Origin of the sequence: Micromonospora sp. NPDC047620 (assembly GCF_043205005.1) — a bacterium.
In the GTDB taxonomy this organism is placed as follows: domain Bacteria; phylum Actinomycetota; class Actinomycetes; order Mycobacteriales; family Micromonosporaceae; genus Micromonospora.
On record NZ_JBIDDG010000013.1, the window covers coordinates 55,785 to 110,330 of the forward strand.

54 protein-coding genes, 2 pseudogenes and 2 riboswitches (2 of these 58 running past the window's edge) are annotated in these 54,546 nt (G+C 74.8%); of the genes and pseudogenes, 37 read left to right on the plus strand and 19 right to left on the minus strand.

Features of this window, described 5'->3' with window-relative positions; genetic code table 11:
• Positions 1-363, plus strand: partial view of a potassium channel family protein gene (locus ACGF5C_RS17700; RefSeq protein WP_393302862.1) — the 3' portion only. It extends 1,419 nt beyond the left edge of the window; 363 of the gene's 1,782 nt are visible here — the last part of the coding sequence; its start codon lies off the left edge, out of view; its stop codon occupies positions 361-363.
• Between the two features lie 56 nt (positions 364-419).
• Here the strand turns inward: ACGF5C_RS17700 and ACGF5C_RS17705 are convergent, their stop codons facing one another.
• A complete protein-coding gene (locus tag ACGF5C_RS17705; RefSeq protein ID WP_357462106.1) occupies positions 420-1,658 on the minus strand; it encodes an APC family permease in 1,239 nt (412 codons plus the stop codon).
• A 10-nt stretch (positions 1,659-1,668) separates the two neighbouring features.
• The gene (locus ACGF5C_RS17710; RefSeq protein WP_393302864.1) at positions 1,669-2,505 is read right to left on the minus strand and encodes a phosphatase PAP2 family protein; all 837 of its coding nucleotides are present in this window, start codon (positions 2,503-2,505) and stop codon (positions 1,669-1,671) included.
• A 42-nt stretch (positions 2,506-2,547) separates the two neighbouring features.
• Between ACGF5C_RS17710 and ACGF5C_RS17715 the strand changes: the two genes are divergently transcribed.
• Positions 2,548-3,759, plus strand: coding sequence for a DUF4032 domain-containing protein (locus ACGF5C_RS17715; protein ID WP_393302866.1), 1,212 nt, complete (start codon positions 2,548-2,550; stop codon positions 3,757-3,759).
• A gap of 85 nt (positions 3,760-3,844) precedes the next feature.
• Here ACGF5C_RS17715 and nagA read toward each other — a convergent pair whose 3' ends face one another.
• The 3 genes from nagA to ACGF5C_RS17730 are packed head-to-tail and all read right to left on the minus strand — an operon-like array spanning position 3,845 to position 6,800.
• Positions 3,845-4,954 carry an N-acetylglucosamine-6-phosphate deacetylase gene (nagA, locus tag ACGF5C_RS17720; protein WP_393302868.1) on the minus strand — a complete coding sequence of 370 codons (1,110 nt, stop codon included), beginning with the start codon at positions 4,952-4,954 and terminating at the stop codon, positions 3,845-3,847.
• Positions 4,954-5,874, minus strand: coding sequence for an ROK family protein (locus ACGF5C_RS17725; RefSeq protein WP_393302870.1), 921 nt, complete (start codon positions 5,872-5,874; stop codon positions 4,954-4,956). Before ACGF5C_RS17725 ends, nagA begins: the two co-directional genes overlap by 1 nt.
• Entirely contained in the window at positions 5,871-6,800 is a 930-nt protein-coding gene (locus ACGF5C_RS17730) for an SIS domain-containing protein (RefSeq protein WP_393302871.1), read from the minus strand. The genes ACGF5C_RS17725 and ACGF5C_RS17730 overlap by 4 nt, the downstream gene beginning before the upstream one ends.
• Positions 6,801-6,994: 194 nt before the next feature.
• Between ACGF5C_RS17730 and ACGF5C_RS17735 the strand changes: the two genes are divergently transcribed.
• The 19 genes and pseudogenes from ACGF5C_RS17735 to ACGF5C_RS17825 all read left to right on the plus strand — a co-directional run bounded on the left by ACGF5C_RS17735 (position 6,995) and on the right by ACGF5C_RS17825 (position 19,946).
• Positions 6,995-7,780 (plus strand): DeoR/GlpR family DNA-binding transcription regulator, encoded by a 786-nt coding sequence (locus ACGF5C_RS17735; RefSeq protein WP_393302873.1) that lies wholly within the window; start codon positions 6,995-6,997, stop codon positions 7,778-7,780.
• 151 nt (positions 7,781-7,931) lie between these two features.
• Positions 7,932-8,942: an ABC transporter ATP-binding protein gene (locus ACGF5C_RS17740; RefSeq protein ID WP_393302875.1), complete on the plus strand. Its 1,011-nt coding sequence runs from the start codon at positions 7,932-7,934 to the stop codon at positions 8,940-8,942.
• The gene (locus tag ACGF5C_RS17745) at positions 8,939-9,955 is read left to right on the plus strand and encodes an ABC transporter permease subunit (protein ID WP_393302877.1); all 1,017 of its coding nucleotides are present in this window, start codon (positions 8,939-8,941) and stop codon (positions 9,953-9,955) included. Before ACGF5C_RS17740 ends, ACGF5C_RS17745 begins: the two co-directional genes overlap by 4 nt.
• Before the next feature lie 288 nt (positions 9,956-10,243).
• Entirely contained in the window at positions 10,244-10,702 is a 459-nt protein-coding gene (locus ACGF5C_RS17750; RefSeq protein ID WP_393302879.1) for a DUF3263 domain-containing protein, read from the plus strand.
• A 184-nt stretch (positions 10,703-10,886) separates the two neighbouring features.
• Positions 10,887-11,618, plus strand: a complete 732-nt coding sequence (locus ACGF5C_RS17755; RefSeq protein ID WP_393302881.1) for a hypothetical protein — start codon at positions 10,887-10,889, stop codon at positions 11,616-11,618.
• Entirely contained in the window at positions 11,615-12,010 is a 396-nt protein-coding gene (locus ACGF5C_RS17760) for a phage holin family protein (protein WP_363700859.1), read from the plus strand. Before ACGF5C_RS17755 ends, ACGF5C_RS17760 begins: the two co-directional genes overlap by 4 nt.
• Before the next feature lie 22 nt (positions 12,011-12,032).
• On the plus strand, positions 12,033-12,695 hold the full coding sequence (locus tag ACGF5C_RS17765) for a DUF3618 domain-containing protein (RefSeq protein ID WP_393302883.1): 663 nt from the start codon (positions 12,033-12,035) through the stop codon (positions 12,693-12,695).
• A complete protein-coding gene (locus ACGF5C_RS17770) occupies positions 12,664-13,560 on the plus strand; it encodes a hypothetical protein (RefSeq protein ID WP_393302885.1) in 897 nt (298 codons plus the stop codon). The genes ACGF5C_RS17765 and ACGF5C_RS17770 overlap by 32 nt, the downstream gene beginning before the upstream one ends.
• Positions 13,561-13,720: 160 nt before the next feature.
• A complete protein-coding gene (locus tag ACGF5C_RS17775) occupies positions 13,721-14,230 on the plus strand; it encodes a GNAT family N-acetyltransferase (protein ID WP_393302887.1) in 510 nt (169 codons plus the stop codon).
• A gap of 270 nt (positions 14,231-14,500) precedes the next feature.
• Positions 14,501-14,893 carry a hypothetical protein gene (locus ACGF5C_RS17780; protein ID WP_393302889.1) on the plus strand — a complete coding sequence of 131 codons (393 nt, stop codon included), beginning with the start codon at positions 14,501-14,503 and terminating at the stop codon, positions 14,891-14,893.
• A gap of 2 nt (positions 14,894-14,895) precedes the next feature.
• On the plus strand, positions 14,896-16,119 hold the full coding sequence (locus ACGF5C_RS17785) for an SRPBCC family protein (protein WP_393302891.1): 1,224 nt from the start codon (positions 14,896-14,898) through the stop codon (positions 16,117-16,119).
• Between the two features lie 32 nt (positions 16,120-16,151).
• Positions 16,152-16,331 (plus strand): annotated as a pseudogene (gene gvpJ, locus ACGF5C_RS17790) (gas vesicle protein GvpJ); the annotation flags it as partial.
• A 235-nt stretch (positions 16,332-16,566) separates the two neighbouring features.
• Entirely contained in the window at positions 16,567-17,322 is a 756-nt protein-coding gene (locus ACGF5C_RS17795) for a GvpL/GvpF family gas vesicle protein (protein WP_393302893.1), read from the plus strand.
• A gap of 2 nt (positions 17,323-17,324) precedes the next feature.
• Positions 17,325-17,735: a gas vesicle protein GvpG gene (locus ACGF5C_RS17800; RefSeq protein ID WP_393302895.1), complete on the plus strand. Its 411-nt coding sequence runs from the start codon at positions 17,325-17,327 to the stop codon at positions 17,733-17,735.
• Entirely contained in the window at positions 17,695-18,042 is a 348-nt protein-coding gene (locus ACGF5C_RS17805) for a gas vesicle protein (RefSeq protein ID WP_393302897.1), read from the plus strand. The genes ACGF5C_RS17800 and ACGF5C_RS17805 overlap by 41 nt, the downstream gene beginning before the upstream one ends.
• 46 nt (positions 18,043-18,088) lie before the next feature.
• Positions 18,089-18,241: pseudogene (gene gvpJ / locus ACGF5C_RS17810) on the plus strand (gas vesicle protein GvpJ); the annotation flags it as partial.
• 154 nt (positions 18,242-18,395) lie between these two features.
• Positions 18,396-19,256, plus strand: a complete 861-nt coding sequence (locus ACGF5C_RS17815; protein ID WP_393302899.1) for a GvpL/GvpF family gas vesicle protein — start codon at positions 18,396-18,398, stop codon at positions 19,254-19,256.
• A 43-nt stretch (positions 19,257-19,299) separates the two neighbouring features.
• On the plus strand, positions 19,300-19,554 hold the full coding sequence (locus tag ACGF5C_RS17820; RefSeq protein ID WP_393264619.1) for a gas vesicle protein: 255 nt from the start codon (positions 19,300-19,302) through the stop codon (positions 19,552-19,554).
• Entirely contained in the window at positions 19,551-19,946 is a 396-nt protein-coding gene (locus ACGF5C_RS17825; protein WP_393302901.1) for a gas vesicle protein K, read from the plus strand. The genes ACGF5C_RS17820 and ACGF5C_RS17825 overlap by 4 nt, the downstream gene beginning before the upstream one ends.
• A 66-nt stretch (positions 19,947-20,012) precedes the next feature.
• Here the strand turns inward: ACGF5C_RS17825 and ACGF5C_RS17830 are convergent, their stop codons facing one another.
• Positions 20,013-20,258 (minus strand): flavin reductase, encoded by a 246-nt coding sequence (locus tag ACGF5C_RS17830; protein ID WP_393302903.1) that lies wholly within the window; start codon positions 20,256-20,258, stop codon positions 20,013-20,015.
• Positions 20,255-20,485 carry a hypothetical protein gene (locus tag ACGF5C_RS17835; RefSeq protein ID WP_393302905.1) on the minus strand — a complete coding sequence of 77 codons (231 nt, stop codon included), beginning with the start codon at positions 20,483-20,485 and terminating at the stop codon, positions 20,255-20,257. Before ACGF5C_RS17835 ends, ACGF5C_RS17830 begins: the two co-directional genes overlap by 4 nt.
• A 418-nt stretch (positions 20,486-20,903) precedes the next feature.
• Between ACGF5C_RS17835 and ACGF5C_RS17840 the strand changes: the two genes are divergently transcribed.
• Together ACGF5C_RS17840 and ACGF5C_RS17845 are read left to right on the plus strand one after the other, a co-directional pair.
• A complete protein-coding gene (locus ACGF5C_RS17840; protein ID WP_393303126.1) occupies positions 20,904-21,701 on the plus strand; it encodes a helix-turn-helix domain-containing protein in 798 nt (265 codons plus the stop codon).
• Positions 21,692-21,883, plus strand: coding sequence for a DUF397 domain-containing protein (locus ACGF5C_RS17845; RefSeq protein WP_393302907.1), 192 nt, complete (start codon positions 21,692-21,694; stop codon positions 21,881-21,883). The genes ACGF5C_RS17840 and ACGF5C_RS17845 overlap by 10 nt, the downstream gene beginning before the upstream one ends.
• A 121-nt stretch (positions 21,884-22,004) precedes the next feature.
• On the opposite strand, the gene ACGF5C_RS17850 is transcribed toward ACGF5C_RS17845, so the two are convergent.
• Positions 22,005-24,398, minus strand: coding sequence for an AAA family ATPase (locus ACGF5C_RS17850; RefSeq protein ID WP_393302909.1), 2,394 nt, complete (start codon positions 24,396-24,398; stop codon positions 22,005-22,007).
• A gap of 87 nt (positions 24,399-24,485) precedes the next feature.
• Positions 24,486-25,037 carry a hypothetical protein gene (locus ACGF5C_RS17855; protein ID WP_393303128.1) on the minus strand — a complete coding sequence of 184 codons (552 nt, stop codon included), beginning with the start codon at positions 25,035-25,037 and terminating at the stop codon, positions 24,486-24,488.
• 405 nt (positions 25,038-25,442) lie between these two features.
• Between ACGF5C_RS17855 and ACGF5C_RS17860 the strand changes: the two genes are divergently transcribed.
• Positions 25,443-28,307 carry an alpha/beta fold hydrolase gene (locus tag ACGF5C_RS17860; protein ID WP_393302911.1) on the plus strand — a complete coding sequence of 955 codons (2,865 nt, stop codon included), beginning with the start codon at positions 25,443-25,445 and terminating at the stop codon, positions 28,305-28,307.
• Positions 28,304-29,179: an ABC transporter permease gene (locus ACGF5C_RS17865; RefSeq protein WP_393302913.1), complete on the plus strand. Its 876-nt coding sequence runs from the start codon at positions 28,304-28,306 to the stop codon at positions 29,177-29,179. Before ACGF5C_RS17860 ends, ACGF5C_RS17865 begins: the two co-directional genes overlap by 4 nt.
• Before the next feature lie 12 nt (positions 29,180-29,191).
• On the opposite strand, the gene ACGF5C_RS17870 is transcribed toward ACGF5C_RS17865, so the two are convergent.
• Positions 29,192-29,752: a DUF4232 domain-containing protein gene (locus ACGF5C_RS17870; RefSeq protein ID WP_393302915.1), complete on the minus strand. Its 561-nt coding sequence runs from the start codon at positions 29,750-29,752 to the stop codon at positions 29,192-29,194.
• 519 nt (positions 29,753-30,271) lie between these two features.
• Here ACGF5C_RS17870 and ACGF5C_RS17875 point away from each other — a divergent pair.
• Positions 30,272-31,195: a hypothetical protein gene (locus ACGF5C_RS17875; RefSeq protein WP_393302917.1), complete on the plus strand. Its 924-nt coding sequence runs from the start codon at positions 30,272-30,274 to the stop codon at positions 31,193-31,195.
• A gap of 15 nt (positions 31,196-31,210) precedes the next feature.
• Here ACGF5C_RS17875 and ACGF5C_RS17880 read toward each other — a convergent pair whose 3' ends face one another.
• Positions 31,211-31,543, minus strand: a complete 333-nt coding sequence (locus ACGF5C_RS17880) for a hypothetical protein (protein WP_393302918.1) — start codon at positions 31,541-31,543, stop codon at positions 31,211-31,213.
• Between the two features lie 178 nt (positions 31,544-31,721).
• Positions 31,722-31,857: riboswitch (SAM riboswitch) on the plus strand.
• A 10-nt stretch (positions 31,858-31,867) separates the two neighbouring features.
• Here ACGF5C_RS17880 and thrC point away from each other — a divergent pair.
• Complete coding sequence (gene thrC / locus ACGF5C_RS17885) at positions 31,868-33,154, plus strand: threonine synthase (RefSeq protein ID WP_393302920.1); 1,287 nt, start codon at positions 31,868-31,870, stop codon at positions 33,152-33,154.
• Between the two features lie 27 nt (positions 33,155-33,181).
• On the opposite strand, the gene ACGF5C_RS17890 is transcribed toward thrC, so the two are convergent.
• Entirely contained in the window at positions 33,182-34,171 is a 990-nt protein-coding gene (locus ACGF5C_RS17890; protein ID WP_393302921.1) for a LysR family transcriptional regulator, read from the minus strand.
• Positions 34,172-34,400: 229 nt separating this feature from the next.
• Between ACGF5C_RS17890 and ACGF5C_RS17895 the strand changes: the two genes are divergently transcribed.
• The 3 genes from ACGF5C_RS17895 (at position 34,401) to paaN (ending at position 37,950) form a co-directional block, all read left to right on the plus strand.
• A complete protein-coding gene (locus ACGF5C_RS17895) occupies positions 34,401-34,913 on the plus strand; it encodes a hypothetical protein (protein WP_393302923.1) in 513 nt (170 codons plus the stop codon).
• A 291-nt stretch (positions 34,914-35,204) separates the two neighbouring features.
• Positions 35,205-36,224 (plus strand): GNAT family N-acetyltransferase, encoded by a 1,020-nt coding sequence (locus tag ACGF5C_RS17900; RefSeq protein WP_393302925.1) that lies wholly within the window; start codon positions 35,205-35,207, stop codon positions 36,222-36,224.
• A 52-nt stretch (positions 36,225-36,276) separates the two neighbouring features.
• Positions 36,277-37,950 (plus strand): phenylacetic acid degradation protein PaaN, encoded by a 1,674-nt coding sequence (gene paaN / locus ACGF5C_RS17905; RefSeq protein ID WP_393302927.1) that lies wholly within the window; start codon positions 36,277-36,279, stop codon positions 37,948-37,950.
• Between the two features lie 47 nt (positions 37,951-37,997).
• Here paaN and ACGF5C_RS17910 read toward each other — a convergent pair whose 3' ends face one another.
• Positions 37,998-38,543, minus strand: coding sequence for a GNAT family N-acetyltransferase (locus ACGF5C_RS17910; RefSeq protein WP_393302928.1), 546 nt, complete (start codon positions 38,541-38,543; stop codon positions 37,998-38,000).
• A 208-nt stretch (positions 38,544-38,751) separates the two neighbouring features.
• On the opposite strand from ACGF5C_RS17910, the gene ACGF5C_RS17915 reads away from it, so the two are divergent.
• The 3 genes from ACGF5C_RS17915 to groL all read left to right on the plus strand — a co-directional run bounded on the left by ACGF5C_RS17915 (position 38,752) and on the right by groL (position 42,131).
• Positions 38,752-38,955: a cold-shock protein gene (locus tag ACGF5C_RS17915; RefSeq protein WP_013288855.1), complete on the plus strand. Its 204-nt coding sequence runs from the start codon at positions 38,752-38,754 to the stop codon at positions 38,953-38,955.
• A gap of 87 nt (positions 38,956-39,042) precedes the next feature.
• Positions 39,043-40,233 carry a hypothetical protein gene (locus tag ACGF5C_RS17920; RefSeq protein ID WP_393302930.1) on the plus strand — a complete coding sequence of 397 codons (1,191 nt, stop codon included), beginning with the start codon at positions 39,043-39,045 and terminating at the stop codon, positions 40,231-40,233.
• 275 nt (positions 40,234-40,508) lie between these two features.
• Entirely contained in the window at positions 40,509-42,131 is a 1,623-nt protein-coding gene (gene groL / locus ACGF5C_RS17925) for a chaperonin GroEL (protein WP_357462067.1), read from the plus strand.
• Positions 42,132-42,189: 58 nt separating this feature from the next.
• On the opposite strand, the gene ACGF5C_RS17930 is transcribed toward groL, so the two are convergent.
• The 3 genes from ACGF5C_RS17930 to ACGF5C_RS17940 all read right to left on the minus strand — a co-directional run bounded on the left by ACGF5C_RS17930 (position 42,190) and on the right by ACGF5C_RS17940 (position 45,984).
• Positions 42,190-42,387, minus strand: coding sequence for a hypothetical protein (locus ACGF5C_RS17930; protein ID WP_393302933.1), 198 nt, complete (start codon positions 42,385-42,387; stop codon positions 42,190-42,192).
• Between the two features lie 92 nt (positions 42,388-42,479).
• Positions 42,480-43,406 (minus strand): GNAT family N-acetyltransferase, encoded by a 927-nt coding sequence (locus ACGF5C_RS17935; RefSeq protein ID WP_363700811.1) that lies wholly within the window; start codon positions 43,404-43,406, stop codon positions 42,480-42,482.
• 46 nt (positions 43,407-43,452) lie between these two features.
• Entirely contained in the window at positions 43,453-45,984 is a 2,532-nt protein-coding gene (locus tag ACGF5C_RS17940) for a S8 family serine peptidase (RefSeq protein ID WP_393302935.1), read from the minus strand.
• Between the two features lie 78 nt (positions 45,985-46,062).
• Here ACGF5C_RS17940 and ACGF5C_RS17945 point away from each other — a divergent pair, with 78 nt between their 5' ends.
• Positions 46,063-47,880, plus strand: coding sequence for a glycerol-3-phosphate dehydrogenase/oxidase (locus tag ACGF5C_RS17945; protein WP_393303130.1), 1,818 nt, complete (start codon positions 46,063-46,065; stop codon positions 47,878-47,880).
• A gap of 60 nt (positions 47,881-47,940) precedes the next feature.
• Here the strand turns inward: ACGF5C_RS17945 and ACGF5C_RS17950 are convergent, their stop codons facing one another.
• Positions 47,941-49,341 carry an FAD-binding oxidoreductase gene (locus ACGF5C_RS17950; RefSeq protein ID WP_393302937.1) on the minus strand — a complete coding sequence of 467 codons (1,401 nt, stop codon included), beginning with the start codon at positions 49,339-49,341 and terminating at the stop codon, positions 47,941-47,943.
• Between the two features lie 67 nt (positions 49,342-49,408).
• Here ACGF5C_RS17950 and ACGF5C_RS17955 point away from each other — a divergent pair, with 67 nt between their 5' ends.
• Complete coding sequence (locus ACGF5C_RS17955) at positions 49,409-49,732, plus strand: DUF4031 domain-containing protein (RefSeq protein WP_393302939.1); 324 nt, start codon at positions 49,409-49,411, stop codon at positions 49,730-49,732.
• Positions 49,733-49,802: 70 nt separating this feature from the next.
• Here the strand turns inward: ACGF5C_RS17955 and ACGF5C_RS17960 are convergent, their stop codons facing one another.
• Positions 49,803-50,438, minus strand: coding sequence for a metal-dependent phosphohydrolase (locus ACGF5C_RS17960; RefSeq protein WP_393302941.1), 636 nt, complete (start codon positions 50,436-50,438; stop codon positions 49,803-49,805).
• Between the two features lie 74 nt (positions 50,439-50,512).
• Between ACGF5C_RS17960 and ACGF5C_RS17965 the strand changes: the two genes are divergently transcribed.
• Positions 50,513-51,769: an aromatic acid exporter family protein gene (locus ACGF5C_RS17965; protein WP_393303132.1), complete on the plus strand. Its 1,257-nt coding sequence runs from the start codon at positions 50,513-50,515 to the stop codon at positions 51,767-51,769.
• A gap of 38 nt (positions 51,770-51,807) precedes the next feature.
• On the opposite strand, the gene ACGF5C_RS17970 is transcribed toward ACGF5C_RS17965, so the two are convergent.
• Positions 51,808-53,106 (minus strand): aminotransferase class V-fold PLP-dependent enzyme, encoded by a 1,299-nt coding sequence (locus ACGF5C_RS17970; protein ID WP_393302943.1) that lies wholly within the window; start codon positions 53,104-53,106, stop codon positions 51,808-51,810.
• A gap of 46 nt (positions 53,107-53,152) precedes the next feature.
• A riboswitch (SAM riboswitch) is annotated at positions 53,153-53,274 on the minus strand.
• Between the two features lie 63 nt (positions 53,275-53,337).
• Here ACGF5C_RS17970 and ACGF5C_RS17975 point away from each other — a divergent pair.
• Positions 53,338-54,546 carry the 5' portion of a PrsW family intramembrane metalloprotease gene (locus ACGF5C_RS17975; protein WP_393302945.1) on the plus strand. It continues 255 nt past the right edge of the window, so the window shows 1,209 of its 1,464 coding nt (coding positions 1-1,209); it begins with the start codon at positions 53,338-53,340; its stop codon lies beyond the right edge, outside the window.

The window sequence follows — 54,546 nt, forward strand, 5'->3', positions numbered from 1 at the left end:
CGCAGCGTGTCGTACCTGGCCGCGCCGTCGTTCGCCGCCGCGCTGCTGGACCGCGCGGTGATCGCCACCATCCCCGTCGGCCGGCACGCGCTGCTGGTCACCGAGGTCTCCGTCGCCGCCGGGTCCGACCTGGACGGTCGTCCGCTCGCCGCGGTCGGGCGGGCCGAGAGCGTACGCCTGCTCGCGCACGCCCGGGCCGGTCAGCGCCTCGACTGGGGGCCCGACCCGCGCCTGGTGATCGTCGCGGGGGACCGGCTGACGGTGGTGGCCCGCCGGGCCGGCCTGAACGCCCTGCTGCGCGAGGCGGCGCCGCCCCCGCCGGAGGATCCCGCCGCGCCGGCGCCCCGGCAGCCGGAGGAGTGACCGTCCGTTCCGCCGGTCCGACGTTCCGACGTTCCGACGGTCCGGGGCTCGGCGGGTCAGGCCCGGCGGGGGCGCAGGGCGTACCAGGCGGCGCCGACGGCGAGCACGGCGAAGCCGGCGAGGACGCTGGACAGCGGCAGGTTGACGGCGAGCAGCAGGCAGCCGGCCAGCCCCAGCACGGCGAGCGCCCGCACCGGGAGCCGCCGCCCCGGGTCGCGGCCCAGGGTCAGCGCGGCCGCGTTGGTGATCGCGTAGTAGACCAGCACGGTGCAACTGGAGAAGCCGATGGCGTCCCGGACGTCGCCGAGCGCCACGACCAGCACCACCACGGCGGCGACGGCCAGTTCGGCGCGGTGCGGCACCCGGTGCACCGGGTGGACGGCGGCGAGGGCCCCGGGCAGGTCGCGGCGGCGGGCCATCGCCAGCGCGGTGCGCCCGACCCCGGCGAGCAGGGAGAGCAGCACGCCGGTCACCGCCACGGTCGCCCCGGCCCGGACCAGCCAGGCGAGGCCGGGCAGCCCGGCGGCGGTCACCACGTCGGCCAGGGGCGCGGCGGACGCGGCCAGCCGATCGGCCCCGAGCACGCCGACGGCGACCACCGCCAGCACCAGGTAGATCGCCAGCACCACGCCCAGCGCCAGCGGCACCGCCCGGGGGATGGTCCGCTCCGGGTCGCGTACCTCCTCGCCGAGGGTGGCGACCCGCGCGTACCCGGCGAAGGCGAAGAAGAGCAGCCCGGCGGCGGTGAGCACGCCCCGCCCGGAAGTGTCGAGGTCGCCGAGCCGGGCCAGCGAGACGTCGCCGCCGACCGCCCCGGCCACCGCGACCAGGGCCAACACCGCCAGCACCACGCCGACCAGCACCTTCGTCGCGGTCGCGGTCTTGCCGATGCCGCGCAGGTTCACGGCGGTCACCGCCAGCACCGCGCCGACGGCGACGAGCCGGGCCTGCCCCGGCCAGAGGTACGCCCCGATGGTCAGCGCCATCGCCGCGCAGCTCGCCGTCTTGCCGACCACGAAGCCCCAGCCGGCCAGGAAACCCGCGAACGGGCCGAGCCGTTCCCGGCCGTACACGTAGGTGCCGCCGGACTCGGGGTGGCGGGCCGCCAGCCGGGCCGAGCTGGTCGCGTTGCAGAAGGCGACGAAGCCGGCCAGCACCAGCGCCGCCAGCAGGCCCGCCCCGCCGGCCGCCGCCGCGGCGGGCGCGAAGACCACGAAAACGCCCGCGCCGAGCATCGACCCCAGCCCGATGACCACCGCATCGGGTACGCCCAGCCGGCGCGCCAGTTGGTCCACAGCGGGCACCTTAGGGGGTCGAGATGAACGGCCGGTCCCAGTCGCGCGGCGCCCCGGGTAACGGCAGGTCGTCCCAGGGCACCCGGTGCAGCACCCGGTCGAGGACGAGCCCGAGCAGCAGCCCGGCCACCGAGTCGGTCAGCCAGTGCCAGCCCAGGTAGGTGGTGGTGCACAGCACCACGACCGGCGGCACCACCCGGACCACGGTGACCAGCCGGGGCAGCACCGTCCGGCCGTAGGTGCGCAGCAGCGGGGCGAGCAGCAGCGCGATGACGCCGTACCAGAGGATCGCGTTCGCGACGTGGCCGGAGGGGTAGGACTGGGCGAACCGCAGCGGCAGTTCGTCCTGGAACAGCGGGAGGGTCTGCTCGGGCGGAAGGAACGGGTCCTTGACGCTCGCGCTGGGTGCGGGGCGGGCGGTCCACACCTTGAGCGGCCCGATCGTGAGATAGCTGAGGACGAAGGCGAGCACCGGCGGCAGCACCGGGCGCAACGATCTCAGCCGGACCGCGAGCAGCACCCCGAGACCGAGTGCGATCAACGTCAACGGGGTGCCCTGACCGAGGTAGTTGAGGACCACCGCCGTCACGCGGGCGGCGGTGGGCCGGTGCGCCTCCGACCAGTCGGCGACCGCGCGGTCGATCCCGAAGAACCGCTCGGCGGTGAGCGCCACGGTCAGCCCGACCAGGGCGGCGAGCAGGAGTGCGTCGAACCACCAGCCGGCCGGCCTGACCGGCCTCAGCCGTGCTCTGGGCCGTACCGTCGTGGTCTCCCGCACCCGGACCACGCTACCGGCCCGGCGCGACGGCCGGCCGGCGCGGCCCGGGGCGGCTGTGTGCCGAGCCACGAAGGGAGGCGCTCGGCCCGGACGGCCGTCAGACTTGGGGCCGTGCGGATCACCTCGGCCCTCGTCGACCCGGCACTGCTCGACCTTCCCTGGTCGACCCCGCTGGAGCAGTGGCCTGCCCAGCACCTGGTGGCGCTGCCCCAGGGCATCTCCCGGCACATCGTCCGGTTCGTCCGGCTCGGCGGCTACGTCTACGCCGTCAAGGAGACCGGCGAGCGGGTCGCGGAGCGTGAGTACGACCTGCTGCGCGCCCTGGAGCGGATCGACTTCCCCGCGGTGGAGGCGGTGGCGATCGTCGCCGACCGGCAGACCGACGACGGCGAGCCGCTCGACCCGGTGCTGATCACCCGGCACCTGCAGTTCTCGCTGCCCTACCGGGCGCTCTTCTCGCACACCCTGCGCCCGGAGACGATGGGGCGGCTGCTCGACGCGCTGGCGGCCCTGATCGTGCGGATGCACCTCACGGGCTTCTTCTGGGGCGACTGCTCGCTGTCGAACACCCTGTTCCGCCGGGACGCCGGCGCGTTCGCCGCCTACCTGGTGGACGCGGAGACCGGGGCGCTGCACCACTCGCTCTCCAACGGCCAGCGCGGCGAGGACCTGGAGATCGCCCGGGTCAACATCTTCGGCGAGGCGCTCGACCTCCAGGCCGCCGGGCTGTTGCACGAATCGATCGACCCCGAGGTGGTCTGCGAGGAGGTCGTGCAGCGCTACGAGCGGCTGTGGCACGAGATCACCTACGAGCAGCAGGTCGAGCGGGAGGCCCGGCACGACATCGAGGGGCGGATCCGCCGCCTCAACGAGCTGGGCTTCGACGTCGCCGAGGTGGCCATGTCGACCATCGACAACGGGCGCTACCTGGTCCGGCCGAAGGTGGTCGACGCCGGGTACCACACCCGGCGGCTGCTCCGCCTGACCGGGCTGGACGCCGAGGAGAACCAGGCCCGGCGGCTGCTCAACGACCTGGACGCCTACCGGGCCGAGAGCGACCTCACCGACGAGCAGCAGGCCGCGCACCGCTGGCTGACCGAGGTCTTCGAGCCGGTGGTCCGGGCGGTCCCGGCGCACCTGCGCCGCAAGCTGGAGCCGCAGGAGCTCTTCGCCCAGATCATCGAGCACAAGTGGCTGCTCTCGGAGCAGGCCGGCCGGGACGTCGGCATGGCCCCGGCCGTGCACTCGTACCTCTCCGACGTGCTCGTGCACCGCCCCGACGAGCAGGCCGTGCTCGGCGTCGAGGTTCCCACCGCCGGCTGACCCGCCGGCGCGGCCCGCCGGCTGACCCGCCGGCGGAACCGGGCGTGGCCGTCCGGGCGCCGAGCCGTCCGGGGGCGCCGAGCCGTCACTCCACCCAGGAGCCGCCGCGCATCACCCGGACCACGTTCAGGTCGTCGTCGAGCACCACCAGGTCGGCCCGGAACCCGACCTGGAGGGCGCCCAGCCGGTCGCCGAGGCCGATCGCGCGGGCCGGCGTGGTGGCCGCCATCCGCACGGCGTCCGCGATCGGGATGCCGGCCGCCACCGCGTGCCGCAGCGCCTCGTCCATGGTCAGGGTGCTGCCGGCGATCGCGCCGTCGCGGGCCAGCCGGGCCACCCCGCCCGCCACCGTGACGGCCTGGCCGCCCAGCTCGTAGTCGCCGTCGGGCATGCCGGCGGCGGCCATGGCGTCGGTGATCAGGGCGGCCCGCTCCGGGCCCGCCGTCGAGGTGGCGAAGGTCAGCATCCCGTCGTGCAGGTGGACGCCGTCGGCGACCAGCTCGCAGACCACGTGCGGGGCGTCGAGCAGGGCCACCACCGGGCCGGGCTCGCGGTGGTGCACCGGCCGCATCCCGTTGAACAGGTGGGTGCCGACGCTCGCGCCCGCCGCGACGGCGGCGCGGGTCTCGTCGTACGTGGCGTCGGTGTGGCCGACCGCGGCGACCACCCGGTGCGCGACGAGCAGCTTGACCGCCTCCAACGCGCCGTCCCGCTCGGGGGCGAGGGTGACCATCCGGACGGCGCCGTCGCCCAGCTCGATCAGCTCGGCCAGCTCGTCGGTGGACGGGTCGCGGAGGAACTCGGGGTTCTGCGCGCCGCAGCGGGCCGAGGAGAGGTACGGCCCCTCGAAGTGGATGCCGGCCAGCACCCCCTCGGCGACCAGCGGCGCGAAGGCGGCGGTGGCCGCGCGCATCAGCTCGAACGGCGAGCTGACCAGGCTGGCCAGCAGGGTCGTCGTGCCGTGCCGCAGGTGGAAGTCGGCGGCCTGCCGGGCCTGCCCGGCGTCGCCGGTGGTGAAGGTGTGCCCACCACCGCCGTGCGTGTGCATGTCGACGAAGCCGGGCACGATCCAGTGCCCGTCGCGCACGGACGGGTACTCGGCCACCGCCGTGATCCGGCCCCCGTCCAGCTCCACGCAGCCCTGCCGGATCACGCCGGTCGGGGTCACCACCTTGCCGTTCACCCGCGTGGCCATCACTTCTCCAGACTGTCGAGGGCGAGCAGGGCGGCGCCGAGGCAGCCGGCCTCGTCGCCGAGGGCCGCCGCGACCAGGCGCGGCTCCCGGTGGAACGTCATCCGCTCGTGCAGCGCCGTCCGCAGCGGTTCGAGCAGCAGCGCGCCGGCCTGCGCCAGGCCGCCGCCGAGCACGACGGTCTCCACGTCGAAGAGGGCCTGGCCGGTGGCGAGGCCGTCGGCGAGCGCCTCGACGGCCTCCCGCCAGACGTCCGCCGCCAGCGGCTCGCCGGCCGCCGCCCGGTCGGCCACGTCGGCGGCGGTCGCCGGGACGCCGGCCAGGGCCGTGTAGCGCCGGCCGATCGCGGCCGCCGACGCCACCGCCTCCAGGCAGCCGGGACGGCCGCAGCCGCAGGCCGGCCCGCCGGCGCGTACCTGGATGTGGCCGATCTCCCCGGCGGCGCCGTGCGCGCCGGTGACGGCCGTGCCGTCGACCACGTGCGCCGCGGCGATCCCGGTGCCGATCGCGACGAAGAGGACGTGTGCGGAGTCGCGGCCGGCGCCGAGCCGCGCCTCGGCCAGGCCGCCGGCGCGCACGTCGTGGCCGAGCGCCGTCGGCAGTTCGAGTCGAGCCCGTGCCAGGTCCCGCAGCGGTACGTCCCGGAAGCCCACGTTCGCGGACCAGACCGCGACCCCGCGCGCCTCGTCGATCACGCCGGGCACGGCGACGCCGAGCGCGACCGGGGTGAGCCCGTCGGCGCGGGCCTTGCCGGCCAGCCCCTCGGCGACCGCCAGGACGGTGTCGACCACGGCGTCCGGGCCGCGCCCGGCGTCGGTGGGGTGCCGCTCGGCGTGCAGCACGGCGCCGTCCGGCCGGACCAGGGCGCACTTCATCCCGGTGCCGCCGACGTCCAGCGCGACGACGACGTCGCCTGCGCTCATGCGAGAACCACGGAACGGCTCAGGTGCCGGGGCGCGTCGGGGTCGAGGCCCCGGCTGGTGGCGAGCGCGACGGCGAAGCGTTGCGCCAGGATCAGGTCGGCCATCGGGTCGACCGGCGTACGACCGGCGGCCCAGCTGCCGAGCACAGTGCGGCAGCCGTGGGTGCGGCTGTGCACGAACGCCGCGCCGGTCGCCGCGACGTCCTCGGGCAGCCCGTCGGGCAGCTCGCCGAACGCCCAGACCAGCCGGCCGGGAGCGGCGATCGAGATCGGGCCGTGCCGGTAGTCCATGGCCGGGTACGCCTCGGCCCAGAAGGTGGCCGCCTCGCGGCACTTCAGCGCCGCCTCCTGGGCCAGCCCGACCGTCCACCCCCGACCGAGGAAGGTGGCCTGCTCGATCCGGGACGGCTCGATCGGCAGCGGGGCGCGCACCGCCACCTCCGCGTCGGCGGAGAGGGCGGTGATGTTGTCGCCGAGGTGGGCGCGGAGCAGGGCCAGCGCGGTGGTCGCGAAGCGGGTCTGCACCACCGAGCGCTCGTCGGCGAACGGCATGGGCACCGCCGCGTCGGCCAGCGAGGCGGCGGGGGAGGCGGGGTCGCCGACCAGGACGGTCGTCGGCACCCGCCCGCGCAGCGCGGCGAGCAGCTCGGTGACCTCGGTGGTGGTGCCGGAACGGGTGATCGCGACGAGCCGGTCGTAGCGCCGCCCGGCGGGGAACTCGGAGGCCTGGAAGGCATCGGTCTCGCCCTGGCCGGCCTGCTCGCGGCGGGCCGCGTACGCCATCGCCATGAACCACGACGTGCCGCAGCCCACGACGGCGACCCGCTCGCCGTGGCGGGGGAGGTGGTCGGCCGCGGTGGCGGCGACCCGCGCTGCCTCCCGCCAGCAGTCGGGCTGGCTCGCGATCTCCGCGTCGACGTACGACATGAGAACTCCTACGCAGGGGAGCGGTGCGCAATACGGCTCGTTAAAGCCGTCTTTCGCGCGTTATTCTGCGCGAACTCGGCTGGCCGTGGCAACCAGCCCCGTCATCGAGCAGGACATGGTTTTGCGCCCTCGTAGTTTCGCGCACTACTGTGCACGCAATCAATCACCGACCGCGCAGTAACTGGAGGCCTGGGGTGGACCGGTACGCCAGATGGAACGCCCTGCTCGAAATGCTGACCGACAGCGGCCGGGTCAGCGTCGAGGAGGCCGCCGAGCGGCTGGACGTCTCCCAGGCCACCATCCGGCGTGACTTCGACCAGCTCGCCCAGCAGCAGATGATCACCCGGACCCGGGGTGGCGCGGTCGCCAACGGCGTCTCGTACGACCTGCCGCTGCGCTACAAGACCGCCAAGCACTCGGCCGAGAAGCAGCGGATCGGCACCGCCGCGGCGGCGCTGGTCTCGCCGGGCACCGTGGTGGGCCTCAACGGCGGCACCACCAGCACGGAGGTGGCCCGCGCCCTCGCCGTGCGGCCCGACCTGAACACCAGCGCCGAGGGCGCCCAGCTCACCGTGGTCACCAACGCGCTGAACATCGCGAACGAGCTGCTCGTCCGCTCCCGGATGAAGGTCGTGGTGGCCGGCGGCGTGGTCCGCCCCAAGTCGTTCGAGCTGGTCGGCCCGCTGGGCGGGGCGCTGCTGCGCGAGGTCACCCTCGACGTCGCACTGCTCGGCGTCGACGCGATCGACCCCCAGCTCGGCGCCGCCGCCCACCACGAGGGTGAGGCGGCGATGAACAACCTGATGGTGGCCCGGGCCAAGCGGGTGGTGATCATCGCGGACTCGTCCAAGCTGGGCGGTCACGCCTTCGCCCGGATCTGCCCGGTGGACCGGGTGGAGACGCTGGTCACCGACTCCGGCGCCAACCCGGACGTGGTCGCGGCGTTCCGCGCCGCCGGCGTCACCGTTATCTGCGCCTGAGGTGAAAGGAAGGGCACCTTCCTAACGTCTGGTGTATAGGAAGGGTCCCTTCCTTTCACCCGATCGGCGTGGCGATGCATACCGGGTATTGCACTCGGCTGCATACCGCGTATGGTGTCGCGTGTCATACGCCCATCGGGGGAGGTGCAGCTTGCCAGCTGTCCTGGAGATCGAAGGTCTTCGCAAGACGTACAAGAGTCGTCGGCGCGGCACCCGCAACGCGCTCGACGGCTTCGACATGCGGGTCGAGGTGGGGCAGGTACACGGCTTCCTCGGCCCCAACGGGTCGGGCAAGACCACCACGCTGCGTACGCTGCTCGGTCTGATCCGGCCCGACGGCGGCCGGATGGCCATCCTCGGCCACGAGGTGCCCGAGGCGCTGCCCGCCGTCGCGGGCCAGGTCGGCGCGATCGTGGAGAGCCCGCAGTTCTTCCCGCACTTCTCCGCGCGGGACACGCTGTCCCTGCTGGCCGGCGCGGGCGACGTGCCGCCGCGACGGATCGACGAGGTGCTGGAGCTGGTCGGGCTGCGCGACCGCGCCGGCGAGCGGGTCAAGACGTACTCGCTGGGCATGAAGCAGCGGCTCGCCGTCGCCTCGGCCCTGCTGAAGAACCCGAAGCTGCTGATCCTCGACGAGCCGGCCAACGGGCTGGATCCGGGCGGCATCCGGGAGATGCGCACGCTGATGCGCACCCTCGCCGAGTCGGGGATGACCGTGGTGCTGTCCAGCCACATCCTCGGCGAGATCCAGCTGATCTGCGACTCGGTCACCATCATCTCGCTGGGCCGACGGGTGGCCTTCGGCCCGGTCGAGGAGGTGCTCGCCCAGCACTCGTCCGGCGCCGTCCGGGTGCGGCTGGAGGCGGTCACCGACCTGCCGATCGCCGCCGAGGCGCTGACCCGCGCCGGGATCCGGGTGGACGGCCAGCCCGACCACCTGATGCTCGCCGGCGTCGACAAGCCGGCCACCGTGACCCGGCTTCTCGCCGAGCAGGGCCTCTACGTCAGCGAGCTCGCCCCGGTCGCCGTCGACCTGGAGAGCGTCTTCCTCGACCTGACCGCCACCGCGCCGGTACCCGGCCAGCACCGGCAGGTCGACCAGTCCACGAAGGTCGGCGGGGCGGGGCAGCCCGGCGCCGCCGGAGGAGGGTGGGGCGCGTGAGCCTCTACCGTACGGAGCTGCGCCGGCTGGCCAAGCGGCGCTTCACCCGCTGGATGAGCCTGCTGGGCCTGCTGGTGCTCGCGGCCGTGGTGGTCGGGGTCTTCCTGACCAACGAGAAGATCGACGCCGCCGCGCTGGCGAAGGCCGAGCGCGCCGCGGAGCAGCAGTGGCAGCAGGACGTGGTCCGCAACGAGCAGTACCGCGCCGAGTGCGAGCAGGCGAAGTCCGCCGGAAACAGCCAGGCCAGCGGCTTCCCGGATGACTGCGCGCTGATCCAGCCGCCGCCCCGGGAGGCGGTCGAGTCGCGGTGGTTCCTGCCCTCCACCTTCGACTTCCGCGAGAACTTCGGCTTCACGCTGCTGCCGCTCGCGGCGATCCTGGCGCTGGTCGGGTTCGTGGTCGGCGCCTCCTTCGTCGGGGCGGAGTGGAACACCGGCGGCATGATGAACCTGCTGCTGTGGCGGCCGAAGCGGCTGACCGTACTGCTGACCAAGCTGGCGGCGCTGCTCACCGGGCTGCTCGCCCTGGCGGTGCCCACGACGGCGCTCTGGTTCGGCAGCTTCTGGCTGGTCGCCACCTTCCGCGGCAGCACGGAGAAGATGACCTCCGGCGCCTGGCAGTCCTTCGCCCTCACCGGGCTGCGTGGGGTGGTGCTCGCCCTGATCACCGCGACGATCGGCTTCGCGCTCGCCTCGCTGGGACGGCACACCGCGATGGCGCTGGGCGGGGCGATCGGCCTGATGGTCGTCGGGCAGTTCGGCCTCGGCATCCTGCTGCAGATGGCCGGGGTGCAGTTCGCCGAGGCGTGGCTGCTGCCCACGTACGCGGCGGCGTGGATGCAGAAGACGGTGACACTGGAGGACTGGAACGCCTGCCAGGCCACCTACTTCGGCGAGTGCAAGCCGGAGACCCTGGACATCACCTGGCAGCACTCCTCGGTGCTGCTGGCGGTCGGGTTGACGGTGATCCTCGGCGCGGCGCTCTGGGCGATGCGCCGGCGGGACATCTCCTGACCCCGGCGGTGCGACCGGCGGCTCTCCCCGGCCCCGGTCGCACCGCCCCGCGCGGGCCGTGACAGGCGGCGCCCGGCGACCCACCGCGCCTCCCGACGGGCAACCGATCGACCTGGTGACGATCGGCACGCCACCACCGCTGGACGTGCAGTGGCCGGCGGACACGGGGCGAACCGGCCCGGTCACGTTGCGGCACTGTCGTCCGATGCGAACCGGGTGGGCCCTGGTTAGGCTGGGGTCCCCCGGTCGGCGTCGTGGTGTGCCGCCGGCCTGCCCCTGAGGAGCGCCATGCAGCCCGCCGACGCCGCCCCGGCCGCCACCGAGCCGTCCACGGCGGACCGGGCGGACGCGACCGGCGAGGCGCGCGACGCGGGCACCCTCGTCCCCCAGCCCCGGTCGGGCTCCGACCCCGGGGTTCCGGCCGTGCCGCAGCCCCGCACGGCGGCCGGGCCGGGCGCGGGTGCGGCGGGGACGCCGACCGGCGAGACCGACGCGCCGGCGGACGACCGGCCGGCCGGCGGGCTCACGGAGCGGGAGCGGGGCATCCTCGCCTTCGAGCAGCAGTGGTGGCGGCACGCCGGCGCCAAGGAACAGGCCATCCGGGACACCTTCGGCCTCTCCGCCACCCGCTACTACCAGTTGCTGAACGCGCTGCTGGACAATCCGGCCGCGCTGGCCGCCGAGCCGGTGCTGGTCGGCCGGCTGCGCCGGCTGCGCTCCTCCCGGGCCCGCAACCGCCGCCGCTGACCCCGTCCCGCCGCGTGGCCGGTTCCGTCCGGGTCGGTCGTCCCGGTCCGGTTTCCCGTCCTGCCGGGACCGGCGGGACGGAATGTCGACGGGCCGTGCGGGTAGGCGGCTGACGAACCCGCCGCGTCCCGCGGCTGGTTCACGTTCCGGGCCGTGACCCTACGGCCCGGGGAGGGAGCGGGCGATGACGGGAATCAACCCGAGCCGGCCACCGGACGGTGCGACCGGCACCGGGCAGCAGGCCCGGCAGCAGGCATCCCGGGTCGGGCACCACGCGGCCCAGGCCGGCGGGCAGATCGCGCACGCCGCCGCGGAACAGGGCGGACAGGTCGCCTCCGAGGCCCGGCGGCAGGCGCGGAACCTGACCGGTGAGGCGGGTACGCAGTTGCGCGACCAGGCCCAGGCGCAGCAGCGGCGGGCCGCCGACGGGCTGCGCGGCATCGGGCGCGAACTCGGCTCGATGGCGGAGCGGAGCGAGGACTCCGGGATGGCCGCCCAGATGGTCCGCCGCGCGGCGGACGCCGCCCAGCAGGCGGCCGGCTGGCTCGACGAACGCGAGCCCGGGGCGGTGGTCGACGAGGTGCGGTCGTACGCGCGCCGGCACCCGGGGACCTTCCTGGCCGGCGCGGCCGTGGCCGGGGTGCTCGTGGGGCGGCTCACCCGGAACCTCACCGCCTCCGGCGACGGGGCGCGGGGCGCCGGCCAGCCGTCGACGCCGCCGCCGGGCGCCGAGCCCGGGACGGGCGGGCCGCAGCCGTACGAGCGGGCGGTCGAGGCGCCGTACACGGCCGAGGCGGCGTACCCGCGTACCGAGGCGTACCCGCGCGAGGAGGCGTACACCGGGATGGCCCGGGTGCGCAACGCCTCGCCGCCCGGCCGGCCGGGGCCGGACATTCCGGGCGGGGTGGCGCCGTGAGCGCCCCGGAGAAGGAGCGGACCCAGGCGTCGGTCGGCGACCTGCTCGGCGACGTGACCCGGGACGTCTCCACGCTGGTCCGCAAGGAGATCGAACTGGCCAAGGCCGAGCTGCGCGAGGAGGCGACCCGGGCGGGCAAGGCCGCTGGGATGTTCGGCGGTGCCGCACTGGCCGGCTTCCTGACGGTGCTGTTCGTGTCGTACGCGCTGTGGTGGGGGCTGTCGAACGTGATGGACCAGGGCTGGGCCGCGCTGATCGTGGCCGTCATCTGGGCCGCGGTCGCCGGTGGCCTGCTCGCCAACGCGCGGACGAAGATGGCGCAGCTCCGCTCGGTGCTGCCCAGGACGAGACAGACCGCACGGGAGATGCCGAACGCGGTGCGAGGCCGGTGAACCAGCCGGGAGGGAGCAGATCATGTCCAACGATCCGGACCGGATCCGGTGGGAGATCGAGAACACCCGGAACGAACTGAGCAGCGACGTTGACGCGCTGGCCGACAAGGTCAACCCGCGACGGGTCGCCGGTGAGCGCGTCGGGCAGGCCCGTGGCGCGCTCACCCGGGTCAGGGAGAAGGTGATGGGCGTGCAGTCGGACGGGCACGGCGCCGGTCAGCGCGTGTCGCACGCGACCGAGTCGGCGCGGGCGTTCGGGGAGCAGTCCCGCGAGCAGATGTCGCACGCGGCCATGTCGGTGCGGGACGACGCCCGTTCGCTGGGGCAGCAGTCCCGCCAGCAGGCGCAGGGCAACCCCCTCGCCGCCGGCCTGATCGCCTTCGGCGCCGGGCTGCTGGTCTCGTCGCTGATTCCGCCCAGCCGGCCCGAACGGCAGTTGGCCGGGCAGGCCAGGGGCAAGGTGACCGAGCACTCCGGGCAGTTGCGCCAGCAGGCGAGCCAGGTCGGCCACCAGATGCGCGACAACCTGCGTGACAACATGCGCGGGCCGGCGCAGCGGGCGGCGCAGTCGGTGGGCTCCACGGCCGTCGGGGGCGTGTCGGCCGTACGGGAGCAGGGCCGGTCGGCCGCCCACGACGTGCAGGGGCAGGCGCATGCGGCCACCGACGACCTCCGTCGCCGCTGAGGCGACCCGGGTGGTCGGGGCGGCGCGGACGATGCGGGTACGCTCCGCGTCCGCGCCGCCACCCGGCCGGCCGGTCAACGAGGACCTGGTCTTCCGGTTCGGGCCGCTGGTCGGCGTCCTGGACGGCGCCACCGTGCCGGAGGGCTTCGACACCGGCTGCGTGCACGGGCCGTCCTGGTACGTCCGGCACCTCGCGGCCCGGCTGGGACTGGCCGAGGCGATCCGCCCGACGGCGACGCTGATGAGCAACCTGGCGGCGGCGATCCTGGCCGTCCGGTCCGACCACGGCGACGAGTGCGACCTGGACCACCCGGGCACCCCGTCGAGCACGGTCTGCCTGTTGCGCGACGGCGGCGACCACCTCGACTACCTGGTGCTCTGCGACAGCCCGCTGGTGCTGGAGGCCGGCGGCCGGGTGACCGTGGTCACCGACGACCGGCTGGACGCCGCGATGGCGGAGTTGCGGGCCACGGCGGCGGCACCGACCGGTCCGGCTGACCGGGCCACCCGGTTCCGGCAGGCGGTCGCCGTGCAGCGGGAGCGGATGAACCGGACCCACGGCTACTGGGTGGCGGCCGCCGACCCGGACGCGGCGTTCCACGCCGTGACCGGGACGCTGCCGCTGCGTGGGCCGGGTGCCGTACACCGGGCGGCGCTGCTCAGCGACGGCGCGTCGGCCGTGGTGGAGCAGTTCGGTCTGCTCGACTGGGCGGGGCTGCTGGACGTGGTGAGCGCCGACGGCCCGGGCGCGCTGGTGGACCGGGTACGCGCGGCGGAGCGCGACCACCCGGACCGGCTGCGCCGGCACAAGCCGGCCGACGACGCCTCCGTGGTGCTCTGCGAGTTCGACGCCGACGCCCCGTGACCCGCGCGGGACGGGCGGCCGGGGCGCCGGTGGGCGCCCGCCGACAGCGGAGCGTGAGGCGGAACACGATGGGGTCCGACCGGCCGGTACCTTCCGCCGGACCGCCAGTCGGAGTTCGATGGGGTGGACTTGGGCCGGTGGGGCCGGCAGACTGCGGCACGTGGCGGGAACGGTCCGGTTGGAGCCGGTGGACGAGCGGAACTTGGAGCCGTTGCTCTCCGTAGCGGCTGCCGAGGCGGAGCCCGGCGACGTGATGCCGCCGGTGGAGGCTCCGGCGGGCTGGTCGCACGCCCGCCGGGAAGCGTTCCGCGAGTTCCATCGGGCGAGCTTCGCCGGCCTGAGCGGCCCCACCGGGACCCAGATGTACGCGATCCTCGCCGGCGGCGAGGTGGTCGGCATGATCCGGATGAGCCGCCGCGACGAGCCGGGCGCCGTCGAGACCGGGATGTGGCTCGGCCGGTCCGCCCGGGGCCAGGGCATCGGCCCGGCCGCTTTGCGTGAGCTGCTGAACGAGGCGGCGGCGGCCGGAATGCAACTGGTGGTCGCGGAGACCACCGTCGACAATCACGGGGCGTTGTCGGTGCTCTCCAAGTGCGGGGCGAAATTGCGCGAGGGTGATGGCAAGGTGTACGCCGAGATATGCCTCGATTCGACGCCGCCCGCTTTCTGACGACCATTCGTCAGGTCTTTCCTTTCTGAGGTTCTCGCTGCTCGTAGCGGTCCGACTGCCCGCTTTGTGTGGTTGGCGAGGGCCGTGCCGTGGGCTCCGGAAATGGTTCCGGGAAAAGGCGGAAATGTTTCGCCGATAGGCCACCGGGTACTGCCCGCCGGGTCCGATTGAACGGGACACCTGATTGCGGTCCGGCACGTGCTGATCCCCGGCGGCCATTTCGACCGCTGCCGTCATGTGTCTGCCGCTCCGGGGAGCGAAGGAGAACTGATGAACAGCGGAGCACGAATCGGGCTCGCGGTGGGCTTCGGCTATCTGCTCGGCCGCCGGCGCAAGCTGCGTACCGCCCTCACCCTGGCCGCCGCGGTCGCGGCCGGCCGCGCCAGCCGGGAGCCGGGCGGGCTGTTGAGGGCGGGCGGCAACCTGCTTCAGTCGTCCCCCCAGTTGGCCAACCTCGGCCGGCTCGGCGGACCGCTCGCCGCCGCCTCCAAGGCGGCCGCGACCGCCGCCGCCGGCAGTGGCATCGACGCGCTCAGCGGCAAGCTGCGCGGCTCGGCCGACGCGCTGCGCCGCAAGGGCGGCGCCGCCGCGCCCGGCGGCAGGTCGGACGACGACCGGCCGGACCGGGGCGCCGACACCGACGCCGACCAGCGGGGGCGGTGACCATGGCGGACACGACGATCCCCGGCGGCCTCGGCGACAAGGTCCGGGGCCAGCTCGCCGGCGAGGCGCGGAACCTGGCGAGCGCCATCGGCGAACGCGCCGTGCAGGTGGTGACGGAGCGGATCACCGGCGCGACCGGACGCCTCAGCGACTACGCGAAGCAGGGTGGCGGTCCCGGGTTGATCGCCGCCGCGACGGGGGCGCAGAAGCTCGCCGAGGGCGGCTCGCCGGTGAGGGCGCTGGTGCATGCCGGGCTGGCCGGCGGTAAGGAGAAGGTGATGTCGGCTCTCGGCCGGAGCGGCGAGGGCGGCAAGGGCGGGGGGAAGAAGCTCAAGGTCACCAACATCGTGGAGGCGATCGAGGTCGGCGTGCCCGTCCGGGTCGCGTACAACCAGTGGACCCAGTTCGGCGACTTCCCGAGCTTCATGAAGAAGGTCGAGAACGCCGACACCGAGGCGGACGAGAAGCTGACCTGGAAGGCGCAGGTCTTCTGGTCGCACCGCACCTGGGAGTCGACCATCGTCCGGCAGATCCCCGACAAGCTGATCCACTGGCGTTCGAAGGGCGAGAAGGGCTCGGTCGACGGCACGGTCAGCTTCCACGAGCTGTCGCCCGACCTGACCCGGATCCTGGTCGTGCTGGAGTACCACCCGCAGGGGCTCTTCGAGCACACCGGCAACCTGTGGCGCGCGCAGGGCCGCCGCGTCCGGCTGGAGCTGAAGCACTTCGTCCGGCACGTGATGACGCAGACCATCCTCGACCCGGACTCGGTGCAGGGATGGCGGGGCGAGATCGAGGACGGGCAGGTGGTCAGGGACCACGAGACCGCCCTGCGCGAGGAGCGGGAGCAGCCCGAGCGGGAGGAGCGCGGGCGGCGGCGACCGGAGCGCGAGCGAGGCCGGCGCGAGCCCGAACCGGAGCCGGAGGACGAGGCCGAGGAGGAGCCGCGCGCGGAGCGCCGGCCCGCCGAGCGTGGCCGCCGTCGGCCGCCGCTGCGGCGCCGTCCGGCCGAGGAGGCGTACGAGGACGAGTACGTCGAGGGCGACTACGACGAGTACGAGGAGGAGCCAGAGGAGGAACAGCCGCCGCGTCGCCGCGTCCCGGAGCGGGCCCGGCGCCCGCAGCCTCGCGAGGAGCCCCTGCCCCGCGAGGAGCCCCGGCCGCGACGCGCCCCGGAGGCGACCCGCCGGCCCGTGGTCCGCCGTCGGCGGGAGGAGCGGGAGTGACGATCGCAACGAGTGAGGATCAGGCCGGCGGCGTGCTGGAGCGCGGCGGAGCGGGTTCCAACCTGGCCGACGTCGTCGAGACGGTCCTGGACAAGGGCGTGGTGATCGACGCACAGGTGTCGGTCGCCGTGGTCGGCATCCAGTTACTGGAGATCAACGCCCGGATCGTCATCGCCAGCGTGGAGACGTACCTGCGCTTCGCCGAGGCGGTCGACCGGTTCGACATCACGCCGAAGGGGCAGAAAGGGCTGCCCGACCTGGTCGAGGGTGCCTCCGGGGCGGTCGGCGCCCGCAAGGCGGCGTCCGGGATCGGCAAGACCGTCGGTGCGATCGGCGGTGCGGTCCGGGACGCCGTCGGCGAACTCGGCTCCGACGACCGCGACCGCGACCGCGACCGCGACCGGGACCGGGACCGCGACCGGCGCCGCCGGGACGAGGAGCGCTGAGATGGCCGAGGAGACCGGACTGTTCATCTACGGCATCGTGCCCTCCGACGTGGAGCCGACCCCGGACGCCGCCGGGATCGGCGACCCGCCCGGGGAGGTGGCCGCGATCCGGCACGGCGAGCTGGCCGCGCTGGTCAGCGAGGTGAGCCTGACCGAGCCGATCGGCCGGCCGGCGGACCTGACCGCGTACCAGGAACTCGTGGACGGCACGGCGGCCGTGGCCCCGGTGCTGCCGGTGCGTTTCGGCACGGTCGTCACCGGCCCCGACGCGGTGGCCGACCTGCTGGGGGCGCACCACGAACGGTTCGCCGCGGCCCTCGACGAGTTCGAGGGGCGGATCCAGTACGTCGTGCACGGCCGCTACCACGAGCCGGAGCTGATCGGGGAGATCCTGGCGGAGAACCCGGCCGCGGCCGAGCTGGCCGACCAGGTGCGCGGGCAGCCGGAGGCGGCCACCCGGCCGCAGCGGATCCGGCTCGGCGAGAGCATCAGCCAGGCGGTGGAGCTGCGCCGCGAGGCGGAGAACCGGCAGCTCGTCGACGCTCTCGGCCTGCTCGTCGTGGCGAGCGCGCTGCGACCGCCGAGCGACGAGTGGGACGCGGCGAACGCCGCCTTCCTGGTCGAGCGGGACCGGGAGGACGAGTTCGTCGCGGCCGTCGAGGAGTACGCCGAGCAGCGCCGGGAGCTGCTCCGCACGCGCCTGCTCGGCCCGCTCGCCCCGTACGACTTCGTCAGCGCCCACCAGTTGGTGGAGTGACCGTGGACATTCTCTGGACGCTGCTGACCCTGCCGTACACGCCGGTGCGGGGGCTGACCGCCGTGGTCAAGGTGATCGCCCGGGAGGCGGAGTCGCGGCAGCGCAACCCGGTCGACGTCCGGCGCGAGCTGGAGGCGCTGGACGCGGCGGAGGCCGCCGGGGAGATCACCGCCGTGGAGCGGGACCGGGGGCAGCAGCAGGTGCTGGAGCGGCTGACCGGCGGCGCCCGCCGGCCCGCTCCGCCCCGGGGCCGCCGGGGCCGTGACCCGGGCCGGGCCGTCGCCCGGCGGCGGGTCGGCGAGCCCCGCCGGGAGGCCGGCGCGGAACGGGCGCGGCGGGTGCCGCGCGACGGCGGCGAGGGAGGTGAGCGGCATGGCGGACCGGATCCGCGGCGACGGCGGCCGGGCGCGTAGGAACGAGCCGGACGACGACCGGTACGACGACGAGGAGGAGTACCTCGAACCGATCTCGGCCGCCGAGGCCGCCCGCGAGGGGATGCGGCAGATCGTCGAGCTGACCGGCCGGGACCCGGTGGGGGCCACCTCGCTGGAGTCGGTGCGGGACGGCTGGCTGGTCGGGGTGGAGGTGATCGAGGATCGCCGGATCCCCGCCTCCACCGACCTGCTCGGCCTCTACGAGGTGGAGCTGGACCTGGAGGGCGGCCTGCTCGGCTACCGGCGGGTGCGGCGCTACCAGCGCGGGAAGGGCGAGGTGGGCTGAGATGACCATGCAACCGCCACCGGTGGTGCAGAACTCCGGCCAGGTCCTGCCGGCCGGGCACGAGCCGGCCAACCTCGGCGACATCCTGGAACGGGTGCTCGACCGGGGCATCGTGATCGCCGGCGACATCCGGGTCAGCCTGCTCGACATCGAGCTGCTGACGCTCAAGCTGCGGCTGGTCATCGCCTCCGTCGACACGGCACGGCAGATCGGCATCGACTGGTGGGAGCACGACCCGTGGCTCAGCTCTCGGGCGAGGCCGCCGGTCGAGCCCGGCCCGCGGGACCCGGAGCAGGTGGAGGCGGAGCGTCGCCCCCGGGTCGCCCGGCGGGCCGCCCGGAGGGAGGAGTGGGATGAGATCGACGGCTGACCTCGCGTCCACCGGCCCGGCCGCGTACCTGGACGCCGGGGTGTGGCTGCACGGCGTGACGCGGGAGGCGGACCGGGCCATGCTCGCCGCGACCGCCGGGATGGACGGCGCGCCGGTACGCGCCGTGCCGGCCGCCGGGCTGGTCGCCGTGGTCAGCACCGCGCCGCTGACCGAGTACGGCGAGGAGGCGCTGCGCCGCAACCTGGAGAACCTGGCCTGGCTGGAGCGCGCGGCCCGGGCGCACCACGCGGTGGTGGCCGCGCTGTCCCGGGCCGGCGCGGTGGTGCCCGCCCGGCTGGCCACCGTGCACCACGACGACGCCCGGGTGGCGGGCCAGCTCGCCGCCCGCCGGACCGAGCTGACCGCCCTGCTCGACCGGCTCGCCGGCCGGGACGAGTGGGGCGTCAAGGGCTACGTCGTGCCCGGCGCCACGCCCCGGGCGGCGGAGCCCGGGGGGTCGGGCGGGGCCGGGGCGGCGTACCTGCGGCGGCGCCGGGCCCAGCTCACCGCCCGGGAGGAGGGGCAGCGGATCGCCGCCGATGCCGCCGCCGCCGTGCACGCGGCCCTCGCCGGGCACGCGGTGGCCGCCCGGCGGCACCCGCCACAGGACCGCCGGCTCTCCGGCGCGCCCACCGCCATGGTGCTCAACGGGGCGTACCTGGTCGGGCAGGAGACGCTCGCCGCCTTCAGCCGGCTGGTCGACACGCTCGCCGCGCGGCACCCGGAGATCCGGTTGGAGCTGACCGGCCCGTGGCCGCCGTACTCCTTCGCGGAGGAGCGACCGCCCGAGTCGGCGCTCACCGTGCGGGAGCCGGCGCTCACCGTGCGGGAGCCGGCGTGTTGACCGCCCGCCGAGCCGGCGCGCCGACCGCCCGGGGGCCGGCGTGGTGACCACCTCGCTCGCGCCGAGCAGCGCCGACGACCCGCTGGCCTACCGGCCGGTGGCGCTGGTGGACCTGCTGGACCGGGTCCTCGCCACCGGCGTGGTGATCAGCGGCGACATCACCATCGCCATCGCCGACGTCGACCTGGTCCGGATCTCCCTGCGCGCCCTGGTCGCCTCCGTCGGCGCGCTCGCCCCGCCCGAGCTGCGGGACGCCGCCGTGGCCGAGGCCGCCTCGTCACCGGGGGCACCGGCATGACCGCCCCGGACGGCGGCGGCATCACCGCCCCAGGTGCCGGGACCCGCCGGGACGAGGCCGCCGAACTGGCCGCCGCGCTGGGCGACACCCGGTGGCAGCCGCCCCGGGTGACCCCGCTGGACCGCCGGCTCGCGGTCGACCGGGACTCCGTCGAACGGGGGCTGGCCAGCCTCGTGCTCACCGTGATCGAGCTGCTGCGGCAGCTCATGGAGCGGCAGGCGCTGCGCCGCGTCGACCTCGGCGACCTCACCGAGGAGCAGGTCGAGCGGATCGGCACGACGCTGATGGCGCTGGAGGAGCAGATGACGGGCCTGCGCGAGTACTTCGGCCTGGCCCCCGAGGACCTCAACCTCGACCTGGGCCCGCTCGGCCCCCTGCTGCCCACCGACTGACACAGCCCGCCCCGGGGCTCCCACGGGGAAGGAGGCGGACGCCGGGGCGGACGGTCGGGAGGCCGGTTACCGGGGGCGGGCCCAGCCGGTGAAGCGCTCGGCCAGCCTGTCCGATGGCGTACCGCTGTCCAGACCGGCGAGCTGTCCCGCGGCCTCGGCCTGCAAGGTCGCCAGGTAGACCAGCAGGGCCGTGCGATCCTGCCGGTACTCGGCGAGGAGGCGCAGCTTCGCGGGTGAGCAGGGCCAGGCGATGCCGCAGGCGGTGCACCGCCAGGTGGGGCGGGACGGAAGGTGTTCGGGGCGGCGGGTCACAGTGACCGCTCCACGGGCTGGACACGGTCGACGCGGACGAAGGCGTACCGCTCTCGGACGGCGAGCGATCCGTCCTCGCGTACCTCGCGGCCCTTCAGCTCGGCCCATGTCGCGCCCTCGAACTCTCCGCGGCTGACGACCTCGGAGATGTGCAGCGTCAGCGGGCCGGTGCCGAAGCGATAGGAGTCCTCGGGGACTCGGATGACGTGACCGACGACCAGGCTCACCACTGGCCCCCGTTCGCGCGCCACTGCCGGGCGCGGGTCAGGTTCCCGGCGCGACCGGGGTCGTTGGTCGGGAAGACCGTGGTCGGAGCCGTCGCCCAGTTCGGACGTTCGTTGGGTGGAACCCGACGCGGAAGAGGGGACGACGTCGGCGCGGGCTTGCAGCGCCAGAACCGGATTAGCACGACGAGGGCCTCCTTGATCTGTTGGAGGGGGCCGCCCCGCCCTCCCGTCGAAGCGGCCCCACGACTGGCACGACCGCCGGGCCTCGGGTCGCCTCCACCGGCCGCGCCGTCTGTCCTTCCACCCTGGACGCCGGGCCCCTACGCTCGGAATAGCCACCGCTCGATTGCGGAGCGCAGCGGCCCAGGTCAGGGCGGGCGGGGAACGGTGTGGAAAGTCGTGGAAGGGCGTGGAAACCGTGGGAATCTCGCCGTCTGAGTACCTGCTTCGCGAGCTACGGCGACGCCGCACATCCGCCGGGCTGACACAAGCCCAGCTAGGCGAGCGGGTCTTCTGTTCGGACTCCCAAGTGAGTGCGATCGAGACCGGAGTGAAGCCGCCGACGCTGGCCTACCTGACGGCCGTCGATGGGGCACTGGGCACGGACGATTACTTCGCAACGCTCTGGAACGAGCTGGTGAAGGGTGATGCCGCGCCGATCTGGCTGCGTGAGTGGATCGAGATAGAGCGCGAAGCGACGGCGCTCCGCTGGTACGAACACGCCTTCGTGCCTGGTCTACTTCAGACCGAGGGCTACGCCCGTGCGACCTTCCGTGCGGCGCGCGTGCCCACATCGGAGCTTGACCAGCGCGTCGCGGCACGGATGGAACGGCAAGCCGTTCTCGCTCGCGACCCGGGCCCGCAGCTCTTCGTGGTCCTAGACGAGATGGTCGTCCGGCGCGCGTGTGGTGATGCGCGCGTGATGGCCGAACAGCTCGAACACCTGGTGACGTGCGCTGAGCAACCACATATCCAGTTGCACATCGTTCCGACGTCCTCTGGCATGTACTCGGGCCTGGCCGGCGCGTTCATTCTCGCCGATCTGCCGGACGGATCACGTGCGGGATACGTGGACAATCAGCTAGCGGCGCAGATCGTAGAGCAGCCGGCGGGGATTGCTAGCCTGGGACTGTCGTGGGACGCGGTCCGAGGCGGCGCTCTTCCGCTCGGCTTGACCCTCGACATACTCAAGGAAGCGGCAAAGACATGGACATGACGGGTGCTCATTGGCGGAAGTCGTCCCGCTCCTCCACCAACGGCGGGGCCTGCGTTGAGGTTGCCGACAACCTTCCCGGCGTCGTGGGCGTCCGGGACTCGAAGGATCCGACCGGTCCGGCCCTCGCCTTCCCGCTGACTGCCTGGCGGGCCTTCGTTGCCCAGGTTGCCGAGCGGGTCTGACCGACCGCAGACGCGCGAGCGCCCGTCCCTACCCGGGGCGGGCGTTCTCTTCTTGGACGTGCGATAGGGCGTTCGAGTATCCGGATTGCGCACCGAGACGGCTGACCGAACCGTCCGTCGGTCAGCTACCGCGCTTCTCCGCGTACGCCGCGAGCCAGGCGACCTGGGTCGGGTCCAGGGACGGGCGGACCCGGGAGCGGGCCGTCGCCACGTGCGCGGCGGTGACCGTGGAGGCGGTCAGCGACTCCCGCATGGCCGCCAGCGCCGCCTCCCGCACCAGCGCGGCGCAGTCCGCCGCCGAGAAGCCGTCCAGCTCCGCGCCCAGCGCCGCCAGGTCCACCTCCGGCGCCAGCGGCACGTTCCGCGACGCGGCGCGCAGGATCTCCGCCCGCGCCGGCCCGTCCGGCGGCGGCACGTAGACCAGCCGTTCCAGCCGACCGGGGCGCAGCAGCGCCGGGTCCACCAGGTCGGGCCGGTTCGTCGCGCCGACCACCACCACGTTGCGCAGCGCCTCCACCCCGTCCAGCTCGGTGAGCAGCGCGGCGACCACGCGGTCTGTCGTACCGCCGTCGCTGGCCTGGCCGCGCACCGGCGCGAGCGCATCCACCTCGTCGAGGAAGACCAGCGTGGGCGCGGCCTCGCGGGCCCGGCGGAACAGCTCGCGGACGGCGCGCTCGCTCTCGCCCACCCACTTTGACAGCAGCTCCGCGCCCTTGACCGAGAGCACGTTCGCCCGGCCCGACCCGGCCAGCGCGGTGACCAGGTAGGTCTTGCCGCAGCCCGGGGGGCCGTAGAGGAGCACCCCGCGTGGCGGCTGCACGCCGAGCCGGGCGAAGGTGTCCGGGTAGGTCAGCGGCCAGAGCACCGACTCGGTCAGCGTCTCCTTGACCTCCGTTAGGTCGCCCACGTCGTCGAGGGTCACCGAGGCCAGCTCCAGGGTGGACGCCGCCATGGTGGTCGGCCGGACCACCTCCAGGGCGGCGGTGAAGTCGGCCATCGCGACCGTCGGCGTCTCGGCCGACTTCTGCCGCAGCGCGGCGCGCACCCCGGCCTCGCGCACCAGCGCGGCCAGGTCGGCGGCGACGAAGCCGGGGGTACGCCCGGCGACCTCGTCGAGCCGCACGTCCTCGGCGAGCGGGACCTGCCGGGTCAGCACGGTCAACTGGTCCCGGCGCAGCGCCGGGTCCGGCAGCGGGACGCCGATCCGCAGCGAGAGCAGGTCCGGGGCGCGCAGCGCCGGGTCGACGGCCTCGGGCCGGCCGGTGGTGCAGACCACCGCCGCGCCGGCCCGGACGGTCTCGGCGACCACCTGGCGGAACACGGTGGCGACCGGTCCCGGCCCGTCGGCCGGGGCGAGCGCCTCCACGTCGGTGACCAGCAGCACCGCCGGCCCGCCGGCCTGCGTCTCGGCCGCTGCCGCGCGCAGCCGGTCGGCGGCGGCCTGGTTGGTCAGTGCGGCCAGCTCGGGCGCCCAGAGCGGGCAGACCCGGGCCCCGACCCGGGCGGCCACGGCGCGCACCAGCGCCGCCTTGCCGGAGCCGGCCGGCCCGGCGACCAGTACGCCCAGCGAGACGGTGGTGCCCAGCCGGCCGAGCACCTCGCGGTGGTGGAAGCCGAGGTCGAGCAGCTCGGTCAGCTCCTCGGCCTGGGATCGCAGCCCGGGCAGCTCGTCCACCGAGGGCGCGGCCTCCTCGTCCGCCTTCGTGGCGCCGTCGCCCGCGCCGGCCCGGCTCGTGACGTCCGCGGTCGCCGGTTCACGCCGGGCGGCAGGGCCGCCGGTGCCCAGGTCGGCCGCGCCGACGTGCGCCGGCCCGCCCCCCGGGGCGCTGCCGGGTCCGGCGGCCCGGCCGGGGCCTGCCGCGCCGGCGGCCTGACCGGACCCGCCCGCCGCGCCGGCGGCCCGGGCGACCGGCGAGCCCGCCGCGCCGGTGGAGCCGTGGGTCGCCGGGCCGTGTTCCCAGCCGACGACGGTGTCCATGGTGACCAGGGAGCCGGTGCCGGGCTCGGCGGCGACCACCGTGAGCAGGGTGCTGGTCCAGGCGTAGCCGACGCTGTTGGAGAGGCTGCGTCGGGCGGCCTCCACCAGGCTGCGTACCGAGGCGTCGGGCAGGACGTCCTGCGGCAGCAGCGACACGTCGTCCCCGGTCGTCACCACCTTGCCGAGCAGGGCCAACCGGAGCATCTCGGGGGAGACCACGGCGGCGACCGGCGCCGGCCCGGCGAGGGCCACGCGGCGGGCCGCGGTGACCGGGAGGGGACTCACCGTCACCTGGCCGCCGTCGCGGACGCCGAGGTTGCCCAGCATCAGGTCGTCGGCGTGGAGCAGGGCGGTGCTCGCGGTCGGGTCGGCAGCGACGATCCCGGCGGTGACCCGCCGGCCGGCCAGGCGCACCGGGTCGCCTGGGCGCAGCGCCAGCGCGGTGAGCACCTCCGGATGCAGCCGGACGATGCCCCGTCGGGCGTCCAGCGCGGCCGGCCGCAGGCTCGCGGTCAGGGTCAGGTCGGGTTCCGCCACCGCCCGACCCTAGCTCCCGATGTCATCCGGCACCCGTCGCGCTCCGAGGCAGGCAGCCCTGCGCCGCGCTCCCGCACGACGCGCTGTCTACCCGCCCGAACCGTCGTCGAGCAGGGACGGGTCGCCGCGGAGCAGTTCGGTCAGCCGCGCCGCCGGGTCGGCGCTCAGCCCCTTCCGGCCGGGCGTCCAGGCCGGCGGCGTCCCGCCCGACGCCGGCCCCGCCGGCGGCGGCCCGGCCGGCGTCTCCGCGCCGACCGTCACGCCCGTGCCGGTCCAGGCGATCCGCAGCGGGTACGCCTTCCGGTCGTGCTCGACCCGAATGGTGACAGCCATGCCGGGGTGGCCCATCACCACCCGGCGGACGGCGTCGGCGACCTCCGCCACCGGGTCGCGGGGCTCGCCGGCCCGTCGGGCGTCGCCCCAGCCGGGCCCGGCGTTGCGGGCCTCGCCCCGACCGTCGGCGAGCTGCTCCGAGTGCGACGTGCGGACCTGGGCGCGGGCCCGGGCCACCCCGTCCGGCGCTGCCGGCGGTGCGGCGGCCTCCCCGTCCGCCGCCCCGCCCTGGTCGGCGGCCCGCCGGCGCAGCGCCTCCTCGCGCCGGGCCAACCGGGCCAGTGTCTCGTCCAGTCCACCTCTCATCACGACCGCCCCCTTCACGTGAACGGGTCGACCCCCCGGCCAACCCAGGTCTTCCTCGCCGGGTGGCCCGGTCGGGTATCGACCGTGGAGTCCCGTGCACCGGACCGGAAATTAACCGAACAGCGACGGGTGATCCGGTCGTCGAACGGTCAGCTTTCCGTCATGAGGCGCCAGGTGACCGTTCGTCCCGCCACCGGCCACGCTGGGTGCCGTTCGGGAGCGTGGCATGGATGGATCGGAGGGGATTTCTCGCCGAAAATCGGAATTCACGTGATACGAATTCGTCTCCCTGGGAGGGTCTGCATCCGCGGCGGCCGCACCGGTCCGGCCGCCGATCGGACCAACCGGACGCCCGTACGGAGGATCTCAGCCAACGCTCAGGGTTCGGGCCGTACCGTGTGCCGCATGAGATCGCCGTCGTCGGCCGCGTGGATCCGGCGTGCCCTGCCCACCCGCCGGCGCGCGGTCGCCGCGGCGGCGGCCGTCGTGCTGCTCGCCGCCGCCGTGACCTGGGCGGTGGTCCCGCAGGGGCCGGACGTCCGCGCCGAGCCGGCGATGCTGACCGTCCGTTCCGGACCGGCCGGCGACCAGCCCGTCGACCTGGACACCACGCTCTACCTGCCGGAGGGCGCCTCGGCGGCGAGCCGGGTGCCGGCGGTGCTGCTGGCGCACGGCTTCGGCGGCACCAAGGAGTCCGTCCGCGCCGATGCGGAGGAGTTCGCCGGGCGCGGCTACGCGGTGCTCACCTGGACGGCGCGCGGCTTCGGCCGCAGCGGCGGGCAGATCCACCTGGACCACCCGGACTACGAGGTCCGGGACGCCCAGCGCCTGCTGGACTGGCTCGCCGCCCGCCCCGAGATCCGCACCGACGCGGCGGGCGACCCGAAGGTCGGCGTGGTCGGCGGCTCGTACGGCGGCGGCCTGGCGCTCCTGCTCGCGGCACAGGACCAGCGCGTCGACGCGATCGTCCCGATGATCACCTGGCACGACCTGTCCCGCTCCTTCCTGCCCGAGAGCACCGGCAAGCAGCCCACCGAGGGCGTCTTCAAGTCCGGCTGGGCCGGCCTCTTCTTCGGTGGCGGCGGCAACGCCGGCTCCGGGCCGGCCGGGCTCTCCGGGGCCGGCGCCGCGCAGCCCGAGGGGGCGCCCGCCTCCGCCGGCCCGCCCAGCCCGGGGCCGGGCGCCGGCCCGGGAACCGGTCCGGGGCGGGCGCCGGCCGGGGCCGCCGACCCGTCGTGCGGCCGGTTCGCCGCCGACATCTGCTCCGCGTACCTGCGGATCGCCACCAGCGGCCGGGCCGACCAGGCCGCCGTGGACCTGCTGCGCCGCTCCAGCCCGGCCGGCGTGCTCGACCGGATCAAGGCGCCGACCCTGCTGGTGCAGGGCGCGGCGGACACCCTCTTCCCGCTCGGCGAGGCGGACGCCAACGCGCGCGGCATCGCCGCCGCCGGCACCCCCGTGCGGGTGGCCTGGTTCACCGGCGGGCACGACGGCGGCGAGGGCCCGAAGACCGACTCCGACCGGGTGAGGTTCCTGACCGTCCAGTGGCTCGACCACTACGTCAAGGGCGAGAGCGAGGCCCCGGGGGACGACTTCACCTGGTCCCGCATCGCCGGCTTCGACGCCCTCGACCGGGGTCTGGTGGCCACCGGCTACCGCACCGCCGACTACCCGGGCGTCGCCGGCACGGCCCGCCGCGACGTCCCGGTGGCCGGCCCGGCCCAGCCGGTCGCCAATCCGCCGGCCGGCAACCCCGCCGCCATCTCCTCGGTGCCCTTCGCCGGCGAGTTGTCGTCGCTGCTCGGCGGCGTCGCCGGGGACATCCCCGGCCAGCACGCCCGGTTCGAGTCGGAGCCGCTGGCCGAGGCGGTGGACGTGGTGGGCGCGCCGACCGTGGACATCCGGGCGGCGTCGCCGACCGGCGAGGCGGTGCTCTTCGTCAAGCTCTACGACGTCGACCCCAACGGCGCGGCCACCCTGCCCAACGGCCTGGTCGCCCCGGTCCGGCTCACCGGCCTGCCGCGCGAGATCGAGGCGGCGCAGCCGGTCACCGTCACGCTGCCGGCGATCGTCCGTCGCGTCGAGGCGGGACATCGGCTGCGCGTCGTGGTGGCGACCTCCGACCAGGCGTACGCCACCCCGGTCGAGCCCACCGTCCACACCGTCGCGGCAGGGGGCGCGGTCGGCCTGCCGACCGTCGCCGGCGAGCCGATCCCCACCGCCGCCACGGTGTGGCGGTGGGTGCTGGTCGGGCTGGTCGCCGCGATCGTGGTCGGGCTCGTCGCGGTCGTGACCGTGGCCCGCCGCCGGCACCGCCGCCAGGACAGCTCCGTCCACCCGGCGTACGCGGGCGTCCCGCTCGCCGTGCGGCAGCTCCGCAAGGAGTACGCGGACGGCTTCGTCGCCGTCTCCAACGTGGACTTCGAGGTGCACCCCGGCCAGGTCGTCGGCCTGCTCGGCCCCAACGGCGCCGGCAAGACCACCACGCTGCGGGTGCTGATGGGGCTGACCCAGCCCACGGCCGGCGAGATCTACGTCTTCGGGCACCGGCTGGTACCCGGCTCGCCGGTGCTGTCCCGGATCGGCGCGCTGGTCGAGGGGCCGGGCTTCCTGCCGCACCTGTCCGGCCTGGAGAACCTGAGGGCGTACTGGCGGGCCACCGGGCGGCCGGCCGAGGACGCGCACTTCGACGAGGCCCTGGAGATCGCCGGCCTGGGTGACTCCGTGCACCGCAGGATCAAGAACTACAGCCACGGCATGAAGCAGCGCCTCGCCATCGCGCAGGCCATGCTGGGCCTGCCCGAGCTGCTGGTGCTGGACGAGCCGACCGACGGGCTCGACCCGCCGCAGATCGCGGAGATGCGCCGGGTGCTCCAGCGCTACGCCACCGACGGCCGGGCGGTGCTGGTCTCCAGCCACCTGCTGGCCGAGGTGGAGCAGACCTGCACGCACGCGGTGGTGGTGAACAAGGGCCGGATCGTCGCCTCCGGGCCGGTCGAGGAGATCGTCGGCGAGTCGCCGAGCGTGCTCTTCGAGGTGACCGACCCGGCCGCCGCCCGGGCGGTGCTGGACGGCCTGCACGGGGTGCGGGTGCTTCCCGACGGCGAGGGCCAGCTCGTGGTGGACACCAACGGGACCGCCCGCAGCGAGGTGGTCGCCGAGCTGGTCCGGGCCGGCATCGGGGTGGACCGGGTGGTGCCGCGGCGCCGCCTGGAGGACGCGTTCCTCGCCCTGGTCGGTGAGAACTCTCGGGGAAGCGGGGACCGATGATGGTGGGGACGTCACCCACGGTGGGCGCGGCGGCGGGTTACCGGCCGTCGGCCACCCTGCCGTTCGGCGCCGAGTTCCGGCGGCAGGCATCCCGGCGGCGTACGCAGCTCGCGCTCGGGTTCATGGTGCTGCTGCCGCTGATCATCCTGATCGCCTTCCAGTTCGACACGGGCGACGACGACGACAACGGGCGCGGGGAGTTCGGCAGCCTGGTCGAGTTCGCCACCTCGGGCGGGCTGAACTTCACCCTGTTCACCATCTTCGTCTCGGCGTCGTTCCTGCTGGTCGTGGTGGTGGCGCTGTTCTTCGGCGACACGGTGGCCAGCGAGGCGAGCTGGGGCAGCCTGCGCTACCTGCTGGCGATACCGGTGCCCCGGGCCCGGCTGCTGACGGTGAAGCTGCTGGTCGCGCTCGTCTACTCGGCGTTGGCGCTGGCGCTGCTCGCCGGCACGGCCCTGCTGATCGGCACCCTGCGCTACGGGTGGGAGCCGCTGCGCAGCACCGTCGCCGCCCAGCTCGAACCGGGCGAGGGGCTGCTGCGGCTGCTGGGCGTGCTCGGCTACCTGGCCGTCGTACTCCTGGTCGTGGCCGGCCTGGCGTTCCTGCTGTCGGTGGTCACGGACGCCGCGCTCGGCGCGGTCGGCGGCGCGGTGCTGCTGTGGATCCTCTCCAGCATCCTCGACCAGATCACCGCGCTCGGCGCGCTGCGCGCGTTCCTGCCGACCCACTTCAGCACCGCCTGGCTGGGGCTGCTGTCGACGCCGGTGCAGACCGACGACGTGGTACGCGGCGCCATCTCGGCGATCAGCTACGCGACGCTGTTCTGGGGTCTCGCCTTCTGGCGCTTCACCCGCAAGGACGTCACCAGCTGACGTTCGGGCGGCTCAGAGCAGCGGCGGCACCGGGCTGCTCGACTCCGGGCCGCCCGGGTCCGAGGTGTCGGGCAGCGGCCGGGTCGGCGTCGGTGCCGGGTCGGTGGCCGTCTTCCAGGCGCTGACTCCGATTCGGCCCGTGTTGCCGAGATCGATCGGTCCGTCCGGGCCGACGAGCTGCGCGGGCCGGCCGGCGGCGGGCGCGACCTCCAGGCGCTCGCCGTCGGTGGCGACGACGCTCGGGTCGGTGACCAGGTTGCGCCAGAGCACGGCGGCGCCGGCCTGCTCGCCGGGGCGCAGGGTCAGCGGCCGGGGCGGGTCGTCGAAGCCCGACGTGATCTCCTTGGCCCCCTCGACCACCCGGACCGGTATCGGATTGCCGTCGCCGTCGAACAGGCGCAGCGCGGGGTAGCCGTTGAGCGGGTAGGGCTTCGTGCCGCAGTTGACCAGTCGCAGGCTGAGCGCGCGCAGACCCATCGCGGCGCTGCTGCCCGGCGACGTGATCCGTACGCCGGATGCCGGGCAGTCGGTCGCGGCCTCGGACGCCGTCGCCGTCGGCGCCCCTGTCGGCATGGCCCTTGGCATGGGCGGCGGGTCGGCCGCCGGGGAGCAGGCACCGAGCAGGACGAGGGCGACGATCGCGACCCCGACCGTCCGTGCCGGACCTGGAACTACACCGGGCGAACGCGGTGCGGGTCGGCGCGCGGGGACTGCCATCGCTTGATCATCGCACCGGTCGGCGCCCGCCGAGCTCGGACACCCGCCCGGCGGAGGCCTGTCGCACCGTAAGGGTGTGGCGCCTGTGAGTGAGAATCGGGTATGGCCACTCCGCCCGCCGTGCCGCAGCCTGAGCCGCCAGCCGAGCCGTCGTCCGTGTCGCCGGCTGAGCCGTCGGCCACGTCCCCGCCCGCACCGCCAGGCGAGCCGTCGTCCGGGTCTCCGCCCGTGTCGCCGGCCGAGCCGTCGTCCACGTCCCCGCCCGCACGGCCACCGGAGCAGTCGGCTGGGCAGTCGCCAAGGCCGGGAGCCTGGGCCGTGCTGGCGGATCAGCGACTGCCCGGGTTTCGCGGGCTTCCGCCGAAGCAGCGTGCGGTGTACGCGACCGCCGCCGCCGTCATCGTCGTGGTCGGCATGCTGTTCGCCTACCAGGCCAACTTTCTCCTGGACCGGTCGACGGCCACCGAGCGGGCCCGCTCGGACAAGCAGGCCCAGAAAGCGGTGGACCGGGAGCAACCCGCGTTCGTGTCCACCGTCACTCCCCTCGACTACGACCGGGACCTGCCCGAGGCCTTCACCGTGCTGCTCGACCGGCCGCTGACCGAAGGCGAACAGGCCACCCTCACCGCCCTGAACGGCGACGCGTCAGAGGTGTGGGAGTTCATGAAGCCGCTCGGCGGCCGGGTGGTCGAGCACGCGTCCTATGTGGCGCCGCTCGAGGACGGCAACGAGAACCGCGGCGATGCCCAGACGTTCGACCTGAACCTGAACAGCGATCGCGCCGCCGGACTCACGATCAACAACATGACCGCCGTCAAGGACTCGTGCCGCGTACCCACGGCGAAGACCGTCGTCACCGTTCCCCCGGCGGGTGCGGAGTCCCGGCAGGGCCTGCTGTGGGACCTGACCGGTGGGCCGACGGACAAGCCGCACGGCCCGTACGTCCTGGACGAGGGCGAGCCGCAGGAGGGTCAGCTGTACTTCCGCCGCAACGTCGTCGAGCTGGGCAACGGCCAGTCGAACATGGCCTTCCGTATCCAGCCGGAGGTGTCCACCCACACCTGCGAGTGGCACATCGTCGCCTCCTACACCGACACGACCGGTTCCCACGAGCAGCGCATCCCGAGCGGCACCGGCACGCTCACCACCGAGGCCATCCCCTCGCAGCCCGTCCAGTACTTCGAGCGCGTCCCGACCTCGGGGTGGGGCTGCCTGGGCGAGGTGAGTCAGCAGGGTTGCCCGGCCACCGGATCCGTACGGCTACCGAGGCCACCGGCCCACCGACCGGTCCCAGGCTGAGCTGGCGCATGCTCGTCACGGCCGGAGCCCGCGCCGGCAGATCGGCCGGCGCGGGCCTGGGCTCGGTACGACCACCGGCGGGACCAGCGGGAACGGGGCCTGCGCTTGCGGGTGGGGGAGTCGGGGGAGTCCGGCGCGGTGCCGGAGTCGGCGGTGTCCCCGTCGTCGGCAACCCGGGCGTCGGTGGGTCGCCCGGGCGGCGCCGACGTCGTCCCGCTTCGCGCCGGTGCCGGCGGGCCGGTCGGCGGACCGGTCCCGCTTCTTCCGGTTGCCCGTGGAGCAGGCGGTGGTCACCGCCAGCAGGCAGGCCATGGAGAGCGCCACCACCGGGACGAGCTTGCGACGCATTCGCCCGTTCCTTTCCGTCGATGTGCCTGCACCGTAACGGGAGCGCGTCAGGGGCACACCATCGCTTCATGGGAGCGTCGCCCCTGCGGCTCGGCGGCGACTGCGGGATCGCTCACATCGTGGGACCTGCCGTCGATCCGGGCGGCGTCGGTGCTTAAACTCGCAGGCACAACTGCATACCTCATCCAGAGGGGCTGAGGGATACGGCCCGACGACGCCCCGGCAACCACCCCGCGCGCTCACCGCAGAGCGACCGGCGGGGCAGGTGCCAATTCCGTCCCCGCCGCAGAGTGCGATGCGGGGAAAGATGAGAGGACCCTCGACATGACGTCGACGTTCGCCGTCCCCGGCATCGACACCACCGCCAGCCCCGCCCGCGCCCTGGTCTGCCGCGCCTGTTCGGCCCGCTACCCGCTCGCCGCCCAGCACGCCTGCTACGAGTGTTTCGGCCCGCTCGAGGTCGACTACGACGCCGCCGCGCTGGCGACGGTCACCCGGGAGCAGATCGAGGCCGGCCCGCAGAACATCTGGCGGTACGCCGCGCTGCTGCCCGCCGGCCAGGACCCGGCGACCAGGGTCACCCTCGACCCGGGCTTCACCCCGCTGGTCGCCGCCCCGCACCTCGCGGCCGAGCTGGGCATCACCGCCCCGCTCTGGGTCAAGGACGACAGCGGCAACCCGACCCACTCGTTCAAGGACCGGGTGGTCTCGGTCGCGTTGACCGCCGCCCGGGCGCTCGGCTTCAGCCGCTACGCCTGCGCCTCCACCGGCAACCTGGCCAACTCGGTCGCCGCGCACGCCGCCCGGGCCGGGGCGCCGTCGGTGGTCTTCATCCCCGGCGACCTGGAGCAGGGCAAGGTCGTCACGACCGCCGTCTACGGTGGTGAGCTGGTCGCCGTCGACGGCTCGTACGACGACGTGAACCGGCTCTGCGGCGAGCTGGTGGAGACGGACGAGTTCGAGGACACCGCGTTCGTCAACGTCAACGTCCGCCCCTACTACGCCGAGGGGTCGAAGACGCTCGGCTACGAGGTCGCCGAGCAGCTCGGCTGGCGGATCCCGGCCCAGGTGGTCATCCCGATGGCCTCCGGGGAGCTGCTCACCAAGATCGACAAGGCGTTCGCCGAGCTGGTCGAGATCGGGCTGGTCGAGGCGCCGGCCGGCGGGTGGAAGGTCTTCGGCGCCCAGTCGGCCGGCTGCAACCCGATCGCCGCCGCCCTGCACGCCGAGACCGACACGATCACCCCGGTCAAGCCGACGGGCATCGCCAAGTCGCTGAACATCGGCGACCCGGCCGCCGGCCTCTACGCGTTGGAGGCGGTGCGCCGCACCGGGGGCTGGATGGAGTACGTCGACGACGACGAGATCCGCGCCGGCATCCGGCTGCTGGCCCGCACCACCGGCGTGTTCGCCGAGACCGCCGGCGGGGTGACGGTGGCGGTGCTGCGCAAGCTGGTCGAGTCCGGCCGGCTCGACCCGACCGCGGAGACCGTCGTCTTCAACACCGGCGAGGGGCTCAAGACCCTCGACGCGATCGCCGCCCAGGCCGGTCCCACCCACCGCATCAGGCCCTCGCTGCGCGCCGCCCGCGACGCCGGCCTCCTCGGCTGAGGTCCGAGGCCGGCGACCGCTCGCGGCTCAGCCGCCGGCCCGGCCCGCCCCGGCACCGGTCGCGCGCCTCGCCCCGACGCCGGCCACCCGGTCCGGCCTGTCACCGGCCGGCGTGGCCACGCCGTGCAGGCGGCGCGCGACCGTCGCCGCGACCTGACGGAAGGCGAGCACGGCTGCCCGGCGGTCGTGCCGCCGGGCAGCCGCGACGAAGGGCACCGGGGCGACCTCGGACAGCTCCACGAAGCGCAGCTCCGCGAGGGGCGAGAGCCCGCGTGCCGTGCGGGGACCAACGGCCACCACCGACGGGTCCTGGAGGATCACGTACGCCATCTCCGCCGGCGAGGTGACCGTCACCCCGCGCTGCTGCGGCGGGCAGCCGTCGCGGTAGTCGTTGAGCAGCCAGTAGTCGCGGATCGTTGGCACGTCCTCGATCCGGGGCATGGCCAGCGTGAGCACGTCCGCCAGCGACACCGCCGCCCCGGCGTCGGCCAGGGGATGCCGGGCGCTCAGCGCGAGGACGCGGGGCTCGGCGAACAGCACCGTCCAGTCGTGCCGTTCGGGGTCCAGCGGCAGCCGGGTGAGCGCCACGTCGATCTGGTCCTCCAGCAGGGCGGTGTACAGCCCGCCCACGGTCAGTTCGCGCAGGACCAGCCGTACCTCGGGGGCGGCCCGCTGCCAGGCGGGCAGGATCGACGCGATGAGGTCGCCCGCCCCGCCGGTGCTGAAGCCGACGCGTAGCGTGCCGTCGCCGGTGCCGATGGTGTCCCGGGCCGCCCGTACGCCGTCGGCGACCTCGACGACGGCCCGCTGGGCCGGTTCGAGCAGCGCGGTTCCGGCTTCGGTGAGCCGGACGCCCGCCGGCTCCCGGTGGAACAGCGGCGCGCGCACCGACCGCTCCAGGGCGCGGATCTGCTGGCTCAGCGTCGGCTGACTGACGTGCAGCAGCGCGGCGGCGCGGGTGAAGGACCGCTCCTCGGCGACGGCGAGGAAGTACCGGAGTTGACGTAGCTCCACCATGACGATCCCCCTTGCCCGACCCCTCGGGCATCGACGATCAGAAGATCTACCAGCCCTCATAGGTCCGTCCTATGGCCCATCGTTGTCGCGTCTTGGACAGCCCTCCCGACCCGGCCGAAGAATCTGCAGGTGGCGGCACCCGGAACCTCCCGGGGTCCACCGCCGCCTGTCACATAGGCGACGAATTGCGATCGGCCGCGACCATCCGGCCGGCACGAAAGGGGTTCCCATGAACGCAGCACCGGCCCGCGTCACCCGGGCGGCCGTGACCGCCTTCACCATGCTGGCCGCCTCCCTCGGTGTGGTGGCCCTCGGCGCCACGCCGGCGGCGGCCGGGACGCAGGACAAGTACACCGTCAGCAAGTCGTCGAGCAGCTTCGACGGCGGCTGCGTGGCGGAGTCGACCGTGAGCTACTGGCCCGGCAGCGACACCGCGACGTTCACCACCACGGTCCGCAACCCGTACCTGTTCGCGGCGTGCCGGGTGAACACCCGGCTGTTCGTGCAGGGCACCTCGACCCAGTGGAACAGCGCCGTGCACTACACGATGGCGTGTGCGATCACCGACACGACGTGCTCGTCCACCCAGACCACGACCGGCACCTACTCCTCCGCCACGCCGAGCCTGACGGCGTACGTGGACAGCGTCAACGACGCGCTGGAGGCGATGGGCATGCCGCGGTCGTTCACCCGCAAGCAGGCGGTCGAGTCGATCTCGATCGAGTTCAGCAAGGCGGGCTGACGCGGCGACCGGGCGGGACGGGGGAGGGGCGACTCACCCGGACGGGGGATCGGGTCGATCCGCCGGGTAACTGGCTTTTCGCTGTGAGTGCGGAAAACGCGCCGACAAGGACTTGACGGCAGGAACCGGGCGGCGCAAGATGCTTCGTGCGGGAGGGCGACTCGCCCGAGACTTTGAGTTCTTGCGACCCAACGCCGGAGGCGTTGTGCGAGCGTCCCTCCCGACCAACGTCCGATCGGGCCAGCGGTTAAATCGCTGGCCCGATCGTCGTTTCCGGGCCACCCTCGGGGCATGCGCATCACGATCGCGCCGATCGACGCCGCCGACCAGGTCGCGATCGATGCGGCCTACCGGATCGGCGCGGCGGCCAACGACGTCGACCTGCCGGACTTCCCGCCGTTCTGCCGGCGGCGCTTCGAGGCCGCGGTCCGGCACCCGATGCCCGGCAACACCCCGCTCTGGGCGCTGGCCCGGCTCGACGGCGTGCCGGCCGGCTACCTCGCGCTGGACCTGCCGCAGCTCGACAACACCGAGAACGCCACCGCCGACCTGATCGTGCACCCGGCCCACCGACGCCGCGGGGTGGGCCGGGCGCTGCACGAGCACGCCGTACGGCTGCTGCGCGAGCGGGGCCGCAAGCGGGTGCTGGGGATGGCGGTCACCGCGCTGCCCGGCGGCCCGCCCCGGTCCGAGGCCAGCGCCGCCTTCGCCGCGTCGACCGGCGCCCAGCCGGCGCTGGCCGAGATCCGCAGCCGGCTCGACACCACCCGGCTCGACCACGACGGGCTGGACGCGGCGCTGGCCGACGCCCGCACCCGGGCAGACGGCTACCGCGTCCTCCGCTGGCAGGGGCGCACCCCCGACGAGTACGTCGCCGACATCGCCTACCTCGACGGCCGGCTGATGGCCGACGCGCCCCTCGGCGACGTGGAGTGGGAGCCCGAGCGGATCGACGTCGAACGGGTCCGTGGCATCGAGCGGGCGCTGGAGGCGCGGGGGCGGCGGCGCTACCACACGGCGGTGCGCGACGAGGCGTCCGGCCGGGTGGCCGCCTGGACGCTGCTCGACGTGGGTCCCTCCGCCGACTGGCACGCGTTCCAGCAGATCACCATCGTCGACCCCGCTCACCGGGGGCACCGTCTCGGTCTGCTCGTCAAGATCGAGAACCTGCGGCACCTGCTCGCCCACGAGCCGGCGGTGCGCGCGATCGACACCTTCAACGCGGCCGAGAACAGCTACATGATCACGATCAACGAGCAGCTCGGCTTCCGCCGGGTCGACGGCTGGACCGACTGGCAGCTCACGATCTGAGTTGTGACACGGCCCTACTGATCCTGGGGCTTCCTGTTGCATGATGGCGGGCATGACGGAGACCCCGCACCCCCTGTACGACAGGCACGCCGACACCCTGACCCGTGCGCTGACCGCGATCACGGAGCGCGGGTACTGGTCCGCCTACCCCGAGTCGCCCAGCCCACGGGTCTACGGCGAGACCGCCGCCGCCGACGGCAAGGCCGCCTTCGAGGCGTACCTCGGCGGCGACTTCCCCCTCGACCAGCCGGGCACCGGCGACCGGGTCGCCACCGAGACCAGCCCGTTCGGCGTCGAGCTGGGCGTCCGCTACCCGCACGCCGGGGCCGACGAGCTGGTCGCCGCCGCCTCCGCCGCCCTGCCGAGCTGGCGCGACGCCGGCCCGCAGACCCGGGTGGGCGTCTGCCTGGAGATCCTCGACCGGCTGCACAAGCACATCTTCGAGCTGGCCAACGCGGTGCAGTTCACCAGCGGCCAGGCGTTCGTGATGGCCTTCCAGGCCGGCGGCGCGCACGCGCTGGACCGCGCGCTGGAGGCGGTCGCCTACGCGTACGCGGAGATGACCCGGCACCCGGGGACGGCGGGCTGGGAGAAGGCCGCCGGCAAGGGCGACCCGCTGCGGATGACCAAGACCTTCCACGTGGTGCCCCGGGGCGTGGCGCTGGTGATCGGCTGCAACACCTTCCCGACCTGGAACTCCTACCCGGGGCTGTTCGCCTCGCTGGTAACCGGCAACCCGGTGGTGGTCAAGCCGCACCCGCGCGCGGTGCTGCCGCTCGCCATCACCGTCAGGTACGCCCGGGAGGTGCTCGCCGAGGCCGGCTTCGACCCGAACCTGGTGCTGCTCGCCCCCGAGGCCCCCGGCGAGAAGCTCGCCTCCACGCTGGCCCTGCACCCGGCCGTGAAGATCGTCGACTTCACGGGTTCCACCGAGTACGGCGACTGGCTGGAGGCCAACGCCCGGCAGGCGGCGGTCTACACCGAGAAGGCCGGCCTGAACACGGTGGTGGTCGACTCCACCGACGACTTCGCCGGGATGTGCCGCAACCTCGGCTTCACGCTGACCCTCTACAGCGGCCAGATGTGCACCACATCGCAGAACGTCCTCATCCCCGCCGAGGGGATCGCCACCGACCAGGGACACAAGAGCTTCGACGAGGTGGCCGGCGGGATCGCCGCCGCGATCGGCAAGCTCACCGCCGACCCGGCGCGCGGGGTGGAGCTCACCGGCGCGATCGTCAACGACGGGGTGCTGGAGCGCCTCGACGAGGTCACCAAGGTCGGCGAGACGGTGCTGGAGTCGCGTACGGTCGAGCACCCGGCCTTCCCCGGCGCGGTGGTCCGCACCCCGACGCTGGTCAAGCTGGCGGCCGGCGACACGGCGACCTACTCGAAGGAGTGGTTCGGGCCGATCTCGTTCGCCATCGCGACCGACTCGACGGCGCACAGCCTGGAGATCCTGCGGTCGACGGTCGGCGAGAAGGGCGCGCTCACCGCGGCGGTCTACTCCACCGACGAGGCGGTCCTCGACGCGGCCGAGGCGGCGGCGATCGAGGTCGGGGTGCACCTGTCCTGCAACCTGACCGGCGGGGTCTTCGTGAACCAGTCGGCGGCCTTCTCCGACTTCCACGGCAGCGGCGCGAACGCGGCGGCCAACTCCGCGCTCACCGACGGCGCCTACGTGGCCAACCGGTTCCGCATCGTGCAGTCCCGTCGGCACGCCTGAGTTGCGGTGGGGTTTCCGGGGCAGCCCGCCCCGGAAACCCTCCCGGGTCAGGCGAAGCGGCGCATCTGGAGTTCGGTGAGCGCCGGCACGGTGGGGTGCGGCACGCGTACGCCGGTGTCGACGAAGCCCAGCCGCCGGTAGGCGCGGTAGGCCCGGTCGTTGCCGACCACCACCTCCAGCATCAGCTCGGGCCGGCCGCACTCGCGGGACCAGGCGGCCACCGCCTCGACCAGCTCGCCGAGCAGGCCGGTGCCGCGCCAGGACGGGGTGACGTAGACGGCGTAGACGACGGTCAGCCCGGGCTCCTCCGGGGTCACCGTGCCCCCGGCGTGCCCGACCAGCCGGCCGCCCGGGTCCGCGACGAACTGCGCGGTGTCCGCGCCGGCCGACACGTACGCGATCCGGGCCGCGTAGTCGGCGTGCGGCCGGGCCGCCGCGGTGGCGAGGGTCTCCAGGAAGGCCAGCGGCGCGTCGGCGAGCATCTCCAGCCGCAGCGCCCGCATCCGGGCGGCGTCCCGGGGCCGGACCCGCCGGATCTCCGCGTGCCGGGTGCCCGCCGGCCCACGCCCAGGCCCGTCCGGCGTCCTCGTCATGCCGCATGCCTACCACAGCGACGGATGACGATGCCTCTCGATCGGAATATGCCCGATTTGGGGTCGTGCGCCGTCGTCACGCCTCGTGTAGCGTGCGATTTCGGTCACCGATTTCAGCGGCCTCCCCGACCGCCGGTTCGGTGGTCCTCCGGTGCCGGTCCGCCGGCCTCCGGGTTGTGGAACGCCGTGCAGAGTGAGGAAGTGGACCGTGGCACAGGGCACCGTGAAGTGGTTCAACGCCGAAAAGGGCTACGGCTTCATCGCCGTCGACGGCGGGCAGGACGTCTTCGTCCACTTCTCCGCGATCGAGATGGACGGCTACAAGGCGCTGGACGACGGCCAACGGGTGGAGTTCGAGATCGCCCAGGGCCAGAAGGGGCCCCAGGCCGAGCGCGTACGCGTCATCGCCTGACCCCCCCGCCCGCCGGGGCGGGGCTGCGGTGCGGGTGCCCGGGCAGGAAAGATCGTGAGCCGTTCCAGCCGTCGCTGAGGAGGGTTCATGTCCGACCAGCCGCCCCAGGCCACGCCGCCGGAAGATCCCGGCCCCGCCGCGGCCGGCGATCCGACCGCGCCGCCGCCTGGCACGACCACGCCCGCACCCTCCGGGGAGCCGGCGGTCACGCCCCCGCCCGCGACCGCGGCCGACGGCGAGCCGGGCGTCGTGCCCCCGCCGGGCGCGCAGCAACCGCAGGGGTGGGTCTTGCCGCCCACCGGCGGGTACCCGGTGGGCTCCGGCCCGTACGGCGGGCAGCCGTGGTACCCGGGCGCGCCGGTCGTGTACCCGGGGCAGCCGGTCGCGTACCCGGGGCAGCCGGTCCACGGGTGGTACCCGCCCGGCCACGGCCTCGACCCGGCCGACCCGCTGGTCACCCCGCCCGGCGGCGGCGTGAGCGGCTGGTTCGACCGGTGCGTCGGCGTGGTGCGCCGGGGTTGGAAGCCGCTGCTGCCGATCCTGCTGCTCACCCAGGTGCTGCCGGCCGTGCTGCTGTCGGTGCTCGCGCTGGTGGTCGACCCGTCGGCCCGGTGGGACGAGTCGATGGCCGACGACCCGGCCGCGCTGCCCGACACCTTCCTGGCCGACCTGGGCACCATGATGGCCGTGCTGATCGGCGGCGCCCTGCTCTTCGGCCTGGTGCAGAGCCTCGGCTGGGCCGCCGGCACCTGGGTGGTCGCGCGGCAGGCGGCCGGCCAGCCGGTGACCGTCGGCGCCGCGTTGGGCTACGGCCTGCGCCGGGCGCCGGGCCTCTGGGGCTGGACCCTGCTGATGAGCGTGATCATCGGGATCGGGGTGTGCTTCTGCGTCATTCCCGGCATCTACTTCGCCTTCGCGCTGAGCATGGCCGGCCCGGTCTACCTCTTCGAGCGGCAGCACCCGATCGGCCGCTCGTACCGGATGTTCCACGACCGGCTGGGCCTGCTGCTCGGCCGGGTGGCGCTCGTCGCGGCGGCGGTGATCGTCGGGGGCGGGGCGGCCGGCCTGGTGGAGGGCATCGGCTCGCTGCCGTTCGGCGTCACCCCGCTGGAGTCGCCGGGCACGGCGGTGGGCGCGATCGCGGTGGCGGTGCTCGGCGGCGTGCTGGGCCTGCCCATCCACCTCGCCCAACTGGTCGGCCTGGTCGTCACGTACGCCGAGCAGCGCGCCCACGAGGGGCCGGTGGACAGCGCGCGGCTGGCCGGTGAACTCGGCTGAGCGGGGCGGGCGTGCTTGCACTCGGCAGGGGAGAGTGCTAAACAAGTCATTGGCACTCGCATACCGTGAGTGCCAATGGTCGGGGCGGTAGGGCCACGGCCGCACGGGCGTCCACACGTCGGTGCGGCACATGGCCGGTCGTCGCGGGCTATCCGGCCCGGCCGAGGAGACGTCGTCGTCGCCAGGTGGCGACGTCCCCAAGGTGCGTACACCAGGCGGCCCATCCGGGACACAACCTCCGGGTGGCCCGTGAGTGTCCAGGAGGACAACGCCGTATGGCCAAGATGATCGCGTTCGACGAAGAGGCGCGCCGGGGCCTCGAGCGGGGCATGAACCAGCTCGCCGACGCCGTGAAGGTGACCCTCGGCCCCAAGGGCCGCAACGTCGTGCTCGAGAAGAAGTGGGGTGCCCCCACCATCACCAACGATGGTGTGAGCATCGCCAAGGAGATCGAGCTCGAGGACCCCTACGAGAAGATCGGCGCCGAGCTGGTCAAGGAGGTCGCCAAGAAGACCGACGACGTGGCCGGTGACGGCACGACGACGGCGACCGTCCTGGCCCAGGCCCTCGTCCGCGAGGGTCTGCGCAACGTGGCCGCCGGTGCCAACCCGATGGCCCTGAAGCGGGGCATCGAGGCCGCCGTGGCCAGCGTCTCGGAGGAGCTGTCCAAGCTCGCCAAGGACGTCGAGACCAAGGAGCAGATCGCCTCCACCGCCTCCATCTCCGCCGGTGACAGCACCGTCGGCGAGATCATCGCCGAGGCGATGGACAAGGTCGGCAAGGAAGGCGTCATCACCGTCGAGGAGAGCAACACCTTCGGCCTGGAGCTGGAGCTCACCGAGGGTATGCGCTTCGACAAGGGCTACATCTCGGCCTACTTCATGACCGACCCGGAGCGCATGGAGGCCGTCTTCGACGACCCCTACCTCCTGATCGTCAACAGCAAGATCTCGTCGGTCAAGGACCTGCTCCCGATCCTCGAGAAGGTCATGCAGTCGGGCAAGCCGCTGCTGATCATCGCCGAGGACATCGAGGGCGAGGCCCTGGCCACCCTGGTCGTCAACAAGGTCCGGGGCACCTTCAAGTCGGTCGCCGTCAAGGCGCCGGGCTTCGGTGACCGCCGCAAGGCCATGCTGGCCGACATCGCCATCCTCACCGGTGGCCAGGTCATCAGCGAGGAGGTCGGCCTCAAGCTGGACGCCGTCGGCCTCGACATGCTGGGCCGCGCCCGCAAGGTCGTGGTGACCAAGGACGAGACCACCATCGTCGACGGTGCCGGCGACGCCGAGCAGATCCAGGGCCGGGTCAACCAGATCCGGGCCGAGATCGACAAGAGCGACTCCGACTACGACCGCGAGAAGCTGCAGGAGCGGCTGGCCAAGCTGGCCGGCGGCGTCGCGGTGATCAAGGTCGGCGCGGCCACCGAGGTCGAGCTGAAGGAGCGCAAGCACCGCATCGAGGACGCCGTCCGCAACGCGAAGGCCGCCGTCGAGGAGGGCATCGTCCCGGGTGGTGGCGTCGCGCTGGTGCAGGCCGGCAAGACCGCCTTCGACAAGCTGGACCTGACCGGCGACGAGGCGACCGGCGCGCAGATCGTCAAGATCGCGCTGGACGCCCCGCTGCGGCAGATCGCCGTCAACGCCGGCCTCGAGGGCGGCGTGGTCGTCGAGCACGTCCGCAACATCGAGCCGGGTCACGGCCTCAACGCCGCCAACGGCGAGTACGTCGACCTGCTGGCCGCGGGCATCATCGACCCGGCCAAGGTGACCCGTTCGGCGCTGCAGAACGCCTCGTCGATCGCGGCGCTCTTCCTCACCACCGAGGCCGTCGTGGCGGACAAGCCGGAGAAGACCCCGGCCGCCCCGGCTGGTCCGGGCGGCGGGGACATGGACTTCTGAGTCCAGCTCCACTACGCCGGAAGGGGCGGGCCGCGTCAGCGGTCCGCCCCTTCCGCCGTCAGGTCGGCAGTGGTCGTTGGTTGCGTCTCTTCTGCGCCCGGCCGTACGGCTGCGGGATCTGGACCGGCTCGTCGACCAGCGCCACCGGCTCGTCGGTCGGCTCGTCGGCGCCGGTCATCTCCGCCTGCTGCTCGGCGTCGCCGTAGTCGAGCCGGTCGAACGGCAACGGGCCGGGGCGTTCGTCGTCCGTGGTCATGGCTGCCTCCTCTACCGAAACGGTAGGGGGCGTCGATCAAAGATGGGGGCGAATGGGGTTATCGGCGTCTATATCCCCTTCGCCCTCTTCCGTCACTCTCCGAGCGTCCTGCGGTACAGGAAGAAGACCCGCTCGATCCGGGCGCCCGCGCTGCCCGAGTAGAACGGCACCGGCCCCACCCAGCCGATCTGCGCCGCCGTCACGCCCGCCGCCCGCTGGTCGCGCAGGCAGCGGCGCAGCAGCACCCCGCCGATCCCCGAGCCCTCCGCCGCCGGGGCGGTGCCCATCGGCCCGAACCAGCTCGGCCGGGACGACCCGTACGCGGCGAAGCCGAGCACCTCGCCGTCGCGCTCGGCCAGGTGGCAGCCCGCCCCTTCCCGGCCCACCGAGCCGGCCAGCTCCGCGTCCCAGGCGCCGCCGAACGTGGCGCGGGCGAACTCCGCCAGCGCCGGCAGGTCGGCCGGCTCGGCGCGGCGGACCGAGACGCCCCGACCGGCCAGCCGTGCCTCCGCCGCCTCCGTGGAGCGCAGCGCGGGAGAGTCGTCGTACGACAGGTCGGCGGTCATGTTCCACGCCGTCCGGTCCTGCCGGTAGCCGAGCGCCAGCGCGGCGCAGACCGCCGGGGTGTAGCGCACGTCGATCCCGGGCCAGGCGTAGTACGGCGGGTTCCCCGCCAGCAGCACCTCGGCCGCGCCGAGACCGGCCAGGGTCCGCTCGGCGGACGACAGCAGCGCCCGCCCGACGCCCCGGCGCCGGTGGTCGGGGTGTACCGCCACGAGGTCCACGTGCCCGAGCCCGGCGTCCCGCCCCGACAGGGAGCAGACCAGCGCCCCGACCAGCTCCGCCCCCCGGTACGCGCCCAGCGCGACGACCGGCCGGTCGGCGGCCGCCCGGGCCCAGAGCGCGGCCACGAGGGCCGGCGCCTCGGCGGCGTCCTCGGGCAGGTCCAACGCCCGGCGGCACAGCTCCACCACGGCGGGCGCCCGGTCGGCGGTCAGCTCGACGATCTCCGCATCCATGGTCGCCGACCATAGAGCACGGGGTGCGGGGGAGGGCAAGGGCCGCTCACCCGCGGGCCGCCCGCACCGCCGCGTACGCGTCGACCAGGCCGGCGCCGGTGATGTTCGCGTCGCCGCCGCAGGTCTCCGTCCGGGAGGCGTACGTCGCCTCGGCCGGGGTCGCGGTGTCCCGCAGGATCTGCCGGGTGCGGGGCAGGTCGCCCACCAGCGCCGGGTTGGCCGACCACATCAGCGCCACGACGCCGGCCACCTGCGGGGTCGCCATCGAGGTGCCGCCCAGGGTGGCGTACCCGCCGCCGGGCATCGCCGACAGCACCTCCTTGCCGGGGGCGACCAGGTCCGGCTTCGCCGCCCCCGGCACCGGTCCGCGGGACGAGAAGTCGGTGACCCGGCGCCGCTGGTCCACCGCGCCGACGGTCAGCACGTCCGCGTACGGCGCGGGCGGGTCGTCGATCGAGCCGCAGTACGGGCCGGTGTTGCCGGCGGCGGCGACGACCAGGATGCCGGCGGCCTCCAGGGCGGCGGTGGCCGGCCGGAGTGCGCGCGGGTCGCAGCCCTCGATCGGCGGGCAGCCCCACGAGTTGGTGAGGATCTCCGGGGCGCGCGCCGGGCGCCCGTCCGTGAACGGGTTCCCGCCGGGCGGGAAGGGCGCCAGCATGAACTGGAGGCAGTCCAGGTAGTACCCGGGGTTGCCCAGGTTGCGGTCCAGGTTGACGCAGCCCACCCACTGTGCGCCCGGGGCCACCCCGATCCCCCCTCGGCCCACCGCGCTGCCCACGGTGTGCGTGCCGTGCCCGCCCTGGTCGGTCGGGGAACGGGTGCCGTCCCACGGGTCGTACCAGGAGTCGTCGCCGCCCCGGAAGCCGGCGGCCAGCGCCGGGTGCCCGCCGTCCACCCCGGAGTCGGAGCTGCCCACCACGATCCCGGAGCCGTCCACCCCGAGCTGCGACCAGACGCGGTCCGCCCCGAGCATCCGGACGTTCCACTCCGGGCCGGCCGGCGCGGGCGCGGTGCCCCGACTGCGGCCGGCCGGCGCGGGCAGCGGCCGCACCCGCTGGCTGACCAGCACCCGGGCCACCTCCGGCCGGCGGGACAGCCAGGCCCGCACCGCCGGCCCGCCGTCCACCTCCACCGCGTTGACCAGGTAGTAGGGGGTGTGGTCCAGCCGCAGCCGGCGCAGGTCCCGGCGCAGGTCGGCCTGGGTCCGCTCGGCGGTGTCGACCAGCCGCCGGTAGACCTCGCCGGCCCGCGCGTCCCGGCCGGCCCGCCCGGCCGTCGCCGGCACCCCGCCCAGGTCGGCCTGCTCGCGCAGCACCACGAACAGCCGCTCGCCGTGCAGGCCGGGCTGGCCCGCGCCGACGGCCACCGCGCCGACCGCGACCAGCAGGGCCGCGGCGGTCACCCCGGCCACCCGCCGGCTCGGCCGCCGGCTGCGGGGCCGGGCCAGCAGCACGCCGTACGCCACGGCGAGCACGGCCGCGACGGCGAGCCCGGCGCCGGCGGCTGCCGCCACCCAGAACGGCACGTCGCGGGTGTTGGCCAGGACGAGGGTGATCTCCTCGGGATCGGTGAAGGCCAGCGGGCCGAAGACGGCGAGCCCGACCAGCCAGCGGGTGGCGGCGCGGACCCCGGCCCGCCCGCCCGGCTGACTTCCGGTGGTGTCCGACGGACCGGCCGGGGCGGTGCCCGACGGGTCGGCCGGGGCGGTGTCCGGCGGACCGGCCGGCACCGTGCCCGGCGGCGCGGCCGGGGTGGCGGCGGCCGGGCGGCGGGCCGCCGCGTGCAGGGCGGCCAGCGCGAAGCCGGCCGGCGGCAGGGTCAGCAGCAGGGGCAGTTGGGCCCCGGACTGCCCGACCCCGGCGGCGAGGACGAGCAGCGCGACCCCGGCGACCAGCCCGCCGACCAGCACCAGCCGGGCCGGCCGGGGCGGCTCGCCGACGGCGAAGCGGGACCAGAAGGCGTCGTCCAGCAGCGCCCCCGCCAGCGCGCCCAGGGCGGCGGCGGCGAGCCCGGCGAGCACCGTCTCCAGCAGCCCGCCGAGCGCCCCCAGCCAGACCCACGGCAGCAGCAGCGCCAGCCCGCCGGCCACCCCGAGCAGGGTGGCGGTCGGGGCGGCGGGCCGGTGCGGCGCGGCGGCGCGGCGGGCGAGCGCCCGCAGGACGAGGGCGGCCAGGGCGGCCGTGGCGGCGAGCGCCGCGAGGTACGCCTCGTGGTGCACCGGCGGGAGCGCCCGGAGCAGCCCCAGCGCGCCGAGCCCGAGTGCCGCGGCCAGCCAGGCCCGGCCGGTGGCGCGGACCGCCGCCGAGCGGGGCAGCAGGGCGAGCGGAAGCGCGGGCGCGCCGACCAGCAGCACGGTGAACAGCACCGTCGCCGGCCAGAGCCACACCACGCGGTGCAGCCCGGAGGCCAGCATGATCTGGTCGGCCAGCCACCCGCCGAGCTGGCTGACCACCACGAACCCGACCGTCCAGCAACCGGCGACCACCGTCGCCACCACGGGCCACGGACTCGACCGGGCCGGCGCGGCCGGCGGGAGCGGGGCGGGCTGACCAGCGGGGAACGGGGGGCCGATCTCCATTCCTCAGACAGTACGGCGCGGACGGTGTGCCGCCGGTGTGGCCGTGACGGTTACCGTGGACGGGTGCGCGACCCCAACGTGTCCCGAACCGAGGCCAGCCAGCTCTCCCCGGAGCGCCGGGCCACCGACCTGCGCCGCCTGCGGGCCGAACGCTTCGACGTGCTGGTCATCGGCGGTGGGGTGACCGGGGCGGGCGCCGCCCTCGACGCGGCCTCGCGGGGGCTGAAGGTGGCGCTGGTGGAGGCGCGCGACTACGCCGCCGGCACCTCCAGCCGCTCCAGCAAGCTGATCCACGGCGGCCTGCGCTACCTGGAGCAGCTGGAGTTCCACCTGGTGCACGAGGCGCTCACCGAGCGCGGCCTGCTCGCCACCCGGCTCGCCCCGCACCTGGTGCGGCCGGTGCCCATCCTGGTCCCGCTGCCCGGCGGGCGCGGCGCGCGCGACCTGCCCGGCCGGCTGTTCCGCCGCTCCTACTACGGCGCCGGAGTGGCGGCGTACGACGCCTTCGCCGGGATCTTCGGCGGCGGCCGGGGCATGCCGCTGCACCGCCACCTGACCCGCGAGGGCGCCCGCCGGGTCTTCCCCAGCCTGCGGGCCGACGCGCTGGCCGGCGCGATCCGCTACTACGACGGGCAGGTCGACGACGCACGGCTGGTGGTGACCCTGGCCCGCACCGCGGCCAGCCTCGGCGCGACCGTGGTGCCCAGCGCCCGGGCGGTCGGGCTGATCCGGCAGGCCCGCGAGGTCACCGGCATCCGGGTCCGCGACCTGGAGGCGCCGCCCGGCTCCCCGGACGCCGAGTTCGAGGTGCACGCCCGCACCGTCATCGCCGCCACCGGCGTGTGGAGCGACGACATGTCCCGGATGCTGAACGACGTCGGGCTGCGCCCCGGCATCCGCGTCCGGGCCTCCAAGGGAGTGCACCTGGTGGTGCCCCGCTCGGCGATCACCGGCGAGGCAGGGCTGATCCTGCGTACGGCGACCAGCGTGCTCTTCGTCATCCCGTGGGGCGGGCACTGGATCATCGGCACCACCGACACCGACTGGCGGCTCGACCGGTCCCACCCGGCCGCCTCCGCCCGGGACATCGAATACCTGCTGGAGCAGGTCAACACCGTGCTGGACCGGCCGCTCACCACGGCCGACATCGAGGGCGTCTACGCCGGGCTGCGGCCGCTGCTGGCCGGCGAGGCCGACTCCACCTCGAAACTGTCCCGCGAGCACGCCGTCTTCGAGCCGATGCTCGGGCTGCTGCTGGTCGCCGGCGGCAAGTACACGACGTACCGGGTGATGGCCTCGGACGTGGTCGACCGGGCCGCCCACCGGCTCGGCGCCGTACGCCCCTCGCGTACCGCCGACCTGCCGCTGCTCGGCGCGGACGGCTACCCGGCGATGTGGCGGGGCCGGGCGGACCTGGCCCGCCGGCACGGGATGCCGGTAGGGGTGGTCGAGCACCTGCTGGAGCGCTACGGCACCCTCACCCTGGACCTGCTCGCGCTGGTCGACGCCGACCCGCTGCTCGCCTCCCCGCTGGCCGGTGCCCCGGAATACCTCGCGGCCGAGGTGACGTACGCGGCCCGGGCGGAGGGGGCGCTGCACCTGGAGGACGTGCTCACCCGGCGGACCCGGATCTCCATCGAGACCGCGCACCGCGGCCTGGAGTCGGCCGGGCACGCCGCCGAGCTGATGGGCGCGGTGCTCGGTTGGGACGAGGCCACCCGGGCCCGCGAGGTGGAGCACTACCGGGCCAGGGTGGAGGCGGAACGCCAGTCCCAGCTGATGCCCGACGACGCCACGGCGGACGCCGCCCGGCTCGGCGCGCCCGACGTCCGGGGCTTCGCGGCCGACCGCGGCTCGGACGACGATCCCGTCGAGCTACCGTCGTCGTCCCGCTGACCGATCCCCCACCCCACCCCGACCGCCACCTTCGACGGCCGACCGCTCAGCCGGTTCCGGTCAGAGGATCTTGCCCGGGTTGAGCAGGCCGGTCGGATCGAGCGCGGCCTTGATCGCCTGGTGCACGGCGACGCCCACCGGGCCGATCTCGCGGGCCAGCCAGTCCCGCTTGAGCAGGCCCACGCCGTGCTCGCCGGTGCAGGTGCCGCCCAGCTCCAGGCCGAGTCGCATGATCTCGTCGAAGGCGCGCCGGCCGCGTTCCAGGCTCGCCGGGTCGGCCCGGTCCACCACGATGTTCGGGTGCATGTTGCCGTCGCCGGCGTGACCGACGACGCCGATCGGCACGTCGCACTCCGCCGCGATCCGGGCCACCCCGTCCAGCAGCGCCGCCAGCGCGCCCCGGGGCACCGCGACGTCGTCGATGACCAGGCCGCCGTTGCCGCCCGGGTAGGCGTCCGCGGCGAACTTCTCCATGGCCGGGTGCGCGAGCCGGCGGGCCTGCAACAGGGCGGCCGCCTCCACGGCGTCGGTGGCCGCGTAGACCTCGTCGGCGCCGGCCGCCTCGCAGACCGCGGCCAGCCCGGCCAGGTCGTCGGCCGCCCGGGCGCCGGTGTCGGCGGCGGCCAGCAGCAGCGCCTGCGCGTCCGTCCGCAGGCCCATCGGCCGGTACGCCTCGATCGCCCGCAGGTGGGTCTGGTCCAGCAGCTCCAGCAGGCTGGGGGAGAGGCCCCGGGCGGCGATCTCGGCGACGGCCGCGCCGGCTGCGGCGGTGGACGGGAAGACCGCCACCATGGTCAGCGACTCCGCCGGGGCGGGACGCAGTGCGACGGTCACCTCGGTGATGACGCCCAGGGTGCCCTCGGAGCCGACGAAGAGCCGGGTGAGGTCGTACCCGGCGACGCCCTTGGCCGTGCGCCGGCCGGTGCGCAGCACCTCGCCGGAGGCGAGCACCACCTCCAGGCCGAGGACGTACTCGGTGGTGACGCCGTACTTGACGCAGCACATGCCGCCCGCGTTGGTGGCGACGTTGCCGCCGATGGTGGAGGACTCCCACGAGCCGGGGTCGGGCGGGTACCACAGCCCCTGCTTCGCCACCGCGGCGGCGAGCGTCGCGTTGACCACGCCGGGCTGCACCACGGCGATCCGGCTCACCGGGTCGATCTCCAGGATGGCGTCCATCGCGACCGTACTGAGCACCACCGCGCCGTCGACCGCGTTGGCCGCGCCGGCCAGCCCGGTCCGCGCCCCCTGCGGGACCACCGGCACGCCGTGCCGGGCGGCCGCCCGCAGCACGGCGGAGACCTGGGCGGTGCCGCGAGGACGGACGACCACCAGGGGCGTGCCGGCGGCGCAGAGGTCCGCCTCGTCCCGTTCGTGCATCCGGAGCAGGTCCGGGTCGGTCAGCACGGCGTCGTCGCCGAGCGCCGCCCGCAGGTCGTCGAGGAGAGGGGGTCCGGCCATGCCGCCGAGGCTACGGTCGGCCGCGCACGACCGACAACCGGCCCTCGCACCAGGTAGCTTGGCCGGCATGCTCTACCTGGACCGGCCCGCCTGGCCGTGGCGGGGGCGGCTCTGGTCCCACCTGATCAGCGACGTCTCCCACGCCGAGGTGCACGCCTTCGCCGAGGCGCTGGGAGTGCCCCGCCGGGGTTTCGACCGGGACCACTACGACATTCCCGCCGAGCGGTTCGCCGCGGCGGTCTGGCTGGGCGCCCGGGTGGTGCCGAGCCGGGAACTCGTGCGCCTGCTCCGGCAGGCCGGCCTGCGGCGACCGAAGCACCTGACCCGCCCCCGCACCCCCGCCGCCCGTCCCTCCGGCGATCTTGCAGTTCCGGCCCTCCCTGTGCGGTGATTCACGGCTTTCGCCAGGGCCGAAACTGCAAGATCGCGGGGGCCGAGGGTGGGGGGGCCGACGGCGGGAGTCAGTGGAGGGTGGCCAGTTCGCGGGTGAGGTTGGCGCGGGCCCGGGCTTCCCAGCGGGTGGCCAGCGGCGGCAGCCGGAACAGGGCCGGCAGGGCGAGCAGCCCGGCGAGCACCCGGGCACGGCCGGCCCGGAAGGCCGGGTCGGGCACGTGCGCGTACTCCCGGCGGATCGCGGCGGCGTAGTGGTCGTACGCCCCGGGTGGCGCGGCCAGGACGGCGAGGTCGGCGTCGCAGAGCAGCGCGCCGTCGGCGTCGCCCGGGTCGACGGCGTGCCCGGCGGTGAGCAGCACCAGCCGGCGGACCTCGGCCACGGCGTCGGCCGGCAGCCCCGACCGGGTGAGCAGGGCGTCGGCGAGCGCCGCGCTGTCCCGCTCGTTGGCGTCGCCCTCGGCGCGCGGGTCGTAGACCGCGTCGTGGCACCAGGCCGCGAGGCGCACCAGGTCCGGCCGCGCGGCGGACGACGCGTGCGCGTCGACCACGTCGAGGACGACGGTCAGGTGGGCGACCGTGTGGTGGTGCCGGTGCGGTTCCCGCCAGCGCCCCAGCAGCTCCGCCCCGGCGCGGTCCCGCTCCGTCGCGTCGGTAGCCCCGGCGCCCCGGGCCGCCGCCCGCCACCGGTCGAGAAGGTCGGCCATGCGGCCGAGTCTGCCGCACCGCCGCCGACACGGAGGATTCACCCGCCCCGGTACGGGTAGTCCCCGCCATGGCCGTGGCCCGGGACCGTCGACTCTCGCTGGTGCGGCGCGCCATCCGCCGCGACGGCGGAACGGACATCGACGGGGCCCGCATCGCCGACGCGATGGAGAAGCTGCGGCACCGCGGCAGGGCGACCCTGCACGACCGGCTGCACCGGGTGCGGATGGCGTGGGGCCTGGCCGTGCAGGCCGGCCTCGCCGCCGGCCTGTCCTGGTGGGCGGCGCACAATCTGCTGGGCAACCCGGAGCCGGTGTTCGCGCCGATCTCCGCGGTCGGCACCCTCGCCGCCTCGGTCGGGCAGCGGCTCCGCCGTACGGTGGAGCTGATCGTGGGGGTGGCGATCGGGGTCGCCGTGGGCGACTTCCTCATCTACCTGGTCGGCACCGGGGCGTGGCAGCTCGGCCTCGTGGTGACCGGGTCGATCGTGCTGACCATCTTCGCCGGCGCCAGCGTGTCCATCGTCATCCAGGCGGCGGCCACGGCCGTGCTGATCGTCACGCTGAGCCCGAAGACCGCGAACCTGGAGATCCCCCGGTTCGTCGACGCGTTCGTCGGCGGCGGGATCGCGTTGCTGGTCACCTCGGTCCTGCTGCCGCTCAATCCGCTCCGGGTGATCAACCGGGCCGCCCGGCCGGCGCTGGACCTGCTCGCCGCGCAACTCGACGACACCGCCGACGCCCTCCGCCAACGGGACCGGGACAGGGCCCAACAAGCACTGGACCGGCTGCGTAACAACCAGGAGGAGCTGTCCACCTTCACCGAGGCGATCGAGGGGGCGAAGGAAACCGCCGTCCTCTCACCGGCCCGGTGGCACCGGCGGGACGAACTCACCCACTACGCCGACGCCGCCGACCCGATCGACCGGGCGATGCGCAACGCCGGCACGCTGATCCGACGCGCGGTCACCCTGATCGAGGACGAGGAGCCCGTGCCGGAGCCGATGCCGGACGCGGCGGCCCACCTCGCCGAGTCGGTACGCCTGCTCAAGCACGAGTTCGCCGTCGGCGAGGAGCCGGAGAAGGCACGGGAGCGGGCGCTGCGCGCGGTCAGCGAGGCCGGCCGGGCGTACGCCGAGGGGGTGGGCTTCTCCGGCAGCGTGGTGATCGCGCAGGTGCGCACCACGGCCAGCGACCTGCTGGTGGCCTCCGGGATCAGCCAGGAGGAGGCGAACCGCCTGGTCCGGGAGTCCTTCGGCGACCAGGACACCCCGAGCGGCCAGGCCGAGCCGGCCACCGCCCCGAAGCCGCCCACCGCCCCGCCGGTCGGCTGACCCGCCGGCGCGCGGGTCAGCCGTGCGGCGGCGGTCGTTCAGGCCGCCGCGGCGAGGGCGGCGAGCAGCCGGTCCACGTGTTCCGCCGTGCTGCCCAAGCCGACGCTCGCCCGCAGGGCGGTCGGCGGCAGGTCCCGCCGGCCGCTGCGCGCCGCCGCCTCGGCGAGCAGTCGCCGGGCCAGCGGGTGGGCGCAGAAGAGGCCGTCGCGCACCCCGATGTCGTGGTTGCCGGCCAGGTCCGCCGCCACGTCCGCCGAGTCCCGGCCGGCCACCACGAACGACACGATGCCCACCCGCGCCGCGTCCGGCCCGAAGGTGCGCAGCTCCACCACGTGCGGCAGGGCCGCCAGGCCGTGGCGCAGCCGGGCCAGCAGGGCCTGCTCGGCGTCGTGCAGCGCCGCCCGGTCGGCCCCGGCCAGGGCGCCGCAGACCGCCGCGAGGGCGACCGCGCCGAGCAGATTCGGCGTGCCCGCCTCGTGCCGGGCCGGTCCGGTCGCCCAGCGTACGTCGTGGGTGGCCGCGCCGACGTGACCGGTGGCGCCCCCGCCGGCCAGGTACGGCGGCGCGGCGTCCAGCCAGTCCGCCCGCCCGACGAGCACCCCCGCGCCGAACGGCGCGTACAGCTTGTGGCCGGAGACCGCGAGGTAGTCGACGTCGAGGGTGGCGACGTCCACCGGCGCGTGCGGGGCGAGCTGCGCGGCGTCCACGGCGATCCGGGCCCCGTGCCGCCGGGCCACCCGGGCCAGCTCCGCCACGGGCCAGCGCTCGCCGGTCACGTTGCTCGCCCCGGTCACCGCGACGAGCACGGGCGGGCGGCGGTCGGCGCCGGGGCTGCCCCCCGTGCCCGGCCTGCGCAGCTCGGCGAGGGCGGCGTTCAGCGCCCGGACCGCCTCGGCCGGCTCCCGCGGCACCGGCAGCCGGACCGATCCGCGCGGCCAGGGCAGCAGGTTCGCGTGGTGCTCCCCGCCGAAGGTCACCACCGTGGTGCCGGCGGGCAGCACCCGGGCCAGCAGGTTCAGCGCGTCCGTGGTGTTGCGGGTGAAGAGCACGTGGTCGCCGGCGCGGGCGCCGAAGAAGTCGCCGACGGTCTGCCGGGCGCGCTCGTAGGCGAGGGTGCAGCGCCGGGACAGCGCCCCCGCGCCGCGATGCACGCTGGCGTACCAGGGGAGCAGCTCGGCCACCGCGTCGGCGGCGGCCCGCGCGCACGGCGCGGTGGCCGCGTAGTCCAGGTTGACCTGGCCCGGCACGCCGAGCACGTCGAGCGGCCCGGCGGCCGCGGGCGGCGGCGCGGTCCGCGTCGGGTGCGGCGCGGGCGGGGGTACGAGGGTGACGGTCATCGGCCGACCTCCGGGTCCGGGGACCCCGGGTGGGCACACCGGGCGGGGTCCGCGCTTGCCCGGCACGCGGATCGGGCCGGGCCCGGTCATCACCCGGGGCACCCCACCGCGAACCTCGACGAGGGTTGCCGGCCAGCAAGCCGGGGCTTGACGCTGGCGCTCGTGACCTGCCGGCAGCATAGCGCGCGGATGCGCCCGGTCCAGCCGGCCGGGGGTGACTACGCTGACCGCATGGCCGACACCCCGCCCGGCGCACCCCTGCCGCCGTCGCCGACCGTGCCCGCCGTCCCGCCGTCGGGCGCGGCCGCTCCCCGGATGCCGCTGCGCCGGCTGGGCTGGCGGCGGGCCCTGGTGCTGGCCGGGGTCGTCCTGCTGATCGCCGCCTGCGCGGTGTTCATGGTCTTCACGCTCGGCGAGAGCCTCGGCGTGCAGGCGCTGCTGATCGGCCTGGTCGCGGCGATCCTCCCGGTTCCGGTGCTGGTGGGCTGTTTCCTCTGGCTCGACCGGTACGAACCGGAACCGCTGAAATACCTGATCTTCTGCTTCGCCTGGGGCGCGTTCGTCTCGACCGCCGCCTCGCTGACCGTCAACGAGTTCTCGTCCGGGCTCTTCGACGACTGGGGGCTGCCGACCGCGCTGACGGCGGTGCTGGTCGCGCCGTTCATCGAGGAGCTCACCAAGGCGCTCGGGCCGATCCTGCTGCTGATCTTCCGCCGACGGGAGATTTCCGGGATCACCGACGCCCTGGTCTACTGCGGGCTCTCCGCGATCGGGTTCGCCATGGTGGAGAACATCCTCTACCTGGGCGGCTACGGCTACGCCACCGGCGTCGAGCGGTACGGCCCGGCGACCGGCACGCAGCAGGTCATCGCGATCTTCATCGTCCGGATCCTGCTCTTCGGCTTCGCCCACCCGCTGTTCACCTCGATGACCGGGGTCGGGCTGGGCATCGCCGCCCGCACCGCCGACCGACGCGTCCGGGTGCTCGCCCCGATCGCCGGCCTGCTGCTGGCGATGATGCTGCACGGCCTGTGGAACCTGCTGCCCACGCTCACCCAGGCCACCGGTGAGGCGCTGATCATGCTGTACGGCTTCATCGGCGTGATGGTGCCGATCTTCTTCGGCATGGTCGGGCTGGCCGTGTGGCTGCGGGCCTGGGAGGGGCGGCTCACCGAGCGCACCCTGCCGGACTACGTCCGGGCCGGCTGGCTGACCCCGCCGGAGGTGGCGGCGCTGAGCAGCCTGGGGCGACGGCACGCGGCCCGGGTGTGGGCCAAGCGGGTGGCCGGGGACCCCGGCGTGCGGGCCATGCGCGGCTACCAGTTCGCGGCGACCCGGCTGGCGCTGCTGCGCGACGGCGCGCTGCGCGGCCTGGACCGCAGGCCGGCGGACCGGGAACGGACGGCGCGGGAGGAACGGGAGCTGCTGGAGGCGATCGCC

What these genes read in the sequence shown, in the direction of transcription:
- ACGF5C_RS17940 (WP_393302935.1), bottom strand. Translation starts at nt 45,984, where the DNA reads ATGGAGATCGGCCCCCCGTTCCCCGCTGGTCAGCCCGCCCCGCTCCCG.
- paaN (WP_393302927.1), top strand. Translation starts at nt 36,277, where the DNA reads ATGACGGAGACCCCGCACCCCCTGTACGACAGGCACGCCGACACCCTG.
- ACGF5C_RS17785 (WP_393302891.1), top strand. Translation starts at nt 14,896, where the DNA reads ATGGCGGACACGACGATCCCCGGCGGCCTCGGCGACAAGGTCCGGGGC.
- ACGF5C_RS17780 (WP_393302889.1), top strand. Translation starts at nt 14,501, where the DNA reads ATGAACAGCGGAGCACGAATCGGGCTCGCGGTGGGCTTCGGCTATCTG.
- ACGF5C_RS17815 (WP_393302899.1), top strand. Translation starts at nt 18,396, where the DNA reads ATGAGATCGACGGCTGACCTCGCGTCCACCGGCCCGGCCGCGTACCTG.
- ACGF5C_RS17855 (WP_393303128.1), bottom strand. Translation starts at nt 25,037, where the DNA reads ATGAGAGGTGGACTGGACGAGACACTGGCCCGGTTGGCCCGGCGCGAG.
- ACGF5C_RS17950 (WP_393302937.1), bottom strand. Translation starts at nt 49,341, where the DNA reads ATGGCCGGACCCCCTCTCCTCGACGACCTGCGGGCGGCGCTCGGCGAC.
- ACGF5C_RS17910 (WP_393302928.1), bottom strand. Translation starts at nt 38,543, where the DNA reads ATGACGAGGACGCCGGACGGGCCTGGGCGTGGGCCGGCGGGCACCCGG.
- thrC (WP_393302920.1), top strand. Translation starts at nt 31,868, where the DNA reads ATGACGTCGACGTTCGCCGTCCCCGGCATCGACACCACCGCCAGCCCC.
- groL (WP_357462067.1), top strand. Translation starts at nt 40,509, where the DNA reads ATGGCCAAGATGATCGCGTTCGACGAAGAGGCGCGCCGGGGCCTCGAG.
- ACGF5C_RS17755 (WP_393302881.1), top strand. Translation starts at nt 10,887, where the DNA reads ATGACGGGAATCAACCCGAGCCGGCCACCGGACGGTGCGACCGGCACC.
- ACGF5C_RS17870 (WP_393302915.1), bottom strand. Translation starts at nt 29,752, where the DNA reads ATGCCGACAGGGGCGCCGACGGCGACGGCGTCCGAGGCCGCGACCGAC.
- ACGF5C_RS17795 (WP_393302893.1), top strand. Translation starts at nt 16,567, where the DNA reads ATGGCCGAGGAGACCGGACTGTTCATCTACGGCATCGTGCCCTCCGAC.
- ACGF5C_RS17955 (WP_393302939.1), top strand. Translation starts at nt 49,409, where the DNA reads ATGCTCTACCTGGACCGGCCCGCCTGGCCGTGGCGGGGGCGGCTCTGG.
- ACGF5C_RS17770 (WP_393302885.1), top strand. Translation starts at nt 12,664, where the DNA reads ATGCGGCCACCGACGACCTCCGTCGCCGCTGAGGCGACCCGGGTGGTC.
- ACGF5C_RS17895 (WP_393302923.1), top strand. Translation starts at nt 34,401, where the DNA reads ATGAACGCAGCACCGGCCCGCGTCACCCGGGCGGCCGTGACCGCCTTC.
- ACGF5C_RS17750 (WP_393302879.1), top strand. Translation starts at nt 10,244, where the DNA reads ATGCAGCCCGCCGACGCCGCCCCGGCCGCCACCGAGCCGTCCACGGCG.
- ACGF5C_RS17920 (WP_393302930.1), top strand. Translation starts at nt 39,043, where the DNA reads ATGTCCGACCAGCCGCCCCAGGCCACGCCGCCGGAAGATCCCGGCCCC.
- nagA (WP_393302868.1), bottom strand. Translation starts at nt 4,954, where the DNA reads ATGGCCACGCGGGTGAACGGCAAGGTGGTGACCCCGACCGGCGTGATC.
- ACGF5C_RS17960 (WP_393302941.1), bottom strand. Translation starts at nt 50,438, where the DNA reads ATGGCCGACCTTCTCGACCGGTGGCGGGCGGCGGCCCGGGGCGCCGGG.
- ACGF5C_RS17860 (WP_393302911.1), top strand. Translation starts at nt 25,443, where the DNA reads ATGAGATCGCCGTCGTCGGCCGCGTGGATCCGGCGTGCCCTGCCCACC.
- ACGF5C_RS17890 (WP_393302921.1), bottom strand. Translation starts at nt 34,171, where the DNA reads ATGGTGGAGCTACGTCAACTCCGGTACTTCCTCGCCGTCGCCGAGGAG.
- ACGF5C_RS17825 (WP_393302901.1), top strand. Translation starts at nt 19,551, where the DNA reads ATGACCGCCCCGGACGGCGGCGGCATCACCGCCCCAGGTGCCGGGACC.
- ACGF5C_RS17805 (WP_393302897.1), top strand. Translation starts at nt 17,695, where the DNA reads ATGGCGGACCGGATCCGCGGCGACGGCGGCCGGGCGCGTAGGAACGAG.
- ACGF5C_RS17730 (WP_393302871.1), bottom strand. Translation starts at nt 6,800, where the DNA reads ATGTCGTACGTCGACGCGGAGATCGCGAGCCAGCCCGACTGCTGGCGG.
- ACGF5C_RS17725 (WP_393302870.1), bottom strand. Translation starts at nt 5,874, where the DNA reads ATGAGCGCAGGCGACGTCGTCGTCGCGCTGGACGTCGGCGGCACCGGG.
- ACGF5C_RS17900 (WP_393302925.1), top strand. Translation starts at nt 35,205, where the DNA reads ATGCGCATCACGATCGCGCCGATCGACGCCGCCGACCAGGTCGCGATC.
- ACGF5C_RS17935 (WP_363700811.1), bottom strand. Translation starts at nt 43,406, where the DNA reads ATGGATGCGGAGATCGTCGAGCTGACCGCCGACCGGGCGCCCGCCGTG.
- ACGF5C_RS17865 (WP_393302913.1), top strand. Translation starts at nt 28,304, where the DNA reads ATGATGGTGGGGACGTCACCCACGGTGGGCGCGGCGGCGGGTTACCGG.
- ACGF5C_RS17765 (WP_393302883.1), top strand. Translation starts at nt 12,033, where the DNA reads ATGTCCAACGATCCGGACCGGATCCGGTGGGAGATCGAGAACACCCGG.
- ACGF5C_RS17970 (WP_393302943.1), bottom strand. Translation starts at nt 53,106, where the DNA reads ATGACCGTCACCCTCGTACCCCCGCCCGCGCCGCACCCGACGCGGACC.
- ACGF5C_RS17845 (WP_393302907.1), top strand. Translation starts at nt 21,692, where the DNA reads ATGGACATGACGGGTGCTCATTGGCGGAAGTCGTCCCGCTCCTCCACC.
- ACGF5C_RS17930 (WP_393302933.1), bottom strand. Translation starts at nt 42,387, where the DNA reads ATGACCACGGACGACGAACGCCCCGGCCCGTTGCCGTTCGACCGGCTC.
- ACGF5C_RS17880 (WP_393302918.1), bottom strand. Translation starts at nt 31,543, where the DNA reads ATGCGTCGCAAGCTCGTCCCGGTGGTGGCGCTCTCCATGGCCTGCCTG.